This window comes from Acidobacteriota bacterium (assembly GCA_039030395.1).
Classification (GTDB): Bacteria; Acidobacteriota; Thermoanaerobaculia; order Multivoradales; family JBCCEF01; genus JBCCEF01.
The window spans coordinates 57,672-100,506 of record JBCCEF010000019.1 but is presented as its reverse complement, the minus strand read 5'-3'; the positions used below and the strand labels follow the sequence as shown (position 1 = coordinate 100,506).

Below are 42,835 nucleotides of genomic sequence, written 5' to 3'. Positions count from 1 at the left end.
GGGCGCCTGCACGTCCAGCGGGAGGGCGAGCGGCACGGCAAGTCCCCTTGGATCGAGCTGGCCCGACTAACTCACGTCCAGGTCGCTCGACGGAGAAGCAGAAGCGAATCGGTGGGCGCCTGCACGTCCAGCGGGAGGGCGAGCGGCACGGCAAGTCCCCTTGGATCGAGCTGGCCCGACTAACTCACGTCCAGGTCGCTCGACGGAGAAGCAGAAGCGAATCGGTGGGCGCTAGCACGGCAAGACCTTGGCCATGTTGCAACAAGGCGCTAGGTCGTCGTCCCATAGGCCACTCTTTGGCGTGCCCTGGGCGGCTGTGCCTTGAGCTTCGCCGAGCCATCTGCTGGTACTGGACTAGCCAGCAACCTCCGCACCACCCGTCATGAACCAGTTTCTTGACGGTTGTCGCTTTGTAGGAATAGAATGCCGTTTATTACTGGCCTAAGTTATGCATCTAATTTTCTACACCGAAACTCCTCGGCGGTCTGAGGACTGCCCCGACAGAGGCTGGACCTTGCGCGGTCTTCGAGTTCATGTCTGACGTCATCATCGCGGCGATTGTCGCCGGAGTCGCCAGCGTCGCATCGGCCTTGATCTCGAAGAAGGGCGAGGGCCGCAATGCTGACTCGTCGGCTGCGGATAGACGGCACCTCTTTGGGCTTTCTCGAAAGCAATGGCTCGTTTCCTTAGGTGCCGGCGTTGTTTTCTTCGCGGCCGCGTGGATTGCCCAGGGCCTGTTTCTCGATCGAAATCGCTCCCTCGAGACGCCTCCGTCGGTGACGGAACTCGCCGAGGCGGACCGGGCGATTGCCGTCCTCTCCACCGGCGATGGAGGGTCCAGTCAGTGGGAAGCGATTTTCGTCGATGGTCAGGCGATGGTGCTCGAGGAAGACGACGGTGGCGGCCTGGAGATCCTTCCGAGAATCGACTCCGGCGATCCCGCACGAGTGCACTTGACCTTCCGCCTCATCGACGGCACTTCGGGAGAGCGCACACCGCTCAATACCCGACTTTCGATGACTGCAGGAGATGATTCCGAGTTGAGACTGCCGGACGACGACGAGCCACTCAGCATCAAAATCGTGTCGATCGTGCGCGCTACGACCGAAGATGCCTAGGCGATTGTTCATACACAACATATTGACATTTTCAAATTTTTAGGTCATAATTAACGTGCTTTTTCGGAGTGAAAGGAGGGTGCTCATGAGGCCGACGATTGCCTTCGTCTGTGCTCTGGCGGTGGTATTGCCCGCAGTCGCCGCCGGTACCGAGGATTTCGATACGCTCGTCACCTTACGAGTGCAGTATCAGGGACACATCGCAGAGGTCCAGGTCGTTGCGGGACAAGCGGCCACCGTAGGCAAGTTGGAGAGTCCCGATCGCTACTACACCTTGACCCCTGAAGTCACAGTTCCCCACGACGGCAAGTCTCCAGTCCGTCTCCAACTTGCAGAAGTGACTCAAGTCGGCGCGATCTCTCATACCCTTCCCGTTGAGAATTCTCCGCTTCGTACCGGCCGCATTTCGACCTTTCTGCGAGGCGACTCCCCTCTCGACGTCGAACTCGTCGAGACGAAAAAAGTTCCTCCGAACGGAAATCTTCGCCCGATTCGGTGTTGCATTACCTGCGACGGCGTGACAGTATGCGGAAGTTGCATAGACTCGATCTGCGGGCGCTGCTGCGTCCGGTGACCAGGGGAATCCAACGATGAAAATCAATGCATCGAGAGGCATTTTTCTTGCCCTTATCTTTTCCGCCCTGGTCATCGGGGCCTTCGCCGTCAGCGGTAGTACGAAGCTAGATCAACCGTGGTTCGCGGGAGTCAACACGGGTGGCAAAGACGGAGTGTGGATCGAGATCGATCCGGCTGCTGCGCCGCCGTCGCGAGTGCTGATCGTAGAAGGACAGTTCGCCACGGTACAGATGAAGCCGGGTGGGCCGGTACTGGGGATCCGGGCGGCGAATTTCGGCCTACGGGGTGATTCGACGCGGCTGGACTTATTCGAGATGGACAGTCTCGCGGCGCTGGATGCGCGGCCTAGTCAGCGGCTGGAGTCCGTGGAGCTGACCAAGGGCGGCGGGGCGATTCAGGTTTCCAAGGCGGCCCGTCATGTGGGTCAGGATGGCCTGACCGTCGATTTCGTGGATACCTACCTCGTTTCGCGATAGCCGGCCCGACCAGGGGTGCCCTCCCACTTCCCCTCAGGTCGACCCTTCGTAGAACCTCCCCCGACAGTAGGTGGAACTGCCCCCGACTCAGGGGGCGGATGCCCAGGCTCCTTCCTGGTACTGCCTTCTTTCCCCTGCAAAGCCCTCGATTTCCCTCGCGGGCGGTTGATGGGATCTGACGTCGTGGTCCTGTCCTTGAAATGCCCCGATTGCGGCGAACCGACCTCCCGTGCGGCGGCTCGCTGTGTTCACTGCGGGTTCCTGGTGGCCGGAGAGGGTCGCGCCGCAGCCGAGGCCCTGCCCAACGCCCACTCTGAGACGGCAGATCAGCTTCGGCGGGAGACTCTGGAGATCGAGGAGCGGTCGCGCGTTCGCCGGATTCGCAATGCAGTGGTTGGTGGCCTCGCCGGATTGCTGGTGGGACCGATGGTCGGGAAGTTCTTCGCGGGGATCGTGGATCTGTTCTTGGGGACGTACTACGGCACGCCGGGTGCCGTCTGCGGAGGTTTGCTCGGACTGACCCTGGGAATCTTCTTCGGTCGAAAGTCGATGTAGGCGATTCCAGTGAATCACGGATCCCGTGATTCTGTGATAAGAATCACGCATGCGAAACGTCACTGTCTCTGTACCCGACGGGGTCTATCGCCAGGCCAGAATCAAGGCGGCCGAGCAGGGTCGGTCTTTGAGCGCCCTGGTGGCTGAGTTCCTCTCTAGCCTGAGTGCGGCCGAGGACGAGTTCGACCGGCTCTTGCTGCAGCAGGATGAAGTGCTTGGCGAGATCGTGAATTTCCGGGCCTCGGATCGCCTGGATCGTGACCGGCTGCATGACCGTGCTCTTCGTTGACACCAACATCCTGCTCTACGCGGTTTCAACGGTTCCAGACGAGGGGGCCAAAGCCGCGGTCGCGCGCGAAGTCCTCAGGCGCCGCGATCTGGCGCTCTCTGTCCAGGTGCTTCAGGAGTTCTACCTACAGGCAACGCGAGAGAGCCGCCCGAATCCTCTACGCCACGACCAGGCTGTTCGGCTCGCCGAGGCTTTTTGTCGCTACCCCGTCCAAGAACTCACCCTCGAGGTGGTACAGGCTGCCTTCGTGACCCGCGCCCGCTGGGGGATCTCCTACTGGGACGCCGCGATTCTGGAGGCGGCGCGATCGAGCGGCTGTGACGTCGTCCTTTCCGAGGATCTCACCGACGGCGAGGACTACGGCGGTGTCCGCGTTGAGAATCCGTTTCGTGCTGTCCGCTGAACGGCACCCTGATGGGACAAGCTAGATCACCCACCCAACATGCGTCGGCGCTATGTAGCCCGAGGGGGAATTGAGTTCAGCGTCGGTTGGTAGGCCTTTCGACGAGCGTGCCCGCTCGCCATTCTCCTGCCACCTGCTAATCGAGGTCCGGTTTCCACATCCAGACGGTCTCGCCGGCGTCGCGGTCGTCTTTCACCAGGACTTTCGCTGCGGCGAGCTCGTCGCGCAGTTCGTCAGCACGGCTCCAGTCTTTGCTTTGGCGCGCTTCTTTGCGCTCGGCGATCAAGGCTTCGATCTGCTCGTTGGTGAGCTCGGCATCGTCGGGACGGATGTTCAGTTCTTCGGGCTCGATCGTGAGCAGGCGCAACCCGAGGACCAGGTCGAAGGTTCCGACGAGGCGAAGTTTGTCCAGGTCGCTGATCTCTGGGTCGGCCACGACGGAGGTCAAAACGGCGATGCCTCTTGGGGTGCCGAGGTCTTCGGAAACCGCTTGATCGAAGCGTTCGAGTGCCTCGGCGGCACCGCCGTCGAGTTCCTGTTCGTAGAGTTCGCGCAGGTAACCGAAGGAGCCGCCGGTGGTCGATTCGGCTTCCGCTGAGAGGTCGGCAAGTTGGCGGCCCTCGTCCCCCGTTCGCTCGAGGAGGCCCCGGAGACGGCGGACGATGCGGTCGAAACCGGTGCGGGCGGCGACCAGTCCTTCCTTCGAGAACTCGAGCTGGGTGCGGTAGGTGGCCTGGAGCAGAAAGAAGCGGTAGACCAAGGGATGGACGCCCTTGTCGAGCAGCGTCTGCAGGCGCCAGAAGTTGCCCTTGCTCTTGGACATCTTCTCTTCGCGCATCACCAGAAACTCGCAGTGCAGCCAGTAGTTGACGCCGCTGCCGTCGTCGTTCTGGTAGCCCTGGTTCTGGGCGATCTCGTTGCAGTGATGGACCTGTCGGTGGTCCACCCCGCCGGTGTGGATGTCGAAAGGGAAGTCCAGGTATTTGTGGCTCATGACGGAGCATTCGAGATGCCATCCGGGGAAGCCGCGGCCCCAGGGACTCTCCCACTCCATCAGGCGTCGCTGGTCTGGTGGGGAGCGCCGCCAGAGGCAGAAATCCCACGGCTGCCGCTTGTCTTGATGGGCTGCCACTCGGCTGCCGTGCTGCTGCGCTTCGAGGTTGAGGGCTCCCAGGGCCCCGTAGTCCGCCACCTTGCTGGTGTCGAAGTAGAGGCCGTCTTCGATCTCGTAGGTCAGTCCCTTGTCGGCCAGATCCTGGACGAAGGCGATCATCTCCTGAATGTGCTCCGTCGCGCGCGGATACATGGCCGCCGGGCGAATTCCGAGCAGCTTCAGGTCGGCGAAGTAGGCATCGGTGTAGTAGTTCGTGATCTCGTAGGCGGATCGGTTGGCGCGGCGGGCGGCGACTTCGACTTTGTCCTCGCCTTCGTCGGCGTCGCTGGTGAGATGTCCGACATCGGTGATGTTGATGACGTGGACGACATCGAAGCCCTTCCACTGTAGGACTCTGCGCAAGGTGTCTCCGAAGACATAGGCGCGCAGGTTGCCGAGGTGGGCGTAGTTGTAGACCGTCGGGCCGCAGGTATAGATGCGCACACCGTCCTCGCGCAGAGGCTCGAAGGGCTCGAGCTTGCGGGTCATGCTGTTGAACAAGGTGACCTGCGATGCATCCGTCATGGCGCGCGAAAATTCCTCTCCGGTGGGATGGTGATGTATCGAGCTTCTTCGGACCGCAGGATGAGGACGGCATCTGCGTGGTCCCCCTTCGCCGCCGACCGTTCCGGCTCAGGCGCAATGGTATCTAAAAAGTTTGACCGATCACTTCGAGATCGTTCCGGTCAACAAAAGGGTCGATCGGTCCGAACCCTTGACCAGCCGCTGGCCCCAAGAGGTTCGGTGAGGGACGTTCTTTCGCAGTAGAGCGCTCTGCTCCAGCAGAAGGCCCTGCCGGCGCCAGGCCTCCTTGAACTCCTCACCGGAGGCCATCAGGTCGAGGGGTGGCATACCAAGACGCTCCCGATAGTCGTCATCCTGGAACACGGAGTAGTTGACCAGCGCCGTGAACCGGGCGCCGGGGCGGGCCAGGCCGGTGAGGCCTTGGAGCAGCCAGGGCTCGGCGGCGACGACGCCGCGCAGCAGAGAGCCCCAGGGAAAGTTGATGGTGACGTGGCTCGCCAAGCCGGTCAGTTCCGGCGGCAGGTCCTCGGCCGAGGCCACCACGAATAGGGCGTTGGCGGCGCCGCCGCGGGCGGCCTTGGCGGCAGCGCGGCGGGAGGTGTCGCGCATGGCGTCCTGCACCGCGTCCAGGCCGATGGCCAGGGTCTCCGGATGGTCTCTCGCCCAACCGAGGACGAACCGGCCGTCGCCGGTACCGAGATCGACCAGCACCTCCTCAAAGGGCGCGGCCCGTTCGGTGACCTCCTCACGGTCCATCAAGTGGACCTTCTTGCCGACGACGACCTTCATACTCGAACGTCAATCCTCTCCGGCGACGGATTCGTCCGCCAGCCGCTGGACCCATTCGTAGGCGCGGCGGCGCGGCCAGCCGGTCTCGGCCTCCAGGGCACGGCTCAGACTCCGCACTGAGGCGCCTCCTTCGAGCAGCGCGCGCAGCAGGGTCGCCGGCACGTCGCCTTCGTCCGAGCGATCTCCGTCCACCGCCACGATCAGCGGATCGGCCGCACGAAAGCGGGCGAGATCTCCGGCATCCATGGCGCCGGCGCTGCCGCGCAGGTAGCGTTCGTCCCGGCTTCCCCACCCCTGGGCCAGACAGATCGATCGATCGCCGAGGGTCTCCAGCACCGCCGCGCACACCGCTTCGGCGGAGATCTCGACGCGACGGAAGACACAGGGCGTCGGCGACCGCCCCATCCCCTGGAGGCGGCGCCGAAAGCGCTGCGGACGCCGTTGCGGCTGCTCCTCGACAGCCCAGTCGGTGCCCTCGAAGGCGGCAACCCAGAGGGTGGTGAGGGACGGCGCCACGCCGCCGAGCGGGCTGACGGGGATGCCGGCCTGCACCGCCTGCCGAACGAATGGCCGTAGACCGGCGTCGTCCGTATCCGGCACGACCACGGCGAGCCTTTTCCCGGTCTTCAAGCGTTCGAGCAGAGCGCCCCTTTTTCGCTCGGCAAACGGCAGGCCTTCGGCCGGACCTTGCAGTTCCGCGATCAACTCAACGAGATCATTGGGATCCGGCGCGGCCAAGGCGTCCACCGCCCGCAGGCGCTCGGCAGGTTCGGGAGCCAGGGCCGCCCGCCTGGGATGCGGCAGAACGAGTAGGGACAGCGCGCCGGCAATGGACGGCTCCCCCACTTCTTCGATCACCACCTCCAGCACCGACTCCGAATCCTGGAGGACGGCCGCCAGGCCCCGGTCGAGGTGACTGGCGGCCCGGCTCGCGCCGCTCGCGAAGGTGTTGCCGAAGATCTGGTCACTCAGGCGGAAGACCAGGGACGGCCGCACGCCGACGAAGGGCGAAACGGTGCCCACGATTTCGGCACGATGCGATCCTTGCCGCAGGCGCATGCGCATGCGCACTCTGCCCCGCAGGCGGGCAACGGCAAGGGGATCGAAGTCCGCCGCCACGCCGACCACGCACGTCGCCCGCGGAGTGATCTCGGGGTCGCGAGTGACTTCGAGGGTTTTGTGGTGGGTCGCCCGGATATTGGAGTGTCCGCGGCAGCTAAAGCGCACGATCATCGTTCACTCCGCCGCGGGAAAGGCCAGCAGGGCGAGGTATTCGACGTTGCCCTTGCCGCTGCGGGATCCGCCGCCCGCAATGGGAGAGCGGACCGTCGAGAGCACCTCGACACCGCTGTCGCCGAGTTGCCCGACCACCCGGCGGAAAATGCGTTCCGACTCCTCCGGCGGCAAGACGCCCTTGCGGAGGAGCTTCTTCTCGTCCGGCTCGATCTCGTAGTGCGGCTTGATCAGCGAGATGTGGCGCCCCCCCTGGCCCAACCAGCGGCGCGCCACCTCGACGGCGACCGACTGGCGGGTCCAGGAGAGGTCCGACACCACCAGATCCACATTCTCATCCGGCGGTGGGGCGTGGAGAACGTTGGAGCGCTCACGCACCTCCACGCGGCCGTCGATGCGCAAGGAGTAGTCCAGCACCCCGTAGCCCGTATCGAGGGCGATCACCCGCCGGGCGCCGCGCTGCAACAGGCAGTCGGTGAAACCTCCGGTGCTACAGCCGAAATCGGCGCACAAGAGGCCTGCGACGCTCAGCTCGAAGTGGTCGAGGGCGTGGTCCAGCTTGAGGCCACCTCGGGAGACGAATTTGCGCATCGTGGAGGATGCAATCTACCAGAGGCGCCGCCCGCTGCCGAAGGTCCGGCTAGCGGTCCAACACGAACTCCCGGTCGCCGCGCCAGCCGTCTTCCGCATCGCCCGAAAGGGTGACGATGCCCTCGGTGCTGATAGTCTTCGAAGTGAGCTGTAGCTAGCCCCCTTTGATCCGGCGGCGCCGGGCCTGCAACGGAATTCTGACGAGCGAGACCGCCACCATGACGAGGAGGGAGCCAGCGCCCCGAGCGGGTCACCGAATCCTGTGGACGGACGGGCTGCTTTCCGTTTTCCTGGCCGTCCTCGCCCTCTTCCTGGCCCTCCCTCGCACAATGCTCGGCGGCCTGCGGCGGGTGCCCGGCGACTGCGGCGACAACCGCCTGAACCATTTCCTCCTCGAACACACCTGGGGCTGGCTGACCGGCGAACCGCGGCACGAAGTGCTGTGGGATCTACCGATCTTTTTTCCGGTGGGCGAAAATAGCTACGCCTACACAGACTTCCTACTCACCTTCGCCCCGCCCTACTGGCTTTACCGTGCCCTCGGGGCCTCGCCGGACAGTGCCCACTGGGGCTGGCTGGTGACCATGCTCGGCCTCAACTTCGCGGTCGCGTTCCTGTTGCTGCGCCGGGCCGTCGGGGTCGGGCGCCTGCCCGCCGCTCTCGGCGCCTATTTGATCGCCTTCCCCATCTCCCGCCTGAATCAGATCGGCCACTCTCAGCTGATGCCGATGTTCTTCGTGCTGGTCGGCATTTGGGCGGTCCTGCGCTACGGGCAGAACCTGGTCCGGGCTCAGGAGACGGGCGACGATCGCGTGCGCCGCCGGGCCATAGGGGTGATGGCCCTAGCGACCGTCGCGCAGCTCTACGGAGCCTTCTACACCGGCGCTTTCTGGCTGCTGAGCCTCGCCGTGCTGACGCTCTGCGCCCTGACGATGGGCGCCTTCCGGCGACCGCTGTTGCAGTCCCTCCGGCGCGATGTCGGGTATCTTCTCGCCGGGGCCGCAGCCTCGGCCCTGCTGCTCGTGCCCTGGATGCGTCACTATCTGGCCGCGGCGTCGGAGGTCGGCTACCGCTCTTGGGACGCCATCGCGGGCTATATCCCGCGACCGATCAGTTGGATTTTCGTCAGCCCGTTCAGCGACATCTACGGTTGGATGATCGAGGCGCCACCCTTTTCGTGGCTGGGCGCGCCGCTCGAACAGGCGATCGGCATCGGTTTCGTCACCACTCTGGTCACCCTCGCGATCTACTGGCGCTCTCGTCACCTCCCGGCGATGCAGTTGCTCGCCGTCACCGGGGTGGTTCTGGTGCTCTCGACGACGCTTTTCTTCGGCCACAAAGCATCGATCTGGCGAGTCCTCTTCGAAGTGGTGCCGGGGGTTTCGGCAATGCGCGCCGTCAGCCGCATCGGCATGTTCATTCTGCCCTTACTGGCGGCCTTCGCCATCGCCTGGCTGGTGGATCGGGTGCGCGGTCGAGAGCGCCTCGCCGTCTTCGCAATCGCACTGCTGTGCTGCCTGGAGCAGAAAGGCACCGCGCTGACCTCCGACGCCCTGCGCGAGGGGGAGATGGTGGACTCCATCGTCGCTCGGATCAATCCCGAGGTCGAAGCCTTCTACTTGACCCAGAACGGCGGCCACGCACCGAACTGGCTACTCCACATCGACGCCATGTGGGCCGGCGAGCGAGCCGGAATTCCCTCCGTCAACGGCTACTCCGGCCAGATTCCGCCGGACTGGCCGGACGATCTCTGGCCGGCCAAGACCGATCGCCGCTGGATTCGCCGCCACGTGCGCTGGACCCTGACCCAGTGGCTCGCCGAGCACGGGCAGGATCCATCCAAGGTGCAGTTTCTCCAGCTCGAACCGGGCTACCGGTCGGACGGCGGAGCGATCTGCCGCTAGCGCAAACCACAGCGCCGGCTGCCGCCTTTTCGGCACTCGGCTCCGAGCCCGTAAGGCGAGGCGGCGCCCGAGGCGCCGTGGATGGGGTGAGCCCGAAAAGTCATGACTTTTCGGGCGAGGGGGCGCCTAGCCCCCTGGCAACAAAAGCTAGCAGGGAAGCTGAAATCCTAGGCCGAAGGCCTGGTTCAGCCACCTGCTAGCGCTTGCCCTTGAAGAGCTTGAGGAAGAAGATGCGAGCCGCCACTTCGCCTTCCGCCGGGCCGTCGAGGGCGTAGCCGACTTCGAAGTTGACCAGCATCTGCCAGGGCAACGCCACCGTGCCGCCGGCACCGATTCCGGCCAGCAGCTCGCTGTCGAGGCCGACGTCCTCGGAGGTCGCCCACACCGCGTCGCCCTCGACTTCGAGGCGCAACTGGTCGCCGGCATTGAGGCCGTAGGAGAGGTGAAGGGCCTGGCCTTCTTCCGCCCGCACCAGCCCGCCCGGATAGCCGTTCAGGGAGATGTCGCCGAACAAGCCGAAGTCGTAGCGCGAGAAGCGGTCGAGGTTCTCGCCGTCGAAGTGTTCGATGCCCACCGAGAAGGCCTTGAAGGTCGACAGCCAGAAGGTCTTCGAGAGGGAGGCCTGCCAGCGGGCGAACTCCTCCTGATCCGGATCGAACTCGTCGTTACCGGGAAGGCCCCAGAACTCCCAGTCGGCGCGCCGGTTGAGGCTGCCGGACAGCTCGAAGTTGTAGCCGCCGCGATTGAAGAAGAACTCGAGTTGGCCGGTGTGGGTGAGGGTGTCCTGGGGCAGCACAAAGCCCTCCGCCGTGTCATCCGCTTCGCTGAAGCCGGTCCAGCCCAGGCGGTAGGTGAAATCGACCTTCGAGTACTTGCCGAGGGGGCGGCCGAGGAACAGAGATACGGCGCCGCCTCGGCTCTCAATCTCCTCTTCTTCCACCTCGCGGCCGTCCCGGAAGAGCTCGTCCCCGGTATCGATGAAGAAACCGGTGGCGGCGGCGCCGGCGTTCCAACGACTCCCGAAGAGCTCCGGTTCGGCCAGGTTGACGTTGATGAAGGGACCGGCGAAGAAGACATTGAGCTGGTTGCCGCTGTCTTTGAAGTCGAAGTCCAGGTAGTTGAGGCCGGCCAGGGGCAAGGGAAAGTCGACGGTGCCGTCCCAGAACACGCCACCGACCAGGAACAGCCGGCTGGTCTTCTGCTCTTCCTCGACGTAGCGGTTACCCTCCTGGTCCTTGCGCAAGTAGCGCAGGCCTTCGGCCGTGTCGCGCACCATGGTGAAGTCGGAGGCGCGAGCCGCTTCCCGCGCCTCGTCGAAACCCTCGCCGTTGATCACCAGGGCCGAAAGCACCGTTTCGCGCTCCAGGGGCACGGTGGCGGAAAACAGCGACAGGGTCTGCTGGCTGACAATGCGAAGCGGCAGCACTATGGCCTCACGGCCCCAGGCGGTGGCGGCACCGTCTTCGCCGATGGGCGAAAAGTAGGTGGTCTCCTCATTGGCGATCACCTCCCCTTCCAGGCCGAGTTGCGAGGCGCGGGTACGCACCCGGCTGTAGATTTCCCGATCCACCCACACGGTGCCCTGGAATAGGTTGCCGGTGGCGTCCGGATCCACCGGTTCGAAGTCCACCACCCAGCAGTCGCGGCCGTCGACCGTGTCGGTACCGCGCAGGCGGTATTCGTACTCCTTGGTAAAGCGGATCTCCACCGGCAGGGCGGCGGCCTTTTCCGGCTGGAACAACGGCAGCTCCGGCAGGCTCTTCGAGCGCCAACGCACGCCATCCACGTAAAACTCCTCCCACACCCAGTCAAAGCCTTCGCCGCGGCGGAAGAAGAAGTCGCCCGCGTAGGTTGCCTCGATACCGCCGCCACCGGGCCCCTGAACCCGCAGGTGCAAAGTGTTGCGCGCCTGGTAGCGATCGATTCGGCGGGCCTGGCGGTCTTCGAAGGCCTGCAGGCGGCGCAAGATCTCCTCCACCGGCATCTGCCGCTCGTCGGCCACCTCGATGCGCTCGTCCAGGCCCTGCAGTTCCTGCGCGCTCAAGCGGTCGACCCGCAGCACCAGCGCCGGACCGGGAGCGTCGACGGTGAGAAACAGGCGCCCGCCGCCGCGGCTTTGGTCGAACACGATGTCGTCCTCACCGGAGGTGAGATCGACGAGGCGCGGGCTGGCGAGCTGCGCATCGTCGAAGGTCAGGGAAACGGATTCGGCATCCGGCTCCGGCTCGACCACCACCCGCAGATCCAGATCTGCTCCCCGCACGAATGCCCAGGCGCCCGCCGCTCCGGAGGGCGAAGCGGCGGCATTGTAGGAGAGGTCGCCAGCGAATTCCCGCGCCAGGGTGACGAGCGGCGCCAACTCCTCTGCCGTGATCGCCGGACGATCGAACAGGGTCATCGCGGCGCCGGCCACACGACCTTCGGCAGCCTTCGCAAGGACCTTTTCCGGAGCCGATGGCCAGGACACCGCATCCAGCACCAGCGGCACGCCCGGATCCAATTCGGCCAGCGCACTGGCCGCCACCGCAAGATCGCCGCCCGGCCTGAGCGCCACGGTGTCGACGTAGGCCGCGACGTCTTCGCCGTAGAGTGACCTGAGGGCGTCCGCACCGGCGGCGAGGGGGCCGACGGCGAAGCGAGCGCCGGGAGCGGCACCGGTCACCACCACGGCCGCGCGTTTGATCAGGTAGCCCAGATCCGCCGAGTCCGCTTCACCGGAGGAAGGCTGCCAAACGGCCTGAACCGTCAACCCTGTACCGCGACCGGCGGCGACCAGGGCAGCGAGGGAGCGGATTTCCGCTTCGAAACCCTCGAGGTTCTGGCGGATTGGCCGCGGGGTGCGAAAGATCACCCGCAACCAGGGCCGCGCCCCGGCCTCGGCGAGGGCCCGGGCGGCAGTGCCGTCGCCGGATCCGTCGAGGACGGCGGACCAGGCCACGAAAAGCGGCTCGTCCTCTGCCAGTGCGGGGCCGGCGGCAAGCAAGTCAGCGGCCGCCCGGGGATCTTCCACCTGAACTCCGGCACAGGGTGCGCAGTCGAAAGTGGTGGCGGAGATCGATCCCGTCGAAAGAAGAAGCGCCGGACCCAAAGCCAAGAGGGCGGGAAGGCGGAATGGAGCAGGTGAACGTCGATTGGTGAACATCGCTACCCTTTCAGTGTGGTGTCGCGCCGGATTTCAGATCTCGGATGGCAGGGCGTCGCCACGCGCTGGTTCGCGCGTGACGGCCGCTAGTTTAAGACGTTCCGCGAAGCGTTTCGATAGCAGGGCGTGAGCCTGCCCCGAGCGGGCGGCGGCTCCGAGACGACCGCTGCCCCTTGACCCGCCCGTTGAACTCGAATACATTGCGAATCACTCATCGAGACCGGCAGAGGGAAAGGCCCATTGACGCCGGGGCAACCTTTGGAGTTCACCACTCCGAAACGGTGCCAAGTCCTACGGAAGCCGATCAGGCGAACCGAGAGATGAGTTGCCGCGGCATCGCCCACGGGCGGAAGGAAGCGGCAGCGAACCTCCTTCAGGCCTTCGATGAGCGACATCGAACGAGGAGGAATCGCCGGTGCTTTCATCCCCAACGCCAGCCAGCAACGTCAGTGATCGTCCGCTTCCCGGACACGGCGGAATCCCGCTCCTGCGACTCCCTCTTCGATCCCCCAGCCCTCGGATCGGGCTTGTCCCGGCCAGAGTTCTCATGGACATCTCTCAACGCTTCAAGGGAGTCAACTGCACATGATCACCACGAATCTCGGATACCCCAGGATCGGCCCTGACCGCGAACTGAAAAAACTCGTCGAGGGTTTCTGGCGCGGCAAGGTCGGGCGCGACGAGCTGCTGGCCGGCGGCAAAGCACTGCGCCTGGCCGGCTGGAAACGCCAGCAGCAGGCAGGGATCGATCTGATCCCCTCGAATGACTTCTCCCACTACGACCAGGTGCTCGACCACATCGCCATGTTCGGCGCCATCCCGGAGCGCTACGGCTGGGCCGGCGGCGCGGTCGATCTCGACACCTATTTCGCCATGGCCCGCGGCACCCAGGCGGCCACCGCGATGGAAATGACCAAGTGGTTCAACACCAACTACCACTACATTTCGGCGGAGCTGGACGGATCGTTCTCCCTCACCGAGAACCGTCCGTTGACCGCCTGGCAGGAGGCGAAGGACGAGCTGGGGTTGGCCACCAAGCCGGTCCTCATCGGCCCGCTCACCTTCCTCAAGCTAGCCAACAACCCCCGCGGCCTAGCCTACGAAGGTCTGCTGGCGGATCTGCTGCCGCTCTATGCGCAAGTGCTGCGGGAGCTGGCCGCCGCCGGCGTCGAGTGGGTGCAGATGGACGAGCCCGTCGCGGTGATGGATCTCACCGCTGAGGAGCTCTCCCTGCTGACCGCCAGCTATCGCTCGTTGGCCGAGGAAGACACCCCGAAGCTGATGGTGCAAACCTATTTCGACGATCCCGCCGGCAACGGCGAAACGCTGATGAATCTGCCGGTGGCGGGCATCGGTTTGGACCTGGTGCGCGGCGCCGAGAGCCTGGCGACCCTGGAAGCGCACGGCATCCCGCAGGATAAGGTGCTCGGCATCGGCCTGATCGACGGACGCAACGTTTGGCGGACCGACCTGGACGAGGCCCTCTCCACCCTCGAGCGCATCGGCCGCCGGGTGAATCTCGATCAAGCTCACCTCGGACCGAGCTGTAGCCTCCTCCACTTGCCGGTCACCACCGATCTCGAACAGGCCCTCGACCCTTCGATCCGCGAGTGGATGGCCTACGCCGACGAGCGGCTGGACGAGATCGCCCTGCTGCGCCGGGCTCACGATGAGGGCGCCGAGGCGGTGGCTCACGACTTGGCCGAGAACCGCGCGGTGATCGACCGGCGGCGGCGCGATCCCCGCCTGTCGAACCCCGCCGTGGCGGAACGCCTGGGTGCCTTGAGCGAAAGCGACTACGCCCGCGACACGCCGGATCAGGAGCGCCTGGCCCGGCAGAAGGAGCGCCTCGACTTGCCGCTCTTGCCCACCACCACCATCGGCAGCTTCCCGCAGACCGCCGAGGTGCGCGCCGCCCGGGCGCGCTACCGCAGCGGCGAGCTGTCGGCGGAGGACTACCGGTCCTACCTGGACGACAAGTTCCGCGAGGTGATCGCCCTGCAGGAGAACCTCGGCCTCGACGTGCTGGTGCACGGCGAGTTCGAGCGCAGCGACATGGTGGACTTCTTCGCCCAACGACTGGACGGGGTGGCCTTCATCGAGGGTTGGGTGCAGTCCTACGGCACGCGCTGCGTGCGTCCGCCGTTGATCTACGGCGACGTCTCGCGGCCGGAGCCGATGACCGTCGAGGTCTCGGCGCGGGTCCAGAAGATGACCGACAAACCGCTGAAAGGGATGCTCACCGGACCGGTGACCATCCTGATGTGGAGCTTCCCGCGCAACGACATCGCGCCCCAACGCATCGCCGATCAGCTCGCCCTCGCCATCCGCGACGAGGTGAGAGATCTCGAAGCGGCGGGGATTCCGGTGATTCAGATCGACGAGCCGGCTTTCCGCGAGGGCCTGCCCCTGCAGCGCGCTGACCGGCCGGCCTACGAGGAGTGGGCGACCCGCTCCTTCCGCCTGTCTTCGAGCGGCGTGGCCGCCGACACGCAGATCCACACTCACATGTGCTATAGCGAGTTCAACGAGCTGATGCCGGCCATCTACGCCCTCGGCGCGGACGTGATCTCGATCGAGAACTCGCGCTCCGCCAGCGAACTGCTGGAGGCGTTCCGGGACTTCGACTACGACCGCGGCATCGGGCCGGGGGTGTACGACGTCCACAGCGAGCGGGTACCGGCGGCGGAGGAGATTGCCGATTTGCTGCGCCGCGCCTCGAAGGTGCTCGACGTGGAGCGCCTGTGGGTGAACCCGGACTGCGGTTTGAAGACCCGCGGACCGGCAGAGACGGAGGCCGCCTTGCGCAACCTGGTCACCGCTGCCCGCCAGGTGCGTGCCGAGCTAGCCGGCTGAGCGAGGAGCGGGAAACGGGCCTGCAATGGGGCACGAGGTGGGCGCCGCGGCTGGGTCGCGACGCCCACCGGTTGACCTAAGGCCGAGGCGCAGGGCAACTTTCTTCCCAGGTGTCCCAAAAAGGCGACTCAGCCCCACTTACTTAAGAGAGTAGGTAACAGGGCCTCTCCGGTTGTCGGGGAGCGATGCCAACCCATTTTGTGAGCGTTTTCTGAGGCACCATCGATTTCGAGGCACTGCATTCCAATCCTCGCCCGTCCATAGGCACTGAATGAACCCCGCTCTCTAGGAGACCCGACCATGATCAGCGATTCCAACACCGAATTCGACAACGAGCGCGTCGGCCCGCGCGGCGGCACAACCACCCTGACCAAGAGCGGCATGGTCCGCAAGAATTTCTGGCTGCCGGTGGACGAGGCCGAAGCTCTGCGGCTGAAGGCTTTCAACGAACGCCGCACTGAGGCGGACATCATCCGTCAGGCTTTGCGCGGCACCCTGGGCCTCGAAGACTAACCCCCGACGACTGACCCCGTCGCCCCCTCCCCGCGCCTTCCGCCGTCGGAATTTCCGACGACGGCGGAGGGCCGTCTCGGATCCCCTTTTCTCTCAAGCGGTCCGCCGAAAGATCTCCAAATAGCTGTCCAGCGCGGCCAGTGGCAAGCGATCCGCCATCGGCTGGACCATGCGCACGCCGGCGGCCCGCATCCGCCGCGTCAGGCGCCGGTTGGCGAGCAGGATTTCGAGTGCCGTCGCCTGAGCGTAGGCATCGGGCACCTCGGCCGGCGGTTCCTCCGCCAGGGCGGCCAGCTCCGGATCCTGCAGGTTGAGCAAGATTGGGCGGTGGCGACGCTGTTCCAATCGCAAGAGCGCGCCGCCCAGCAGTTCGCCGGCCGCCAAATCGACCACCGACGTGAACATCATCACCGTCGCCTGGCGCGGCGAGGCTCTCAGCGCCGCCTCGACGGCCAGATCGTAGGCCGGTTCCTCCAGGGTCGCCTCGCAATCGTAGAGCCGTCCGTAGACCTCGGCCATGCGGGAAGACGCCCGCACCACCCGCTCCACCCGGTCCGAAAAAGCGATCACCGTCACCCGATCCCCGCGCGCCGCCGCCACCCGAGTGAGGGCGAGGGCGGCCGCCAGGGCGTGGTCCAGTTTGCTGCGGTTGCCGTCCATCGAGGCCATGGTGCGTGCCGCGTCGAGAAGGATCACCAGCCGGGCTCCCCGCTCCCAAGTCTCCTCGCGGCTCACCAGTCGGCGATGGCGCGCGGTCGCCTTCCAGTGGATGCGGTTGAGCGGATCGCCGGGCAGATACTCGCGCAGGGCGTAGAGCTCCGAGCCCAGGCCCAGGAGCTGGCAATCCGGTACCCCCAGGCTGCGCCGCTGGGCGAGGGCCAGCAGTTGTCCGACCCGCCCGCCCCAGCGCACCTGAGGAAAGATCCGGTGGAACTCCGGCGCGACCAGGTCGCGCTGCGCCCAGGCCAGCCCCCAAGGGCCGAGCACCCTCGCCGTCAGCGGCGCCACCGAATGCTCGCCGCGCCGCCGGGGTACCAGCCGCTGTTCCCAGCGACTTCGCCCGGCGGCCGGGAGAGTCAGTTCCTGGCGCGCCGCCCGCGCCGCGAGGGCCGGCGCCAGGCCGTCCCGCAGGCGCACCGTCACCGGCCGAGGGGAGCGCGAAGCCACCTCCACCACCAGCGTGGTTTCGGCGCCCTGGACGAGCATCGGCGGCCACCGGCGGTCGGCCGTCACCGCTTCCGAAGCAGCTCGCCGAAAATCGATCAGAAAGGCGGCGAGCAGCAGCCCGTCGAGGACCAGGGCGGCAAGTACCAGCCACGGCACCAGCAGGCCCGCCGATAGCAGCAGGGTGTTGAGAGCGACGGCACCGATCAGGCGGGCGGACGGCATGGGGAGTCTCCGCGGCTAGTGCGGCACCTCGACCGCCTCGACGATACCGGCGAGCACGCTGTCGACGGTGTGGCCTTCGAGTTCCGACTCGGCGGAGAGCAGCACCCGGTGCCCCCAACAGGCGGACAGGAAGCGCTTGAGGTCGTCCGGCAGTACAAAGTCCCGGCCTTCGATGAGGGCGGCAGAGCGCGCGGCGCCGAGGAGCGCCAGGGCGCCGCGCGGGCTGATCCCCAACTCGAGATGCGGAGATCGGCGCACCGCCTCCGCCAAGCGCTGGAGGTAATCGAGCAGCTCCTCGGCAACGTGGACCTCCGCCGCCGCCCGGCGCAAAGCGGTAGCGGTGGCAGGGGTCACCACCCCCGGGGCCTTGCCGGCCTCGGCGTCCGTGGCCGGGTTCAGGGTGCCGGCGAGAAATCGGCGGTAGATCTCCAGCTCCGCGTCGCGCACCGGCATCTCCAGGCGGATCCGCATCAGAAACCGATCGAGCTGGGCCTCCGGCAGCGGGTACACGCCTTCGAGTTCGATCGGGTTTTGGGTAGCGATGACGAAGAAGCCACCCGGCAACCGATGCGAAACGCCGTCGATCGTGACCTGGCCTTCCTCCATCGCTTCGAGCAGAGCCGCCTGGGTCTTGGGTGGCGTGCGGTTGATCTCGTCGGCCATCAAGACCTGGGTGAACACCGGCCCGCGCAGCAGCCGGAAGGACTGGCTGTGGGCATCGAAGACATTGGTGCCCAAGAGATCCGCCGGCATCAGATCCGGCGTGAACTGCACCCGTCGAATGGGCACCCCCAGGGTCGCCGCGAAGGTGCGCGCGAGGAGGGTCTTGCCCAAACCGGGCAAGCCTTCGAGCAACACATGACCACCAGCCGTGTAGGCGCTGAGGAGCGCCTCCACCACTTCGTTCTGACCCAAGACCTGTTGTTCGATTGCCGCGATCAGCCGATGGGCCGAGCCGTGAGGGGTCTCACTCTTGGTTTCGTCGGTCATTCCCTGGCCTCTCCATCGTGTTTCAATTTCCTGCCGTGTCCGTTACTTTCCGCGCCGACGCCAGCGCGCCAGGCGGCGGGCCAAATTCAAGAACTCCGGCGGACCCGCGGTCGCCGCTTCATCGCGCCAGGCCGCCGGAACGGAACGCCCGTCCACCCATGCGTCGGAACGATCGAGAAGGGCCCGAGCCGCCGATCGGTGGTGACCGCTCTGCCGGTGGAGACGACCCAGGCTCCGCAGGAAGGCACCGGTGGATCCCACCACCACCGGCGGCTCCCGCCAGGGGGGACCGAAGCGGCGACCGAGGGCCAGCACACCCAGACCGTACAGCACCAGCAGGTGAAAACCGAACCAGGTGAACACCCTCCGATAGCGGCCCGCGGCCGCGGCGGTCTCCGGGTCCTCGATGCCCAGACCCTGCTCGTCGAATCGCCAAGTCGGCGGAAAGTACCCCGCCAGAGCAAACACAAGAGAAGCGTTGTCGCCGCGCCACAACCCGCTGTTGGCGAGCACCGGGGCCGGCAGCACCACCGTCCGACCGCCCCTGCGATCGAAGGCGTACACCAACTCCTCCCCGCCAGGCCCCCGGAACCATATTTCGGCACCGTCCGGCGGAGCCGGAGCCCAGGTCGGCGCGGACAAGACCAGTCCGTAGCCGGAAGGCTCTAGCGGTTCCAGGGACCAAACCTCCTCCTGGTGGCGCTTCCACGCACCATAGGACAGGGGCGGCTCGGAACGAACCTGCTCCAAGGGACAGCCCAGGCGGGCGAAGAAATCGCTCTCCCCCGGACTGTTCTTGCCGGAATAGGCCACCAGCAGATCCCCGCCGGCGGCTCGCTGTTCGACCACTCGGCGGATGCGCTCGGCGCGACGGCTCGGCGACAACGGCCAAGGAAAGATTTCGACCAGTACGCCCTCACCGGCCGCCATCCCGGGATCGTGGAGCGCCGCATCGATCCCGGCTTGCTCCAGCAGGAGGCGGGCTCCCATCCAGCCAGCGGGTCCCTTCGACAAGCTGCTGGCGGGCATTCTCGACGATCCGACCAGAGCGAATACCAAGGCGGCCAGAAAAGCCACCGACAGGGCGACGGGAAGAATGGCGCGCTTCATCGCAGGCGCCCCTCAAGGTCTTCGAGCAGCGAGCGGACTTGCGGCACCTGCGGCGCTATGGGCCCATAGCGCAGGCGGTCCAACACCGACACGCTATCGGACAGATCCGGGCGCCGACTGCGCCGAATGAGCTCGCGGCCGGTCCAGCTCGCCAGGGTAGTACTTCGGGCGGCCTCTTGGGCCGTATCGGGCGCCGTACTCTGCGCCAGACGTTCCGCCAGCCACCACCAGAGAGCCTCCAGGGCGCCGGAGGTGTCCCCCCGATCGAGACGGCGGAAGAGTTCGCTGCGCCAATCGGGCGTTCCGACGGCGGACTCTGTCGCCGGCAGCGGCTGTTCCGCCTCGCCGACAGTGGCCGACCGGCGGCGGATCATCCACCGGACGGCGGCCCACAGCAACGCGCAGAGAGCGAGAACGATCACCGTCCAGGCAACGCCCTTCAACAGCCGGCGTGACGGCGTACCGACTTCGAGGTCGACCCGCGACCTGAGGCGGTCGACCAGTCGCTCGATCGTCTGGCTGATCCACTCACTGAGCCCCGGGGTGGCCGCTTCTCGCTCGAGACCGTACTGCTCGTAGATCGGCTCCACGGCCGGCCGATCGCCGGCCGTCGACGGCGGCTGAGCCGTCCACCCGAGAGTCACCAGGCAGGCGACGGCAAGGCCGAGGAAAGCTCCTCCGCCTCGCCACCGACGACCCACCGCCGCACTTCCCTCGGTCAGGCGGAACCTCCCCCACGATCGGGCGGAGGATTGGCGGGGCCAGCCGGTGGCGATGGAGGCTCTGCCAAGGGTTCGAGGGCGTCGAGGGCGGATTCGAGGTCCGCCCCTTCCCGCCGACGCCGCGTATCGTGAAACAACATGGCACCGGCAAAGCACAGATAGAGGGAAAGAACCGACGACGCCAGCGAGCCCAGCAGGCTACCGGCAAGCTGCAGGGCCACAGCGCCCGGATGGGAAAAGGCCGCCATCGGATCTCCGAAGGTGTCCAGATCCCGCAGGAAGAGCACCTGCCGCAGCACCTCGAAGGGCAACTGGATAAGCAGGCTCAACCCGGTGGAGATCGCCATGCCAACGACCAGCAGCGCAAAGGCCCGAACCAATGGATTGTGCGGGAAGTTGTCGAGGGGATTGGTGCCGGCGAGCTGCGCGCTCCGTTGGATCGCCGCGGTGCCGAAGCGGTCCTCTTCGATCATCGCTCCGAAGGTGAACGAAAGCAGTGGCGCCACGTAGAGCAGCGGCAAGATGCAGCATATATAGGACAGCAGCAGCAACAATCCGAGCAGCAGCGCGGTGCCGAAGACTCGCGGCTTGAATAGGTACAGGTACGACCGCCACAGGCCGACGGGCCGCTCCGCGACCGCATCGTAGGCGGCCACGCTCATGGCGAAATAGACCACTCCCGTCGACAGGGCGGCGACGAAGATGAGCCCGAAGACACCGCAGGTGAAGGCGAGGTTGAAGCTCTCGTAGTCCTCCGTCATGCCCTGCATCATCCAGCCCTGGAGAGCCACCATGGAGACCGCCGCCAGGGCCAGGGGCAGGGCGAAGGGCAAGTACAGTTGCCCGAGGTGCCGGCGGGTCACCTTGAAGGCCTCATCCAGCAGCACCCGGAACGAGATCACGCGATGGTCGTCAAAACTCATGGTGAGGTCTCCAACCCCGGAGCCAACCAGGGATTCCAAGAAACCAAGACGTAGATCATCCACAGCGACAAGCCGACGGCCACCTTGAGAAGCGGCGGAACAGCCGGTTCCGGCGAGATGTACCCTTCCACCACCCCGAGCAGGAAGAACCACGGCAGCGAACCCAGGAGCACCGTCAGGGCATTGCCGACGGCCTCCTTGAGGGCCTCGCCGCGGGGGCGGTCGTCGGCCGCCACCAAGGCCCTCGCCATGCCAAGGCCGGCGGCCGAGGCGACGACAATCAGAGTCAGTTCCAGAGGCCCATGGGCGGCGATGAACTCGAACAGCTCGGCGGCCATGGAGTACTGCAATGTGATGCCGACGACGGCTCCGAGCATCAGTCCGTTGAGCAGCAAGATGTAGAACGAGATGAGACCCGCCGTGGCGCCCCCGGCCCAGGCGGTCAGAGCGACGGAGGCGTTGTTGGTGGCAATCCCCGACGAGGCTATGGACGGCGGCACGGTGGTACCCAAGTCCTCCGTCCACAGCCGGCCGTGGCGTAGGCCCTCGCGCGCCTCTTCCCCGATGAAGGCGATGCCCAGCTCCGGCCGCACGGCGGCTCCCACCAGTCCCAGCAAGGAAGCACCCAGAAACACCGCCGTGGCGACCATCAGGGGCTGGAGGTGCGAGCGGAAAGCCGCCGGATAGGTCTGCACGAAGAAGCGCTTCAGGCTGAATCGGCGGGGCGGCGAGCCGCCAGCGAGGCGGCGGGTGCCGGCGAGGGCGAGGCGTCGCAGTCGCTGGGCGGCGCCGCTGTCCGGATAGCGTGCAGCGGCCAGGGCATGGTCGTGAAGGATCTGGCGGTAGCGGAAAGCCAGGTCTTCGAGATCGCGATAGTCGGCCTCGGGCGCGGGCCGCGCCACTCCCGCCTCGAAGGCATTCCAGATCGGTGCGCGCTTCTCGACGAAGCGTTGATAGTTCCTCACCGAGGCGGAGACTGCCTGGTTTCGAGGGCTTGCCGCAGGGCCAAAACCGGGTCTTCCCGCGAGGCGCCCTCCAGCAGCTCCGGCGCCTGAATCTCCAGGCGACGAACCAGCCGACGCGCCAGATTCATCGCCTGGGCCGGATCCAGTTCGTCCGCTCGTTCGAGAAGGCGCTCCGCTAGGTGAATCTCCTTCGCCCCCCAGGCGGTGGGCGCCCGGCTCACCACCACTTCGCCGCCGCCGCGCGGCTCGTGCACCACCCGCGTCGCCGCCAGGCGATCCCCCAAACGCCGGGCGAGGGGGTCGAAGGCGATCAGGGGAATGCCCAACATCAGGTCCAGCGGCCGGAGCAGATTGCGCACCAGCAGAGCCACTACACCGGCCTGCCCGCCGGTGGGACCGACCACCCGCAAGTGAACCCACCGCTTGCCGAGGGTCTGCCCTCCCATCGCCATCTCACTGATGGCGAAATATCCCCAGTGCACGAAGAACACCACCAGCCCGTAGATGGCAAAGAACCACGTCGCGGACGTTCCGTCGAGGCCCGCGCCGATCGCAATCACGAACATGAAAACGATGAAGTTCAGCACCCCCAGAAGAAAGTAGTCCAGCGCCGCGGCCAACGCCCGGCTACCGATACCGGCGATCGGCAGATCGAGGGCGATGTTGTCGAGGCTGAGGATTGTTTCGTGCTTCATGCCCTGGTGGAGTACGTCGACCGCGGGTGGAGCGCTGTAGCGACGTGCAGGATCGCTTTGACGCTGGTGCGGAAAGAGATTGTTCTGGGATGATAGCGAAAAACTGATCGATGACCGCCGGTCGGCTTCGGAAGCCTCTGAGAGCAGCGACCTTGTCAAGATCTTCTGTCGCCGCTACGATGGCAACATTCCGTCCACGGAAACCACAGCTTCGCCCATGTCTTCGCTTCGAACCTTGCGTTTCGTCCACTGTGCGGATTTGCACCTCGACAGCCCGTTCGAAGGTCTGGCGGCTCTCGATCCAGAGATCGCCGAGGTGCTGCGCGCCTCCACCTTCGGGGCCTTCGACAACATCCTGCAGCTGGCGATCGACGAGGAAGCGGACTTTCTGCTCATCGCCGGCGATGTCTACGATTCGGCCGAATCGAGCCTCGCCGCGCAGCTTCAGTTCCGCCAGGGTCTCGAACGGGTGGCATCGCGCGGGATTCGGTGTTTCGTCGCCCACGGCAATCACGACCCTCTCTCCGCCTGGGACGCCGGACTGGAGCCGCCACCGGGGGTGCACCGCTTCGGCGGCGACCGCATCGAGCGGGTGCTGGTGCGGCGCGACGGCGAGGATCTCGCCGTCGTCTACGGCATCAGCTATCGCCAACGGGAGGTGCGCGAGAACCTCGTCGAGCGTTTTCACAGCGCCACCGGATCGCCCTTTTCGATTGGGCTGCTGCACTGCGCCGTGGGTGGCGACGGGGACAGCCCCTACTCCCCCTGCCGCCTGAGCGACCTGACTTCTTCGCGCATCGGCTACTGGGCCCTCGGCCACTCACACCGGCCCGCGGTGCTCGCCCAGGGCAGTCCCACGGTGGTCTACTCCGGCACGCCGCAGGGCCGGAGTCGGCGCGAGATCGGGGAGCGAGGCTGCTTCCTGGTCGACGTCGAAATCGACGGCGAGGGGAATCACAGCATCACCCCCCGATTTATCGCCACGGACCAGGTGCGATGGGCAGACGATCGCGTCGACATCTCCTCCTGCGGCCACCTGGACGACCTGCTGGCGACCCTGTCGCAATCCCTCGAAGAAACCCGGCGGGCAGCTCGCCGGCCGGACGACGTGCCGCGGCCGGCGATCCTGCGCCTGGCGGTGACCGGTCGTGGTCCGCTCCACCGCCAGCTGCAGCACGTCGACCCGGAGCGCGACCTGGCCGCCCCGCTGCGTCGCCAGGAGAAGACCAGAGAGGATTTCGTGTGGGTCGAGGCGGTAGTGGTCGATACGGCGCCGGAGGTCGATCTGCCGCGGCTGCGCACGGAGGAGTCTTCCGTCGGCGCTTTCCTGCGGGCCGTCGACGCCCTTCGCCGGGCGGACGAGGGCGCCCCGGATGCCGATGGGACCGCCGCCCGGGCCATCCGCGAGCGCCTCGCCCAGCGCCCGGAGCATCCGCGCCTGGCAGCGGTGCTGGCGGAGCTTTCGGACGCCGAACTCCTCGCCGTCCTGCCGGAGGCCGAAGCCGCCGGCCTCGACTACTTGCTGTCCCCAGATTCGCTCACCCCCGAATGACCTCCTCCGCAGCCTGATCATCGTGCGCATCGAGAGCTTCCACATCGACGGCTTCGGGGTCTTTAACGACCAGGGAGTCGAACCGTTGTCACCGGGACTAGCGGTGTTCTACGGCCCCAACGAGAGCGGCAAGAGCACCTTGACGGAGTTTCTCCGCTCGGTCCTCTTCGGCCCGCCCAAGCGCCGCGCCAACCCCTATCCACCCCTCGCCGGCGGACCGCACGGCGGACGCCTGCGGGCCGTCCTGGCCGACGGGCGCCGCCTCCATCTCCACCTCGACGGGCGCCACCACCGCATCCTCGAGGAGGGTCAGCCGGAGAATGCCCACGACCACTCGCTCGAGCCGGAGACGCTCTGGGGTCTGGATCGCGGCAGCTACGAGCGGCTCTTCGCCGTCGGCCTGGAGGATCTTCAGGGGCTCGACGTGCTGAACCACCGCCAGACCCGGGACCGCATCTTCACCCGCGGCATGGGGGCAGGGTCCGAGCGCCTGCCGGCGGCCCTGGCGGCCCTCGACCGCGAGATTTCGGAGATTGTCGGCCTGCGCCCCGGCAACCGCTTGCTCGATCGCCTCGAAGAACGCCTGGAGCGCCTGGAAGAACCGCTGCGCGAGACCCGCCGGGGCGCCGCCGAATACCGCGAGTGCCAGACCGAGCTCGCCGCCGTCAAGGAGCGCCTGGCCCATCTTCAGCAACGTCGCCAGCGGCTGCACGGCGAGCGCGAGGAAGTCGAGCGGTTGACCCGGGCGCGCGGCCCCTGGCAGCGCCTCAGCCGAGCACGCAAGGAACTTCGCCGCACCGCCGCCGCGGCGGACATGCCGCCGGAAGGCCGCCGTCGCCTGGAGGAAGTGGAAAAAGAACTCGCCTCCCTCGAAGACACCGCTGTCAAAGCCCAGAACGCCTCCCTCGCCGAGCGCTCGAGGCGTACCCGAATGCCGCTCTTCCTGGCCGGCGGTGCCCTCGCCCTGGCGATGCTGTTGGCCATCGGCGGCGAAACCTCCTCCGCCGTCGGCGTGGCGGTGATCGGCGTCGTGGCGACCTTGTTCTTGGCTCAGCCGTGGCGCGACCGCAGCGCCGAAACCACCCTCAACCAGTTTTTGGACTACCAGCTCGAAGCCCGCAAGGCCGAACAGACCACATTGCTCGACGCGGCCGGCGGCGACCGCGAGCGCTTCCTGGAGCTGGCCGAGGAGCAAGCCGCCTGGGAAAAGGCCCGTGAGGATGTGGTGGGCGCTCGCCTCGAACTGGCGGCCCTGGCCGGCGGCGAAGCGGAGCTGGCGGACTTCGAACGGCGGCTGGCGGAGGGTGACGGCGTGATCGACGAAGCCCGGCTGATCGACGACCTGCACGACCTCGAGGGCGAGCTGCGGCAGGCCGAACAACAGGTGGGGGCCCTCACCGAGCGCATGGCGACCTTGGGCGGCGACGACCAGCCGGGCCGCCTGCGGCTCGCCCGCCAGGTGCTCGAAGAACGCCGGCGACGGGCGGTCCGCCGCTGGGCCTCCCTGGCTCTCACCGAATCCCTGCTGCGCGACGCCGCGGCCACCTGGGAGCACGACCGCCGGCCGCGGGTGATCCGCCGCGCCGCCGATCTCCTCGCCCTGATGACCGGCGGCCGCTACCGCCTGGTGGCCGCCGAAGAGGGCGGCACGACGGTTTTGGAGCTGGAAGAAGCGGGCCTCAAACGCAAGGGAGAACTCGCCTGGAGCAGCGGCCTGGCGGACCAGGTGTACCTCGCTCTGCGCCTCGGCCTGTCACGGGAGCTGGCGCGCAAGGGAGAGCCTCTACCCTTGCTACTCGACGACATCCACGTTCGCTTCGACCCGGACCGCCGCCGCGCCGTCATCTCCGTCGCCCTGGAGCTGGCCCGCGACAACCAAGTGATCTTCTTCTCCTGCCAGCCGGAAGTCTGCGACCTGGTCGCCGAACTGCGAGACGAGCCGCGATGGAGGAACGTCCCGGCCGGGGTTTTCCGCATCGACAACGGAAGGATCGAGCGGGCGTAGCGCTAGCCTGCGTCCGGCACATCCTGCTCGACCGCCATCAAGGGCCGGTGGGCGAAGGCGAAGACAGAGGTGAGCAGCAGCAATCCGCCCAGCAAGGCAAAGAGCAGTCCGATCCCCCGGCCCGGTCCCACCCCCCACAAGCCCCCCAGGCTCCCGACCGCTGAGCCGCCCGCTGCGAGGAGCGGACCGAAGACGCCGTCGGCCAGCGGACCGGCGGCCAAAAAGGCCACCGGCGCCGTCGCCTGGGCGATCATCCGACGTACCGCGAACACCCTGCCCTGCAATTCCGGCGGCACCTTGCGCTGCCAGATCGCCTGGCTGCAGCCGTGGATCAACGGGGCCGCGAACATGGCCAGAAAAAGGCCGGCGGCGGTGAGCGGGACCGACGGTTTGAGGCCCGCCACAATGAGGCCGAGGGCCAGCACCGGAGTGAAGGCGAGAAGGCCGCGCACCTTACCCTCGGGACCTCCCCAGGCGGTCAAGGTGAAGCTGCCCGCGAGGGCACCGGCGGCGCCCAGGCCGAGCACCAGCCCCAGCTCCTCGACGCCGGTGAACCCGAGCACCATCGGCGTGGTGAGCACCAGGGCGAGGGGGAGCCACAGGTTGAAGGAGGCGATCAACCCGAGCAACCACAGCAGGCCCGGCCGGCGGCGAATCCAGCTCCAGCCGGAACCGGCGTCGGCCCACAGGGAACGGCGCTCGGTGGGTGGCGGCGGCGAAGGGACCCGCGCCAGGACCAACACCGTGACGGCGATCAGAAAGGTCACCAGATCGACCGCGATCACCCCGGTGAGGCCGAATGACCCCAGCAGCCCACCGGCCAAGAGCGGCGCCACGACGTCGGAACCGGTGCGGCCGAGCTGCACTAGCCCCGAGGCGCGGGCGTACTGGTCCTTGGGTAAGAGCAGGGTGACGGAAGCCGAGAAGGCGGGGAACTGGAAGGCGCCGACCAGCGACGCCAGGGTCGCCACCGCGTAGAGATGCCACAGCGCCAGATGGCCTGTCGCCACCAGGAGAAGCAAAGCCAGGCTGCCGAGGGCCGCCAACGTATCCGCCCCGATCATCACCCGCCGCCGGTCGGTCCGGTCGACCCAGGCGCCGGCCAGCGGCGACACCAGAATGGCCGGCAGGTTGGACGCCAGGGCGATGGCGGCGAACCAAGTGGCGGAACCGGTCTGCTGGAAAACCCACACGCCGAGGGCGAAGGCGGTGGCGCGAGTGCCCACCAGGGAGATCACCTGGCCGAGCCAGAGGCTCAAAAAGGTCCGGCGGCCGGAACCGCGGGCGCTCGCCGCCGATGCCGACACCAACTCAGTCATGCCGGAGGGCGACCATCGGGTCGATGCGGGTGGCCCGCCGGGCGGGCACCCAACTCGCCAGCAGCGCCATCGCCGAAAGCAGCAGGGGCACCGCCAAGAAGGTCGCCGGATCCGTTGCCGAGATTCCGCTGGCGAGGGTCTCGAGGGGCACCGACAGGAGACGCACCGTCAGCCAGGCGAGCACCAGACCGGCGGCCACCCCCACCACCGCCAGGCGCAGGCCGGAGCGCAGCACCAGCGCCAGCACGTCCCCGCGGTGCGCTCCGAGGGCCATGCGGATCCCCAGTTCGCGGGTGCGCCGGGCCACCGCGAAGGCCATCACCCCGTAGACGCCGATCAGCGCCAGGGCCAGGGCCACGGCGCCGAACAGGCTGAAGACCACGGCCTGGAAGCGCGGCTGGGCGATGGAACCGCGGAGCCGCTCGGTCATCGCCCGGACGTCCTCCGCCGGCTGCGTTGGATCGACCGCCAGCAGGGCCCGTCGCGCCTCCTCCGCCAGCGCCATGGGATCGCCGCGGGTGTGGAGCACCGGGGCGAGATCGAAGGTCGGCATCTGGGGATAGGCCAGGTACAGCTCGCCCTGGGGTTCGTCCGCCAAGCCCTGATGATTCACCTCGCCCACCACCCCCACCACGCGGCGCGGTTGCTCGAACAAACCCGGGATTTCGAGCTCCTGGCCGATGGCGTCGCGGTGCGGCCAAAAGCGCTCGGCGACGGCCCGGTCGATCACCACTACCGGCGGAGCCTGGGCATCGTCGGCGTCGGTGAAATCGCGACCCCTCTCGAGCGGAATACCGAGGGTGCGAAAGTAGCCGGGACTGACCATCCGGATGCCCGCCGGCGGGGTCGGCGTGCCCGGCACCGGCGGCCGGCCGGCAGCCTGGGGGACGCCGCGCAATCCCGCCTTGCCGCTGCCCGGCAGGTGCGAGACGACGGCCACCTCCTCAACCCCCGGTAGCCCTTCCAAAGCGGACCGCAGGGCGCGGTAGTACTCCAACTTGCGCTCCGCCGGAGCGTAGGTGGCGCGGGACAGAACGATCTGCAGGCTCAGGCGGTTCTCCGCCTCGAACCCCGGATGCGAGCGACTCATCCGGTCGACGCTCCGCACCATCAGGCCGGCGGCGATCAACACGGTCATGGCGAGGGCGATCTCCGCCACCGCCAGTCCCGCCCGCAGCCCCTTGCGCTGAAAACCGGCGTCGCCGCCGCGGCCGCCGTCCTTGAGGGCACTTTGGAGGTTCGCCCGCGATACTCGAAGCGCCGGCCAGAGACCGACCAGTATTCCGGTGAAGGCCGCAAAGGCCAGCACCACCGCCACCACCCGCCCGTTCAGCGCTACCTGATGCAGTCGCGGCAGGGTGCCCGGATCGAGTCGCAGCAGGATGCGCCCGGCGAGCACCCCGAGGGCGATTCCCAGCGCACCGCCGCCGGCCGAAAGCATCAGGCTCTCGGCCAGGAGTTGCCGCGCCAAGGTCCGCCGACCGGCTCCCAGGGCCGCTCGCACGGCCAGTTCCCCGCCGCGTACGGTGGCCTGGGTGATCTGCAGGTTGGCGACGTTGACGCAAGCGATCAACAGCACCAGCAGCACGGCGCCGAAGAGGGTCCAGAGGAGCGGTCGCACGTCGCCCACCACCTCCTCCCTGAGCGGGGTCAAGTGCATCCCCCAACCGCTGCCCTCTTTGTAGATGTCCGGGTACTCGCTCTGCAGCCGGGCCGCCAGGGCCGACGTTTCGGCCTGCGCCTGCTCCAGGGTCAGGCCGTCCGCCAGGCGCGCGATGAGCAGGACGCCGCGCATGAATCGCGGAATCGCCGGGTTGGGGGTGAAGGGCACCCAGACATCCGCCTCCACCACTTCGAGATCGAAGGGCGGCAGCACGCCGACCACCGTATGAGGTACGCCATCGAGGGAGATCTGCCGGCCGCGCGCCGCCTCCTCGCCGCCGAACTGGCGGCGCCACAGTCCGTCGGAAATCACCGCCACCGCCCGGCCGGCGGTCTCCTCCTCTTCGCTGTATACCCGCCCGAGGGCCGCCTCGACACCGAGGGACGAGAACAGGGCCGCCGAAGCCCGTGCCCCTTCCACCCTCAGGGGCTCGCTGCCGGCGGCGGACAGGTTGAAGTCCCACGGCAAGACGCCGGCGACGTGCGAGAAAGCGCCGTTGCCGCGACGGTGATCCGCGAACTCGTGGCCGGAGGAGGGAAATTCCGGCAGATCGCGCTGCAAGAAGTGGTTCCACACCATCACCATCCGGTCGGCGTCGGCGAAGGGCAGCGGCTTGAGCAACACCGCATCGATCAAGGCGAACATCGTCGCCACCGCACCGATTCCGAGGCCGAGGCAAACCACCGAGGCGGCGGTGAATCCCGGCCGCCGGCGGAACAGCCGGGCGGCGAAGCGCAGGTCCCGCAACCATCCGCTCATAGGGGCGCTCCTTGCAGAGAGAAGTTCATCGGAAGGGTCAGCGGCCGGAGCCGGCCGCCGGCGCTCGCCGGGAGCCTTCACAGATCGCCCGCAGCTCCGCCGCCAACCCATCGGATCGGAGCATGGAGTAGTGGTCGCCAGGGACCCGATGCAGGCGCAGATCCGGCGCCCAGCGCCGCCACCGCTGCGGCGATCGCCCGCCCTCGTTGCTCGTCTCCGTCGGCAGGATCAGGTCCACCGGTCCGTCGTAGCTCCCCGGCCGGTACCCGTAGAGGGCCTCGGCATGGGCCTGGAAGACCCGCCACAGAGGTTCCAGTTCGGCAGCGCTCGGACCGCCGAGCTCCGCCAGGGCCACCAAGTCCCCGACTTTCTCCGCCATGGCTCGGACGTCGCCTTTGGAGAACCTGAGATCGACCAGAAAGGTGTGCCACAGCCGGCCGCGGCGTACCGCCCGCCGGCGCGCCGGGAGCTGCGCATCGATCAACACCAAGCGCTCCGGCGACCGGCCGGTGGCCGCCATCCGGCGCGCCATCTCGAAGGCCACCACCCCGCCGAAGGACCAACCGCCGAGGACGAGCGGAGCGGACGCCGCGGGCATGGCCGCCAGGTGGTGCTCGGCGAGGGAGGGAATTTCCGAGAGCGGAGCTTCCCCGCCGTCCACTCCGGGGGCCTGAAAGGCCGCGGAGGGTCCCGGCAATCGGTTGGCGAGGGGGCCGTAGCAGGCTACCGTGCCACCCACCGGGTGTACCCAGAAGGACGGCAGCCCCCGGCCGGTGCCGCGCAGCGTGACCAGGCCGTGCGCAGCGGCATCCTTCCGTCGATCCTCACCTTCGTCCGCGGCGGCTTCAAAGATCTTCGCCAAGCGCTCGATGGTGGGGTTCTGGAAGAGTGTTGCCAGGGGGATCCGCTGTCCCATCTCCTCTTCGAGTCGGCGGGCCAGGCGGACGGCCAACAGGGAGTGGCCGCCGAGGGCGAAGAAGCTGTCCCGCACGCCGACCTCCTCGACCGCCAGCAGGTCACCCCACAACGCCGCCAGACGCTCCTCCAGGTCAGTGCGTGGCGTCTCCTCCGTTTCGACCTTCGCGGTCGGCGCACCCTGAGCCGCCAAGGCCTGACGATCGATCTTGCCGGTGGGGCTCAGAGGCAACGCCGGCAGGCGCACGAAGGCGGCGGGGATCATGTGCCCCGGCAGGGTGCGGCGCAGTCCGTCGGCGAGGGCATCCCCGCCGGCCTCGCCGTCGCCTCTGTCATCGGGCGTGCCGTCGGCCACCCAGTAGGCCACCAGCTTTCGCGACGGCCCGTCGGGCAGGTCCACCACCGCCGCCTCTCGCACCCGCGGATCCCGCCGCAAGGCCGATTCGATCTCCCCCGGCTCCACCCGGAAGCCGCGCACCTTGACCTGGCGATCGACCCGCCCGGCGAATTCCACGGCACCGTCCGGCCGATAGCGGGCGAGATCGCCGGTGCGGTAGAAGCGGCTGCCCGCCGGACCCCACGGATCCGGCAGGAAGGCGGCAGCGGTGGCGGCCGGCCGGTGGAGGTAGCCGCGAGCCACGACTTCGCCGGCCAGGAAGATCTCGCCGGCGATGCCGATGGGCACCGGCTCCAGGGAGCGATCCAGCAGGTGGATCCGCGCATCCGCCACCGGCCGGCCGATGGGCAGGGGCCGCGACGAAGCCGCACCGGAGCACTGCCAGGAGGTGACCGAGACGGTGGTCTCCGTCGGTCCGTAGCGGTTCAGCACTCGCGCCGCGGGCAGCCTCGTCCGCACCCGGCCGGGCAGATCCGGCGCCACCGTCTCGCCGCCGGTCACCACCGTATGCAGAGCCGGCAAATCTCCGAAACGGGGGTCTTCGCACAGCACCTCCAGTAGGGTCGGCGGGAAGGAAGCCTGGGTGATGCCCTCCTCGGCCATGCGCCGCACCAGTTCTTCCGGATCCTGCTCACTGCCGGGCCGAGCCAGGAACACCCGACCCCCGGCCACCAGCGGACCGAAAATCTCGAGCACCGAAACATCGAAGCTGATCGAGGTCTTCTGCAGGAACACGTCACCGGAAGCGAAATCCGCCTGGCGGGCATAGGCCAGCCGGTGGGCGAGGGAGCGATGGCTCACCATCACCCCCTTCGGCCGGCCGGTGGAGCCGGAGGTGTAGATGACATAGGCCGCCGCTTCGGACAGAGGCTGCGGCAACGACGCCGCATCCGACCGCGACGAGGTCCGGCGGGGATTGAACCAGCGGGCCGCCGGCAGCAGCGGGCGCCGCCGGCCGATGGCCCATCGCGCTCCAGCATCGGTCGCCATCGCCCGCAGGCGTTCCGGCGGGTAGGACGGGTCCATCGGCACCCAGGCGCCCCCTACGGCGGTCACCGCCAGCAGCGAAACTACCGTCTCCAGGGAACGCTCGAGGCACACCGCCACCCGGCCCTCGGGACCGACGCCGGAACGGTGCAGCCGGGTGGCGAGGGTCGTCGCCCGCTCCACCAGCGCTCGATAACTGAGGTGACCGCCCGCCGCATCGCTCACCGCCACCGCATCCGGCGACGCCTTCGCCGCTTGCCGCACCATCGCCCAGGCGCTCGCCGCCGGCGGGCAGCAGATCGGCGGGTCGTTCCATTCCAGCCGCACCTGCTGGATCTCCGACCGCCGCAGCAGGGTCCAGCGGCTGAAGGGACGCTCCGGCTCCGCCAGGGCCGACGCCAGGAGGGTTAGGTACTGCTCGGCGAACCGCCGGATGGTGGTCTCGTCAAAGAGATCCGTACGGTAGGCCCAGTGCCCGGCCAGGGAATCGTCCGGATCGCGCAGGGCGAGGGTGAGATCGAATTTCGAAGTGGTCAGATCGAGGGGCACCAGGGTGACCTGGGCAGGACCCAACCGGGTGCGCCCGATGGGTAGGTTCTGCAGAATGAACATCACCTGGAAGAGCGGCGTGTAGGCGAGATCGCGATCCGGCGCCAGCTCCTCGACCAGCCGCTCGAAGGGCACATCCTGGTGCGAGAACGCCCTCAGAGAGTGGTCCCGCACCCGGGCGATCTGCTCCTCCAGGGAGGGATCGCCGGTGAGGTGGGCGCGCAGCGTCAGAGTGTTGACGAAGAAACCGATCAGCGCCTCGCTCTCAGGCCGGCGGCGACCGGCGACGGGGGTGCCGACGGTGAGGTCCCGGCGGCCGGTCCAGCGCGACAGCAGGCTCTCGAAGGCCGCCAGCAGCACCATGAAGGGGGTGGCCCCAAGGCGGCGGGCGGTGCGGTGCAGGGCGGCGCCGGTGCCGTCGTCCACCCGAAAGCGATAGACCGAGCCGCGGGTGGTGCGCACCGCCGGCCGGGGCCGGTCCGTCGGCAGTTCGAGGCGTTCGACGCCGGCCAGGGTGTGCCGCCAGAAGGCCATCTGCCGCTCGTGGGCGCCGCCTTCCAGCCAGCGCCGCTGCCAGGCGGCGAAGTCCACGAACTGCACCGGAAGGTCCGGTAGCGGCGACCGCCGGTCGGTGATCGCCGCGCCGTAGAGCGCCTGCAGCTCCCGCAGCAGAATCCCCGTCGACCAACCGTCGGAGACGGCGTGATGCTGCACGAGCAGCAGCAGGTTCCGGTCCGGCGCCGAGGTGGCGAGGACAAAGCGGGTCAAGGGACCGCGCTCGAGATCGAAAGGCCACCGAGCGGCACGGCTGGCGAGGCGCCGCACCTCCGGCGCCCGGCGCGCCGTCGGCAGGGCGGAGAGATCCACCTGCGCGGGCCGAACCGGCGCCACCGGCAGGATGCTCTGGACCGGCTCCTCCGCTCCATCGGCCCCTCCGGCGGCGACCTCTGCCCCCTCCGATGGCGCGACCTGGAAGACGGTGCGCAGGGACTCGTGCCGCCGGTTCAGCTCATCGAGGGTGCCGAGCAGGGCGGGAATCTCGAGGGGACCTTCCAGGTCCAGTGCCAGGGGCATGTTGTAGGCCGCCGAGGCCGGTTCCAGACGATCGATGAACCACATCCGAAGCTGGGAATAGGAAAGCCGCAGCGGGCGCGAACGATCCACCGGACGGATCGGCGGCGGGGTTTCGCCGACCAGCTCGGCCACCTCCAGCCGCCGGGCGATCGCCGCCACCGTCGGCGCTTCGAAGAAGCGAGCCAGCGACAGGCTATGTCCGAAGGCCGCCTCGATGCGCGCCGTCAATCGGGTGGCGAGGAGGGAGTGCCCCCCCAGGGCAAAGAAGTCGTCCTCGACGGAAAGGTCCTCGCGCCCCAGCAGCTCGCGCCAAAAGCCGAGGACGATCTCCTCATGGGGAGAAACGGGCGCGTGGCGTCCGGCCTCGGCGAGAGCCACCGGGCGCCGTTCCAGGTCGCGGCGGTCGACCTTGCCGTTGGCGGTCAGCGGCAGCTTCGGAAGGGCGACGATCTGTGCCGGTAGCGCAGCCGCCGGCAGCCGCTCGCCCAACCAGGGGATCAGGTCCGGAACCTCTGCTGGGGTCACGAAGGCCACCAGCCGGGCGGGCTGGTCCCGCACCACCAACACCACCTCGTCGACCACCGGGTGCTCGGCGAGCAGCGATTCGACCTCCCCCAACTCCAGGCGGACGCCGCGCACTTGGACCTGCCGGTCGAGGCGACCCAGAAAGCGCACCCGGCCGTCGGAATCCCAGCGGGCGCGGTCGCCGGAGCGGTAGAGGCGAGAGCCGGGCCGATCGCCGTGGGGATCCGGCCGGAAGGCGTCCGCCGTCCGGCCGGGCCGGCCGAGGTAGCCCCAGGCGAGGGCTCCGCCGAGGGCCAATTCCCCGGCGCTGCCTAGCGGTACCGGATCGAGGTGGCGGTCCACCACCCGGGTCGAAAGGTTGGCGATCGGCCGGCCGATGGAGGGCACCCCCTGCTCGCTCGGATGGACCCGGCTGGCGGTGGCGATCACCGTGCATTCGGTGGGGCCGTAGAAATTGACCAGCTCGAAAGGCGCGCCCTCCGGCGGCGCCTGGTGCAGCAGATCGCCGCCGGTGAAGAGAATCCGCAGGGCCATGTCCTCCGGCCATCCGCCTTCGGCCATGAAGGCCTCGGCGAGGGGGGTGGTGAGGAGAGCGTGGTCCAGCCGCCGCTCGTAGATCCAGGCACAGAGGGCCGGCAACTCCGCCGCAGAGGGAAGGCAAACGGTCGAGCCGTTCGCCAAGCCGGACCACAGCTCCCAGGCCGCCGCATCGAATCCGAGACCGGCGGTCCAGGACACCCGCCGGGCGGACCCGGCGGCAAGGGGCTCCGGACAGAAGGTGGAGGCATGCCAGTCGGTCAACCGGCGTAGGCCCCGATGCGGCACCAGAACGCCCTTCGGCCGGCCGGTGGAGCCGGAGGTGTAGACCAGGTAGGCCAAATCGTCGCCGGTTGGCAGGGCGTCGGCGCGGCCCGAGGGGGGTTGGCCTGCGGCGACGGCGACGGTCTTCCCGCCCCAGCCTGCCGGCGCCGCCTCCGGATTCCGGACGCACACCACCTCGGCGCCGGAGTCTTCCAACAGGAAGGCGGTGCGGCGGGGTGGTAGAGCCGGATCGATCGGCAGGTAGGCAGCGCCGATGCGCCAGGCCGCCAGCCACGAGATGATCAGCGCCGGCGAGCGGTCCAGCAGCGTGGCCACCACCTGGCCTCGGCGCACCCCGGCGGACCTCAAGCAGGCACCCAGGACCGCCGAACGAGCGTCCAGCTCGCCGAAGGACACCGCCCGGTCGTCGAATTCCAGGGCGATGCGGTCCGGCGCCTCGGCCGCCACCCGCAGCACGTCGTCCACCACCGTCGACGAGCCCTTCCGGCGCGCCGCCGGTGGACCGCCGTGCGCCCATTCGAACAGCACCTGGTGCCGCTCCGGCGCACTCAGCCAGGGCATCGCCGCAAGCCGCCGGCCGGGTTCGTCGGCCACCGCCGCGAGCAACCGGCGCCAGGCGGCGGCCAGGCGCTCGATGGTGGTGCGCTCAAACAGCGCCGCGGCGTACTCCAGGATCGCCCGCGCCCCGCCATCGGACGGCCCGACCTCCAAGGAGCCGGTGAGATCGAACTTGGCCCGCCGCGCCTCCAGCCGCACTGGAGTCCCGGCCTGCTGGCCGAGGGTCACCGGCGAAAGCGCCGTCGAGAGGGTGAAGCCCGCCTCCACCAATGGGGTACGGGAGGCATCGCGCTCGGGTACCCGCTCCTCGACCAAACGATCGAAGGGCAGCTCGCGGGCGTCGTGCGCCGCCAGAAAGTGGTCCCGGGTGCGATCCAGCAGCTCTTCATAGGTGCCGTCCAGGGCTCCCTCGATGCGCAGCGCCAGGGTGTTGACGAAGAATCCGATCAGCCCTTCGAGGTCCGGATGATCGCGGCCTACCTCCGGAGTGCCGACGAGCAAGTCCGGCTGCCCCGCCCAGCGCGCCAGCAGCGCTCCAAAGCTGGCGAGGAGGGCGACGAACAGAGTGGCGCCGCGCTGCCGGGCGACCTGCCGCAGGGCGGCCAACGGCTCGCCCTCGATTTCGAAGGAGAGCCAGGCCGCCCGGTCGTCGCGCACCGCCGGCCGGGGCCGGTCCAAGGGCAGATCCAGCAGCGGCACCCCGGCGACGTGGGGGCCGTAGTCGGCCGCCAGCCGATCGAGGGCCGGGCCGTCGAGCCGGCGGTTCTGCCAGCGCGAGTAGTCGGCGTAGCGCAGCGGCAGGGCCGGCAAAGCGTCGCCCCGGTAGAGGGCCATCAGCTCCCGGAAGAAGAGACCGACGGACCAGCCATCGGATACCGCGTGGTGGAACACCGCCAACAGCCGGCCGCCGCCCCTCGGCAGGCGGAGCCAGCGGAATCGCGCCACCCGGCCGGCGGCCAGATCGAAGGGGCGGAAGGCCTCGTCGGCGCTGAGTCGCGCGGTTTCCGCCGGCCGCCGAGGCGCCGGCAGGGCGGCGAGGTCGACGATAGCTCGATCCGGCGCAAATCCCGCCGCGGCGTGCTCGATCGCCTCGCCCCGCGGGCTGAAGGCAGTGCGCAGGCTGTCGTGGCGACACACGATTTCGCCAAGGGCGGTGAACAGGCGGCCCTCGTCGATGCCGCCATCGAAGTCCATCGCCGCCGGCAGGTTGTAGGCGGTCGAAGCGCGGTCCACGCGATCCAGGAACCACAGGCGACGCTGAGAAAAGGAGAGCGGTGCCGGCCCGCCGTGGTCGTCGCGGCGCGGAGCGTCCGGCGGCGGCGCATCGGCACCGCTCTCCAGCCAGCGCACCACGGCCGCCACCGTTGGCCCGTCGAACAGTCGGGAAAGGGGCAGGTCGACGCCGAGGCGATCGCGCAACCGCGCCACCAGTTGGGTGGCGAGGAGCGAATGGCCGCCAAGTTCGAAGAAGCTCTGGTCGACCCCCACCCGCCCCAGGCCGAGCACTTCCGCCCACAGCTCGGCGACGATCTCTTCCCGCGGGTTGCGCGGCTCCAAGAGCGACCGCGATCGACGGTCCCGCTGGCGGGCGAGGGCTTGGTTCGCCCGATGCCCGAGTTCGATGCGATCGACCTTGCCGTTGGGAGTGATCGGGAAGGCATCGCAGGGCACGAAGGCCGAGGGCACCATGTAGCGCGGCAGACGTTCCGCCAGGAACGTCGCCAAATCGGGATCGCTACCCGCCACCAGCCCGACCTTCTCACCCACCGTGCAGGCGGCCAGACGATGACCGTCCTCGCCATCGATCACCAGAACCTCCGCCTCGCTCACCTGCGGGTGCCGAAGCAGAGCCGCGCGCACCTCACCGGGCTCGATACGGAAGCCGCGGATCTTGACCTGGTGATCGGTGCGGCCGACGAACTGCAGGATGCCGTCGGCCCGGCGGTAGACCAGATCGCCGGTGCGGTACAGCCGTTCGCCGCGACCGCCGAAGGGATGCGGCACCCAGCGCTCGGCGGTTCTGCGCGGCCGGCCAAGATAGCCGCGCGCCAGGCCCGCGCCGCCGATCCACAGCTCGCCGGCCACCCCCGGCGGCGCCAGCCGGCCGAAGCGGTCCACCACCCACAGGTCCGTGTCGGCGATGGGCCGGCCGATGGCGACGGCGGCACCCTCGAACAGCGGTGAGTCGTCCTCGCCGGCGGGCAGCTCCAGGGTGGTGGCAAAAGTAGTGGCTTCGGTCGGGCCGTAGGCGTTGAGCAGGTTCTGCGGGTACGGCGCCGCCTGCCGCGCGGCGTCCGGGTCCAACCCCTCGCCACCGGTGATCATGTATTCGACGTCGGTGAACGCCTGCGGTTCCGCCCGCGCCACTTCGTGGAAAAGGGCGGTGGTCAGAAACATGCCGGTGATCTGCCGGCGGGCGAGTTCCGCCCCCAGCCGAGCCGGCGAGAGGATGACGTCTTTCGGAACGATGACCAGGGTGCCACCGTTGAGCAGCGCCCCCCAGATCTCGAAGGTCGACGCATCGAAGGACGCGTTCGAGGCCTGGGCGATGCGGTGGCCGCTGTGAAGGTCGTAGGCCGGGTTGCGGCGCACCAGCCGATCGACCCCGCGGTGAGTCGCCATCACCCCCTTCGGACGGCCGGTCGAGCCGGAGGTGTACATGACATAGAGCGCCGAGTCCGGCGACAGCGGCGGCGCCAGAAGGGGTGCCATGGAACCGCCGCCGGCCGCCTCACCGGGTCCCCGCGGCGGGATCACCGTCACCGCCGCCGGTACCCACTCCGGCCACCGGTCGCTCACCATCAGCGGCGCCTCCGCGTCGCGCAGGAAGTACTCGAGCATCGCCGGCGGATGGTCGCCGTCGAGCGGCAGAAAGACGCCGCCGGCGCGGGTGACGGCGAGGATCGCGACGATCAGATCGGCCGAGCGATCGAGCAGCAGCGCCACCCTCCCCTCCGGCGACAGGCCGCGGCGGTGAAGCTCCGCGGCGAGGGCCGCGGAGCGCCGGTCGAGGGTGCAATAGGACAGCGCCAGATCGCCATCCTCCAGGGCGATGGCGTCGGGCCGCTCGCCCACCTGGCGCGCGAACAACCGGTCGAGGGTCGAGGCCGCCAACGCCCGGCGGCTGTCGTTCCACTCATAGACGAGCTGCTGCCGCTGGGCGCGGTCCAACATCGACAACTCGCTGAGCGGAGCGTCCGGCCGGACGACGAAGGCCTCGGCGAAGGCACCGAAGGCGCGGGCCCAGCGTCGCACGGTGGTGGCGTCGAAGAGATCTCGCCGATAGGTCCAGCGGCCGGAGAGACCGCCGTTGGCGTCGCCCAGGGCAACGGTGAGGTCGAATTTTTCGCGGCCGTTTTCGAGCGTCGACAGCCGGCCCGCCAGACCGGAACCGAAGTCGGCCGTCGGATCGGCCCCGCGCAGCGCGAACATCACCTGGATGAGCGGAGACCGGGCGAGATCGCGATCCGGCGCCAGCTCTTCCACCAGCCGGTCAAAGGGCACCCGGCGGCGACCGTAGGCCGCCAAGAAGCCTTCGCGCACCCGGCGTAGCCACTCGCTCCGCGGAATGCGGTCGAGACCCACCACCTCGCTCTCCGCCGGGCGCAGCACCAGCGTGTTGACGAAGAAACCGATGAGGGATTCGAGCTCCGGCCGGTCCCGACCCGCCACCGGGGTGCCGAGGAGCGGTCGGGAACGGCCCGTCAAGCGCTGCAGCAGCGCCGAGAACACCGCCAGGGCGACCATGAACAGGGTGGCGCCGCTCCGCCGGGCGAGGCCTTCAAGGCCTTCCACCACCACCGCCGGCAGCGCTTCTTCGACGCAGCCGGCGGCCGGATCGGCAACGCTCGGCCGGGGGCGGTCGAGGGGCAGATCGGCGGGTTGATGTTCCGCTAGGCGGGAGCGCCACCAAGCGAGGTCCTCTTCTCTTTCCGGCCGCGCCTCGCTCCAGGACCAATCCCCGAACTGCAGCGCCGGCTCCGCGAGCGGCGAAGGCTGCTCCTCCACCGCCACCCGGTAGAGGGTCGCCAGTTCGTCCAGAAAGATATGGATCGACACCGCATCGGACACGGCGTGGTGCTGGGTTACCAGCAGCCGGTGGTGATGGGCCGACTCCCGCAGCAGGATCGAGCGCTGGAGCGGACCGCGGGCCAGATCGAAGGGCCGCGCCGCTTCCCGCCGCGCCAGGCGGGCACCCTCCGCCGAGCCGATCGCCCGGGGAAGGGCGGTCAAGGAAACCAGCGGCAAGGGAACGCCAGTAGCCGGCTGCACCCGCTGCACCGGCAAGCCGTCGACCTCCGCCAGCACCGTCCGCAGCACCTCATGGCGGCGGGTGATCTCGTCGAGGGCGGCGGCCAAGGCGACCGGATCGAGCGCCCCATCGAAGATCAGAGACAGCGGAATGTTGTAGGCAGGATCACCCGGCCGCAGGCGTTCCAGGAACCACAGCCGGCGCTGGCCGGCGCTGGCCGGCGGATCGAGTCCTCGGGGACGGCGCGCGAGAGGAATCGCTTCGGTGCCGGAGACGGCATCGACGGCGGCGGCCAGGGCGGCCACCGTCGGTCCGTCGAACAGCCGCGCGACGGGGATCTCGACCCCGAGATCGCGCTCGACCCGGGCGAGGAGGCGGGTGGCGAGGAGCGAGTGGCCTCCGAGTTCGAAGAAGTCGTCCTCGACCCCCAATCCTCGCGCACCCAAGAGATCCTGCCAGAGAGCGATGAGCGTCGCCTCCGTCGCCGACCGGGCGCCGCCGCCGCGGCCGTGATCGCCGGAGCCACGGTCCTCCGGCGCCGGCAGGGCGCGGCGATCCAGCTTGCCGCTAGGGGTGCGCGGCAGGTGATCGGCGAAGGCGAAGGTGGCGGGCACCATCCAGGTGGGCAGCCGCCGGCCCAGGTCCTCCCGCAGCCGGTGGCGGAGCTTCGCCTCATCAAATTCCGGTTCGGCCGGCACCACCCAGGCCCCCAACCGTCGATCTCCAGCCGGTCCTGCGATCATCCCCGCCGCGGCTTCGGTGACTTCCGCATGGGCCGTCAGGGCGGCCTCGATCTCGCCCAGTTCGATGCGGAAGCCGCGCAACTTCACCTGATGATCGATGCGGCCGCGATATTCGAGCTTGCCGTCGCGGCGCCAGCGCACCAGGTCACCGGTACGGTAGAGCCGCTCGCCATGACCGGTGCCATCCGGCACGAAAGCCGCGGCGGTCTTTCCGGCCCTTCTGTGGTAGCCCCGGGCCAGTCCTGGTCCCCCGAGGTATAGCTCGCCGTCCATCCCCAAGCCGACGAGCGAGCCGTGACGATCGAGAACTCGAGCCACCAGGCCAGCGACCGGCTCGCCGATGGGCGGCCGGCCCCCGCCCCTACCCTCCACATACTGAAAGGTGGCGCAAACCGTCGTTTCCGTCGGACCGTAGGCGTTGAAGACACGTCGGCCAGGGGCCGCCCATCGCCGCTTCACTTCCGGCGGAAACTCCTCGCCGCCGGACAATACGGTAGACAGGGCCTCCAGACCGGTGGGCTCCATGGCCAACAACGCCGAGGGCGCGACGAACAGATGGGTCGCCTGGCAGCGCTCGATGAACCCGGCAAGGAGAGGTCCCGGCAAACGTTCATCAGCACTTGGGAAAGCCATCGCTGAGCCCTGCGCCAGTCCCAACAACAGCTCGAGGATGGAACCGTCGAAGCTCGGGCTGTTGAGCTGAACGACCACCGAGCCCGCCGCGAGATCGAACACCCGGCGTTTGGCCGCCGCCAGACTCGCGAAGCCCTGGTGGGTCACCATCACCCCCTTGGGCCGCCCGGTGGAACCCGACGTATAGACCATGTAGGCCACGGCCTCCGGCGGACCGTCGGGAAGGCGAGGAAGCCGCTCTCCACGCTGATCCTCGGCCCGCAGGCGCTCGGCGGAGGCCATCCATTGGTCGAAGGTCATGACCCTTGCCGCCGGGTCGAGAGCCACTTCCGGAGGCTGCGCGTCATCGGTGACGATCCACCGGGCGCCGGAGTCCTCCAACATCCATGACACGCGATCTTGCGGGTACTCCAGATCGACCGGCACAAAGGTCCCACCGGCTCGCATGACCGCAATGGCCGCCATGACCCAACGCGGCGTGCGGGGCAACATCAAAGCCACCACCGATTCTGCTCCCACACCTCGTTCCCGCAGGTCATGGGCGAGGGCCTCCGTCCGCTGGTCCAACTCGCCAAAGCTAAACCACTGTTCGCCTGTCGAGCCGGCCTCGGAAGCGCCGATGAGGGAGATCGAGTCCGGCCTCAACCGTCCCCTGGCAAGAAACACCTCACTCAGGGGGCTGCGATCCCCCGTATCGTCCTGCAGGCCCACCTCGCCGAATTCCCGCAGCAATTGGTGGCGCTCGGCGGCGGAGAGCAGGGGGAGATCCTCAATGGCCCGGTCCGGGGCCGCCAGCGCCGCCTCCAAGAACCGGCCGAGCTGGCCACCGAGGCGCTGAATTGTGGTGCCGTCGAAGCGTTCCGGCCGGTACTCCAGGCGCGCCCGGTAAGAGGCTTCCCCTGGGCCACTGCGCTCCTCCACCTCGAACACCAGGTCCGCCTTGGCCGGCAGCGAGTCCTCCGCCAGATCCCCCAGCGGCGACAGCGGCAGGGCCGGCCGCGGCAGGTTCTGGAGCACGAAGAGCACCGAAACGAGCGGATTGGCGCCCGCCTCCCGACGCGGCGCCAGCTCTTCCACCAGCAGCTCGAAGGGCAATTCCTGGTCGGCCAGGGCCTCCAGGGCTACCCGCTGGCACCGGGCGATGGCGCCGTCGAAGGAGCCACTG

At 68.2% G+C, this 42,835-nt stretch carries 25 protein-coding genes and 1 riboswitch (1 of these 26 running past the window's edge); of the genes, 10 read left to right on the top strand and 15 right to left on the bottom strand.

Going from position 1 to position 42,835, the window contains the following annotated elements; all coding sequences use genetic code 11:
* Window positions 1-533: 533 nt before the first annotated feature.
* The 5 genes from AAF481_15930 (at window position 534) to AAF481_15910 (ending at window position 3,417) form a co-directional block, all read left to right on the top strand.
* A complete protein-coding gene (locus tag AAF481_15930) occupies window positions 534-1,118 on the top strand; it encodes a hypothetical protein (protein ID MEM7482667.1) in 585 nt (194 codons plus the stop codon).
* 590 nt (window positions 1,119-1,708) lie between these two features.
* The gene (locus AAF481_15925) at window positions 1,709-2,170 is read left to right on the top strand and encodes a hypothetical protein (protein MEM7482666.1); all 462 of its coding nucleotides are present in this window, start codon (window positions 1,709-1,711) and stop codon (window positions 2,168-2,170) included.
* A 168-nt stretch (window positions 2,171-2,338) separates the two neighbouring features.
* A complete protein-coding gene (locus tag AAF481_15920) occupies window positions 2,339-2,725 on the top strand; it encodes a hypothetical protein (protein MEM7482665.1) in 387 nt (128 codons plus the stop codon).
* A 49-nt stretch (window positions 2,726-2,774) separates the two neighbouring features.
* Complete coding sequence (locus tag AAF481_15915) at window positions 2,775-3,014, top strand: hypothetical protein (GenBank protein ID MEM7482664.1); 240 nt, start codon at window positions 2,775-2,777, stop codon at window positions 3,012-3,014.
* Window positions 2,995-3,417 carry a PIN domain-containing protein gene (locus AAF481_15910; GenBank protein MEM7482663.1) on the top strand — a complete coding sequence of 141 codons (423 nt, stop codon included), beginning with the start codon at window positions 2,995-2,997 and terminating at the stop codon, window positions 3,415-3,417. The genes AAF481_15915 and AAF481_15910 overlap by 20 nt, the downstream gene beginning before the upstream one ends.
* A 136-nt stretch (window positions 3,418-3,553) precedes the next feature.
* Here the strand turns inward: AAF481_15910 and cysS are convergent, their stop codons facing one another.
* The 4 genes from cysS to AAF481_15890 form a co-directional block, all read right to left on the bottom strand.
* On the bottom strand, window positions 3,554-5,095 hold the full coding sequence (gene cysS / locus AAF481_15905; protein ID MEM7482662.1) for a cysteine--tRNA ligase: 1,542 nt from the start codon (window positions 5,093-5,095) through the stop codon (window positions 3,554-3,556).
* Window positions 5,096-5,236: 141 nt separating this feature from the next.
* The gene (locus AAF481_15900) at window positions 5,237-5,884 is read right to left on the bottom strand and encodes a class I SAM-dependent methyltransferase (GenBank protein ID MEM7482661.1); all 648 of its coding nucleotides are present in this window, start codon (window positions 5,882-5,884) and stop codon (window positions 5,237-5,239) included.
* Between the two features lie 9 nt (window positions 5,885-5,893).
* The gene (locus tag AAF481_15895; GenBank protein ID MEM7482660.1) at window positions 5,894-7,117 is read right to left on the bottom strand and encodes a DUF371 domain-containing protein; all 1,224 of its coding nucleotides are present in this window, start codon (window positions 7,115-7,117) and stop codon (window positions 5,894-5,896) included.
* Window positions 7,118-7,120: 3 nt separating this feature from the next.
* A complete protein-coding gene (locus AAF481_15890) occupies window positions 7,121-7,708 on the bottom strand; it encodes an SAM-dependent methyltransferase (protein MEM7482659.1) in 588 nt (195 codons plus the stop codon).
* Window positions 7,709-7,926: 218 nt separating this feature from the next.
* Between AAF481_15890 and AAF481_15885 the strand changes: the two genes are divergently transcribed.
* Window positions 7,927-9,612 (top strand): hypothetical protein, encoded by a 1,686-nt coding sequence (locus AAF481_15885; GenBank protein ID MEM7482658.1) that lies wholly within the window; start codon window positions 7,927-7,929, stop codon window positions 9,610-9,612.
* Between the two features lie 196 nt (window positions 9,613-9,808).
* Here AAF481_15885 and AAF481_15880 read toward each other — a convergent pair whose 3' ends face one another.
* Window positions 9,809-12,622: a hypothetical protein gene (locus tag AAF481_15880; protein MEM7482657.1), complete on the bottom strand. Its 2,814-nt coding sequence runs from the start codon at window positions 12,620-12,622 to the stop codon at window positions 9,809-9,811.
* 340 nt (window positions 12,623-12,962) lie between these two features.
* Window positions 12,963-13,081: riboswitch (SAM riboswitch) on the top strand.
* Window positions 13,082-13,339: 258 nt separating this feature from the next.
* On the opposite strand from AAF481_15880, the gene metE reads away from it, so the two are divergent.
* Together metE and AAF481_15870 are read left to right on the top strand one after the other, a co-directional pair.
* Window positions 13,340-15,610 (top strand): 5-methyltetrahydropteroyltriglutamate--homocysteine S-methyltransferase, encoded by a 2,271-nt coding sequence (gene metE, locus AAF481_15875; protein ID MEM7482656.1) that lies wholly within the window; start codon window positions 13,340-13,342, stop codon window positions 15,608-15,610.
* Between the two features lie 300 nt (window positions 15,611-15,910).
* Complete coding sequence (locus tag AAF481_15870; GenBank protein ID MEM7482655.1) at window positions 15,911-16,123, top strand: hypothetical protein; 213 nt, start codon at window positions 15,911-15,913, stop codon at window positions 16,121-16,123.
* A 93-nt stretch (window positions 16,124-16,216) separates the two neighbouring features.
* Here the strand turns inward: AAF481_15870 and AAF481_15865 are convergent, their stop codons facing one another.
* The 7 genes from AAF481_15865 to AAF481_15835 are packed head-to-tail and all read right to left on the bottom strand — an operon-like array spanning window position 16,217 to window position 22,917.
* Window positions 16,217-17,512 carry a DUF58 domain-containing protein gene (locus tag AAF481_15865; protein MEM7482654.1) on the bottom strand — a complete coding sequence of 432 codons (1,296 nt, stop codon included), beginning with the start codon at window positions 17,510-17,512 and terminating at the stop codon, window positions 16,217-16,219.
* Between the two features lie 15 nt (window positions 17,513-17,527).
* Window positions 17,528-18,502, bottom strand: coding sequence for a MoxR family ATPase (locus AAF481_15860; protein MEM7482653.1), 975 nt, complete (start codon window positions 18,500-18,502; stop codon window positions 17,528-17,530).
* Window positions 18,503-18,544: 42 nt separating this feature from the next.
* On the bottom strand, window positions 18,545-19,612 hold the full coding sequence (locus AAF481_15855) for a hypothetical protein (GenBank protein ID MEM7482652.1): 1,068 nt from the start codon (window positions 19,610-19,612) through the stop codon (window positions 18,545-18,547).
* Window positions 19,609-20,313 carry a hypothetical protein gene (locus tag AAF481_15850; protein MEM7482651.1) on the bottom strand — a complete coding sequence of 235 codons (705 nt, stop codon included), beginning with the start codon at window positions 20,311-20,313 and terminating at the stop codon, window positions 19,609-19,611. The genes AAF481_15855 and AAF481_15850 overlap by 4 nt, the downstream gene beginning before the upstream one ends.
* A gap of 17 nt (window positions 20,314-20,330) precedes the next feature.
* Window positions 20,331-21,257: a hypothetical protein gene (locus tag AAF481_15845; protein ID MEM7482650.1), complete on the bottom strand. Its 927-nt coding sequence runs from the start codon at window positions 21,255-21,257 to the stop codon at window positions 20,331-20,333.
* The gene (locus AAF481_15840) at window positions 21,254-22,222 is read right to left on the bottom strand and encodes a stage II sporulation protein M (GenBank protein MEM7482649.1); all 969 of its coding nucleotides are present in this window, start codon (window positions 22,220-22,222) and stop codon (window positions 21,254-21,256) included. Before AAF481_15840 ends, AAF481_15845 begins: the two co-directional genes overlap by 4 nt.
* A complete protein-coding gene (locus AAF481_15835) occupies window positions 22,219-22,917 on the bottom strand; it encodes an RDD family protein (protein MEM7482648.1) in 699 nt (232 codons plus the stop codon). The genes AAF481_15840 and AAF481_15835 overlap by 4 nt, the downstream gene beginning before the upstream one ends.
* A 217-nt stretch (window positions 22,918-23,134) precedes the next feature.
* Here AAF481_15835 and AAF481_15830 point away from each other — a divergent pair, with 217 nt between their 5' ends.
* Both AAF481_15830 and AAF481_15825 read left to right on the top strand, forming a co-directional pair.
* Window positions 23,135-24,469 carry an exonuclease SbcCD subunit D gene (locus AAF481_15830; GenBank protein MEM7482647.1) on the top strand — a complete coding sequence of 445 codons (1,335 nt, stop codon included), beginning with the start codon at window positions 23,135-23,137 and terminating at the stop codon, window positions 24,467-24,469.
* Between the two features lie 22 nt (window positions 24,470-24,491).
* A complete protein-coding gene (locus tag AAF481_15825; protein ID MEM7482646.1) occupies window positions 24,492-26,474 on the top strand; it encodes an AAA family ATPase in 1,983 nt (660 codons plus the stop codon).
* Between the two features lie 2 nt (window positions 26,475-26,476).
* Here the strand turns inward: AAF481_15825 and AAF481_15820 are convergent, their stop codons facing one another.
* The 3 genes in view from AAF481_15820 to AAF481_15810 are tightly spaced (at most 37 nt apart) and all read right to left on the bottom strand, a layout consistent with a single transcriptional unit that may run on beyond the window.
* On the bottom strand, window positions 26,477-27,793 hold the full coding sequence (locus AAF481_15820; GenBank protein MEM7482645.1) for an MFS transporter: 1,317 nt from the start codon (window positions 27,791-27,793) through the stop codon (window positions 26,477-26,479).
* On the bottom strand, window positions 27,786-30,215 hold the full coding sequence (locus AAF481_15815) for an ABC transporter permease (protein MEM7482644.1): 2,430 nt from the start codon (window positions 30,213-30,215) through the stop codon (window positions 27,786-27,788). Before AAF481_15815 ends, AAF481_15820 begins: the two co-directional genes overlap by 8 nt.
* A 37-nt stretch (window positions 30,216-30,252) precedes the next feature.
* Window positions 30,253-42,835: the 3' portion of an amino acid adenylation domain-containing protein gene (locus tag AAF481_15810; protein MEM7482643.1), read on the bottom strand. The gene runs 2,669 nt beyond the window's last position; only the last 12,583 of its 15,252 coding nucleotides appear in the window; its start codon lies beyond the right edge, outside the window — the gene reads right to left on this strand; it ends in the stop codon at window positions 30,253-30,255.

Bases quoted from the DNA above. Each gene is read 5' to 3' on its own strand.
- AAF481_15930 (MEM7482667.1), top strand. From the start codon at position 534: ATGTCTGACGTCATCATCGCGGCGATTGTCGCCGGAGTCGCCAGCGTC.
- AAF481_15925 (MEM7482666.1), top strand. From the start codon at position 1,709: ATGAAAATCAATGCATCGAGAGGCATTTTTCTTGCCCTTATCTTTTCC.
- AAF481_15920 (MEM7482665.1), top strand. From the start codon at position 2,339: ATGGGATCTGACGTCGTGGTCCTGTCCTTGAAATGCCCCGATTGCGGC.
- AAF481_15915 (MEM7482664.1), top strand. From the start codon at position 2,775: ATGCGAAACGTCACTGTCTCTGTACCCGACGGGGTCTATCGCCAGGCC.
- AAF481_15910 (MEM7482663.1), top strand. From the start codon at position 2,995: ATGACCGTGCTCTTCGTTGACACCAACATCCTGCTCTACGCGGTTTCA.
- cysS (MEM7482662.1), bottom strand. From the start codon at position 5,095: ATGACGGATGCATCGCAGGTCACCTTGTTCAACAGCATGACCCGCAAG.
- AAF481_15900 (MEM7482661.1), bottom strand. From the start codon at position 5,884: ATGAAGGTCGTCGTCGGCAAGAAGGTCCACTTGATGGACCGTGAGGAG.
- AAF481_15895 (MEM7482660.1), bottom strand. From the start codon at position 7,117: ATGATCGTGCGCTTTAGCTGCCGCGGACACTCCAATATCCGGGCGACC.
- AAF481_15890 (MEM7482659.1), bottom strand. From the start codon at position 7,708: ATGCGCAAATTCGTCTCCCGAGGTGGCCTCAAGCTGGACCACGCCCTC.
- AAF481_15885 (MEM7482658.1), top strand. From the start codon at position 7,927: ATGACGAGGAGGGAGCCAGCGCCCCGAGCGGGTCACCGAATCCTGTGG.
- metE (MEM7482656.1), top strand. From the start codon at position 13,340: ATGATCACCACGAATCTCGGATACCCCAGGATCGGCCCTGACCGCGAA.
- AAF481_15870 (MEM7482655.1), top strand. From the start codon at position 15,911: ATGATCAGCGATTCCAACACCGAATTCGACAACGAGCGCGTCGGCCCG.
- AAF481_15865 (MEM7482654.1), bottom strand. From the start codon at position 17,512: ATGCCGTCCGCCCGCCTGATCGGTGCCGTCGCTCTCAACACCCTGCTG.
- AAF481_15860 (MEM7482653.1), bottom strand. From the start codon at position 18,502: ATGACCGACGAAACCAAGAGTGAGACCCCTCACGGCTCGGCCCATCGG.
- AAF481_15855 (MEM7482652.1), bottom strand. From the start codon at position 19,612: ATGAAGCGCGCCATTCTTCCCGTCGCCCTGTCGGTGGCTTTTCTGGCC.
- AAF481_15845 (MEM7482650.1), bottom strand. From the start codon at position 21,257: ATGAGTTTTGACGACCATCGCGTGATCTCGTTCCGGGTGCTGCTGGAT.
- AAF481_15835 (MEM7482648.1), bottom strand. From the start codon at position 22,917: ATGAAGCACGAAACAATCCTCAGCCTCGACAACATCGCCCTCGATCTG.
- AAF481_15830 (MEM7482647.1), top strand. From the start codon at position 23,135: ATGTCTTCGCTTCGAACCTTGCGTTTCGTCCACTGTGCGGATTTGCAC.
- AAF481_15820 (MEM7482645.1), bottom strand. From the start codon at position 27,793: ATGACTGAGTTGGTGTCGGCATCGGCGGCGAGCGCCCGCGGTTCCGGC.
- AAF481_15815 (MEM7482644.1), bottom strand. From the start codon at position 30,215: ATGAGCGGATGGTTGCGGGACCTGCGCTTCGCCGCCCGGCTGTTCCGC.